39 protein-coding genes and 1 riboswitch (1 of these 40 only partly in view) are annotated in these 57,671 nt (G+C 54.5%); of the genes, 26 read left to right on the forward strand and 13 right to left on the reverse strand.

The window, feature by feature from the left end:
- A protein-coding gene (locus tag BUE18_RS08015; protein WP_073474689.1) for a hydrogenase iron-sulfur subunit crosses the window boundary here: on the forward strand, window positions 1-1,426 show its 3' portion. It extends 176 nt beyond the left edge of the window; only the last 1,426 of its 1,602 coding nucleotides appear in the window; the start codon falls outside the window, past its left edge; it ends in the stop codon at window positions 1,424-1,426.
- A gap of 13 nt (window positions 1,427-1,439) precedes the next feature.
- Window positions 1,440-3,884 (forward strand): CoB-CoM heterodisulfide reductase HdrA2, encoded by a 2,445-nt coding sequence (hdrA2, locus tag BUE18_RS08025; protein WP_083610857.1) that lies wholly within the window; start codon window positions 1,440-1,442, stop codon window positions 3,882-3,884.
- Between the two features lie 554 nt (window positions 3,885-4,438).
- On the opposite strand, the gene rbsK is transcribed toward hdrA2, so the two are convergent.
- From rbsK to BUE18_RS08060, 4 genes are all read right to left on the reverse strand, one after another.
- Window positions 4,439-6,073, reverse strand: coding sequence for a ribokinase (gene rbsK / locus BUE18_RS27275; RefSeq protein WP_170868299.1), 1,635 nt, complete (start codon window positions 6,071-6,073; stop codon window positions 4,439-4,441).
- 371 nt (window positions 6,074-6,444) lie between these two features.
- Window positions 6,445-6,960: a flavodoxin family protein gene (locus BUE18_RS08050; protein ID WP_073474699.1), complete on the reverse strand. Its 516-nt coding sequence runs from the start codon at window positions 6,958-6,960 to the stop codon at window positions 6,445-6,447.
- A gap of 160 nt (window positions 6,961-7,120) precedes the next feature.
- A complete protein-coding gene (locus BUE18_RS08055; RefSeq protein WP_073474701.1) occupies window positions 7,121-7,753 on the reverse strand; it encodes a hypothetical protein in 633 nt (210 codons plus the stop codon).
- Between the two features lie 45 nt (window positions 7,754-7,798).
- On the reverse strand, window positions 7,799-9,628 hold the full coding sequence (locus tag BUE18_RS08060; protein WP_139264648.1) for a glycosyltransferase family 39 protein: 1,830 nt from the start codon (window positions 9,626-9,628) through the stop codon (window positions 7,799-7,801).
- Between the two features lie 128 nt (window positions 9,629-9,756).
- Between BUE18_RS08060 and BUE18_RS08065 the strand changes: the two genes are divergently transcribed.
- The 6 genes from BUE18_RS08065 (at window position 9,757) to BUE18_RS08090 (ending at window position 15,679) form a co-directional block, all read left to right on the forward strand.
- Window positions 9,757-11,151: a leucyl aminopeptidase family protein gene (locus BUE18_RS08065; RefSeq protein WP_073474705.1), complete on the forward strand. Its 1,395-nt coding sequence runs from the start codon at window positions 9,757-9,759 to the stop codon at window positions 11,149-11,151.
- A gap of 15 nt (window positions 11,152-11,166) precedes the next feature.
- Window positions 11,167-12,024, forward strand: a complete 858-nt coding sequence (locus BUE18_RS08070; RefSeq protein WP_073474706.1) for an alpha/beta fold hydrolase — start codon at window positions 11,167-11,169, stop codon at window positions 12,022-12,024.
- Window positions 12,025-12,045: 21 nt separating this feature from the next.
- Window positions 12,046-12,885 (forward strand): 4Fe-4S binding protein, encoded by an 840-nt coding sequence (locus BUE18_RS08075; RefSeq protein ID WP_073474708.1) that lies wholly within the window; start codon window positions 12,046-12,048, stop codon window positions 12,883-12,885.
- A gap of 73 nt (window positions 12,886-12,958) precedes the next feature.
- Window positions 12,959-13,984 (forward strand): PAS domain-containing protein, encoded by a 1,026-nt coding sequence (locus tag BUE18_RS08080; protein WP_073474710.1) that lies wholly within the window; start codon window positions 12,959-12,961, stop codon window positions 13,982-13,984.
- A 28-nt stretch (window positions 13,985-14,012) separates the two neighbouring features.
- The gene (locus BUE18_RS08085) at window positions 14,013-14,357 is read left to right on the forward strand and encodes a hypothetical protein (protein ID WP_073474712.1); all 345 of its coding nucleotides are present in this window, start codon (window positions 14,013-14,015) and stop codon (window positions 14,355-14,357) included.
- 71 nt (window positions 14,358-14,428) lie between these two features.
- Window positions 14,429-14,675: riboswitch (cobalamin riboswitch) on the forward strand.
- 116 nt (window positions 14,676-14,791) lie between these two features.
- Window positions 14,792-15,679, forward strand: a complete 888-nt coding sequence (locus tag BUE18_RS08090) for a hypothetical protein (RefSeq protein ID WP_073474713.1) — start codon at window positions 14,792-14,794, stop codon at window positions 15,677-15,679.
- Between the two features lie 83 nt (window positions 15,680-15,762).
- Here BUE18_RS08090 and BUE18_RS08095 read toward each other — a convergent pair whose 3' ends face one another.
- Genes BUE18_RS08095 through BUE18_RS08110 form a run of 4 tightly spaced genes read right to left on the reverse strand, consistent with a single transcriptional unit; the run spans window position 15,763 to window position 19,607 of the window.
- A complete protein-coding gene (locus BUE18_RS08095; protein ID WP_073474715.1) occupies window positions 15,763-16,581 on the reverse strand; it encodes a response regulator in 819 nt (272 codons plus the stop codon).
- Between the two features lie 8 nt (window positions 16,582-16,589).
- The gene (locus BUE18_RS08100) at window positions 16,590-17,447 is read right to left on the reverse strand and encodes an HDOD domain-containing protein (RefSeq protein WP_073474717.1); all 858 of its coding nucleotides are present in this window, start codon (window positions 17,445-17,447) and stop codon (window positions 16,590-16,592) included.
- A gap of 50 nt (window positions 17,448-17,497) precedes the next feature.
- A complete protein-coding gene (gene nosR, locus BUE18_RS08105) occupies window positions 17,498-18,862 on the reverse strand; it encodes a response regulator c-di-GMP phosphodiesterase, NosR family (protein ID WP_073474719.1) in 1,365 nt (454 codons plus the stop codon).
- Between the two features lie 19 nt (window positions 18,863-18,881).
- Window positions 18,882-19,607 carry a response regulator gene (locus BUE18_RS08110; protein ID WP_170868300.1) on the reverse strand — a complete coding sequence of 242 codons (726 nt, stop codon included), beginning with the start codon at window positions 19,605-19,607 and terminating at the stop codon, window positions 18,882-18,884.
- A gap of 333 nt (window positions 19,608-19,940) precedes the next feature.
- On the opposite strand from BUE18_RS08110, the gene BUE18_RS08115 reads away from it, so the two are divergent.
- The 9 genes from BUE18_RS08115 (at window position 19,941) to BUE18_RS08160 (ending at window position 33,580) form a co-directional block, all read left to right on the forward strand.
- Complete coding sequence (locus BUE18_RS08115; protein ID WP_073474723.1) at window positions 19,941-21,161, forward strand: response regulator; 1,221 nt, start codon at window positions 19,941-19,943, stop codon at window positions 21,159-21,161.
- A gap of 338 nt (window positions 21,162-21,499) precedes the next feature.
- A complete protein-coding gene (locus BUE18_RS08120) occupies window positions 21,500-24,640 on the forward strand; it encodes a transporter substrate-binding domain-containing protein (RefSeq protein WP_073474725.1) in 3,141 nt (1,046 codons plus the stop codon).
- Between the two features lies 1 nt (window position 24,641).
- A complete protein-coding gene (locus BUE18_RS08125; protein ID WP_012610733.1) occupies window positions 24,642-25,010 on the forward strand; it encodes a response regulator in 369 nt (122 codons plus the stop codon).
- A gap of 27 nt (window positions 25,011-25,037) precedes the next feature.
- Window positions 25,038-27,074: a response regulator gene (locus BUE18_RS08130; protein WP_073474727.1), complete on the forward strand. Its 2,037-nt coding sequence runs from the start codon at window positions 25,038-25,040 to the stop codon at window positions 27,072-27,074.
- Window positions 27,075-28,181: 1,107 nt separating this feature from the next.
- Window positions 28,182-28,931 carry an endonuclease NucS domain-containing protein gene (locus tag BUE18_RS08140; RefSeq protein ID WP_073474731.1) on the forward strand — a complete coding sequence of 250 codons (750 nt, stop codon included), beginning with the start codon at window positions 28,182-28,184 and terminating at the stop codon, window positions 28,929-28,931.
- A 664-nt stretch (window positions 28,932-29,595) separates the two neighbouring features.
- The gene (gene mltA, locus BUE18_RS08145; protein ID WP_170868301.1) at window positions 29,596-30,774 is read left to right on the forward strand and encodes a murein transglycosylase A; all 1,179 of its coding nucleotides are present in this window, start codon (window positions 29,596-29,598) and stop codon (window positions 30,772-30,774) included.
- A 40-nt stretch (window positions 30,775-30,814) separates the two neighbouring features.
- Complete coding sequence (locus tag BUE18_RS08150) at window positions 30,815-31,666, forward strand: putative capsular polysaccharide synthesis family protein (protein WP_083610863.1); 852 nt, start codon at window positions 30,815-30,817, stop codon at window positions 31,664-31,666.
- Between the two features lie 76 nt (window positions 31,667-31,742).
- A complete protein-coding gene (locus BUE18_RS08155) occupies window positions 31,743-32,684 on the forward strand; it encodes an alpha/beta fold hydrolase (RefSeq protein WP_073474735.1) in 942 nt (313 codons plus the stop codon).
- A 71-nt stretch (window positions 32,685-32,755) separates the two neighbouring features.
- Window positions 32,756-33,580 (forward strand): nitroreductase family protein, encoded by an 825-nt coding sequence (locus BUE18_RS08160; RefSeq protein ID WP_073474736.1) that lies wholly within the window; start codon window positions 32,756-32,758, stop codon window positions 33,578-33,580.
- A 21-nt stretch (window positions 33,581-33,601) separates the two neighbouring features.
- Here BUE18_RS08160 and BUE18_RS08165 read toward each other — a convergent pair whose 3' ends face one another.
- Both BUE18_RS08165 and BUE18_RS08170 read right to left on the reverse strand, forming a co-directional pair.
- On the reverse strand, window positions 33,602-35,926 hold the full coding sequence (locus BUE18_RS08165) for an ABC transporter substrate-binding protein (protein WP_073474738.1): 2,325 nt from the start codon (window positions 35,924-35,926) through the stop codon (window positions 33,602-33,604).
- A 128-nt stretch (window positions 35,927-36,054) separates the two neighbouring features.
- The gene (locus BUE18_RS08170; RefSeq protein ID WP_073474739.1) at window positions 36,055-36,831 is read right to left on the reverse strand and encodes a CheR family methyltransferase; all 777 of its coding nucleotides are present in this window, start codon (window positions 36,829-36,831) and stop codon (window positions 36,055-36,057) included.
- Window positions 36,832-37,172: 341 nt separating this feature from the next.
- Here BUE18_RS08170 and BUE18_RS08180 point away from each other — a divergent pair, with 341 nt between their 5' ends.
- The 6 genes from BUE18_RS08180 to BUE18_RS08205 all read left to right on the forward strand — a co-directional run bounded on the left by BUE18_RS08180 (window position 37,173) and on the right by BUE18_RS08205 (window position 45,211).
- Entirely contained in the window at window positions 37,173-39,791 is a 2,619-nt protein-coding gene (locus BUE18_RS08180; protein WP_083610864.1) for a CHASE4 domain-containing protein, read from the forward strand.
- Between the two features lie 418 nt (window positions 39,792-40,209).
- Window positions 40,210-40,812, forward strand: a complete 603-nt coding sequence (locus tag BUE18_RS08185) for a hypothetical protein (RefSeq protein ID WP_139264650.1) — start codon at window positions 40,210-40,212, stop codon at window positions 40,810-40,812.
- Window positions 40,813-41,077: 265 nt separating this feature from the next.
- Entirely contained in the window at window positions 41,078-41,881 is an 804-nt protein-coding gene (locus BUE18_RS08190) for a hypothetical protein (protein WP_073474743.1), read from the forward strand.
- Window positions 41,882-42,136: 255 nt separating this feature from the next.
- Window positions 42,137-43,795 (forward strand): AMP-binding protein, encoded by a 1,659-nt coding sequence (locus BUE18_RS08195; RefSeq protein WP_073474745.1) that lies wholly within the window; start codon window positions 42,137-42,139, stop codon window positions 43,793-43,795.
- Window positions 43,796-43,860: 65 nt separating this feature from the next.
- Window positions 43,861-44,199 carry a TraR/DksA family transcriptional regulator gene (locus tag BUE18_RS08200; protein WP_073474747.1) on the forward strand — a complete coding sequence of 113 codons (339 nt, stop codon included), beginning with the start codon at window positions 43,861-43,863 and terminating at the stop codon, window positions 44,197-44,199.
- A gap of 439 nt (window positions 44,200-44,638) precedes the next feature.
- A complete protein-coding gene (locus tag BUE18_RS08205) occupies window positions 44,639-45,211 on the forward strand; it encodes a hypothetical protein (RefSeq protein WP_073474749.1) in 573 nt (190 codons plus the stop codon).
- 3 nt (window positions 45,212-45,214) lie between these two features.
- Here BUE18_RS08205 and BUE18_RS08210 read toward each other — a convergent pair whose 3' ends face one another.
- A complete protein-coding gene (locus BUE18_RS08210; RefSeq protein WP_073474751.1) occupies window positions 45,215-51,274 on the reverse strand; it encodes an alpha-2-macroglobulin family protein in 6,060 nt (2,019 codons plus the stop codon).
- A 267-nt stretch (window positions 51,275-51,541) separates the two neighbouring features.
- Here BUE18_RS08210 and BUE18_RS08215 point away from each other — a divergent pair, with 267 nt between their 5' ends.
- The 3 genes from BUE18_RS08215 (at window position 51,542) to BUE18_RS08225 (ending at window position 55,922) form a co-directional block, all read left to right on the forward strand.
- Window positions 51,542-52,360: a mechanosensitive ion channel family protein gene (locus BUE18_RS08215; RefSeq protein WP_073474901.1), complete on the forward strand. Its 819-nt coding sequence runs from the start codon at window positions 51,542-51,544 to the stop codon at window positions 52,358-52,360.
- An 86-nt stretch (window positions 52,361-52,446) separates the two neighbouring features.
- Entirely contained in the window at window positions 52,447-54,669 is a 2,223-nt protein-coding gene (locus BUE18_RS08220) for a HEAT repeat domain-containing protein (protein WP_170868303.1), read from the forward strand.
- Window positions 54,666-55,922: an HD-GYP domain-containing protein gene (locus BUE18_RS08225; protein ID WP_073474755.1), complete on the forward strand. Its 1,257-nt coding sequence runs from the start codon at window positions 54,666-54,668 to the stop codon at window positions 55,920-55,922. Before BUE18_RS08220 ends, BUE18_RS08225 begins: the two co-directional genes overlap by 4 nt.
- 6 nt (window positions 55,923-55,928) lie before the next feature.
- On the opposite strand, the gene BUE18_RS08230 is transcribed toward BUE18_RS08225, so the two are convergent.
- Both BUE18_RS08230 and BUE18_RS08235 read right to left on the reverse strand, forming a co-directional pair.
- Window positions 55,929-56,450 carry a hypothetical protein gene (locus tag BUE18_RS08230; RefSeq protein ID WP_139264651.1) on the reverse strand — a complete coding sequence of 174 codons (522 nt, stop codon included), beginning with the start codon at window positions 56,448-56,450 and terminating at the stop codon, window positions 55,929-55,931.
- 274 nt (window positions 56,451-56,724) lie between these two features.
- Complete coding sequence (locus BUE18_RS08235) at window positions 56,725-57,582, reverse strand: peptidoglycan recognition protein family protein (protein ID WP_073474759.1); 858 nt, start codon at window positions 57,580-57,582, stop codon at window positions 56,725-56,727.
- Window positions 57,583-57,671 lie beyond the last annotated feature (89 nt).

Raw genomic sequence — 57,671 nt, forward strand, 5'->3', positions numbered from 1 at the left:
TGAAATGGGTGCGGACGGCGTGGCTTTGATAGGCTGCGGCTCCGGCGCCTGCCGTTACGGCGTGGGCTCCATCACGGCGGAAAGAAACACGGCGGACACAAGGCGGATTCTGGATCTGTTGGGGCTCAGCAGAAAGCGGCTGCGTCTGGCCGCCTTTTCCCCGGAAGATCCCCAGGGGCTGTTGGATTTTCTCCACGATTTCATTGAGGAAGTCGCAACCATCGGCAAAAGCCCGGTGCAAAGGCCTTCCAAGCCGGAACAGCCGGCGGACTCCAAGGCCGTCGTCAAGGAAATCATCCAAAAGCACGACGTGTATGCGTGTCAGGATTGCGGTAAGTGCTCCTCGGCCTGTTCCCTAACCTTGGCGGGTAAGCAGTACTCCCCCCGGGCCATGGCTAACGCCATCATCGGCGGCAAACTGGACGATCCCCAGGTGCAAAAGGACGTGTGGGCCTGCCTGACCTGCGGCATCTGCTACGACAGATGCCCCTCGGCGGTGAACTTTCCCGAGTTCATCCGGGACGTGCGCGCCGTGCTCAAGACAAGCAACGGAAACGGCAGCGAAGCCCACGGCGGGTTTTTCGGCTCCCTGGCCCGCACCATGACCTCTCCGGAACTCAAAGGGCGTCACTGGAACTGGCTGCCCGAGGACATCAAGACCGATCCCCAGAGCAAGGTGCTTTTCTTCGGCGGCTGCGCTCCGTATTTTGACGTATTCTTCAAGAATCACCTGGCGCCCGCGACCCTCGACAGCCTCAAGGACAGCCTGCGGCTTTTGAACTTCTTCGACGTTCACCCCATTTTGCTGGACGACGAACGCTGCTGCGGGCACGATCTTTTATGGACCGGAGACCGGGAGAACTTCCTCAAACTGGCCAAGCTGAATATCGAGGCCATTGCAAAGTCCGGCGCGGAGGAAGTGATCGTATCCTGCCCCGAGGGATACCGCACATTCGTTAAAGACTACCCCGAAGCGGGCCTGGAAATGCCTTTCAAGGTGACCCACATCCATGAGTTTCTGGAGCGGGAAATCTCCAAGGGCTCCGTGGGATTCAAGCCTCTGGACAAAAAGATCACCTTTCAGGATTCCTGCCGCCTGAGCCGGCACATGGAGATGACGGACTCGGCCAGGAAGCTCATAGACCGCCTGGCGCCCGAGTCGTTCACGGAAATGCAGGACTCCGGCGCCGGCGCCATTTGCTGCGGCAATTGCGGCTGGAGCGGATGCGACTCCTTCTCCAAGGCTTTGCAGGTGAAAAGGCTCAGGCAGGCCAAGGAAACCCAAGGCGACCTGCTGGTGCTCTCGTGCCCCAAGTGCCAGGTGCACTTGCGCTGCGCCATGCAGGACCCTTTCTTCGGGAAGGATTTGGAAATAGAAATGATGGATTTGACCAGCGTTATGGCAAAAACCATTTGTTGGGAATAAGGACCGTATTATTATGGAAGCACACAGGTTTGTAGCGCCAGCCCAGCCCGGCCAGGAAACCCGCATAGGCGTTTACGTCTGCAAATGCGGCGCGAACATCGGCAAGGTGGTGGACTGCAGGAAAGTGGCTGACAGCGTCGCGAACATGGACGGCGTGGTCGTGGCCAAGGACGTGGGATACGCCTGCTCCGAGCCCGGTCAACAGCTGATCAAGGACGACATCAAGGATTTGAACCTGGACCGCATTGTGGTGGCTTCGTGCTCCCCCAGGCTTCATGAGCCCACCTTCCGGCAAATGCTGGTGTCCGCGGGCTTGAACCCTTATCTGCTGGAAATGGCCAACCTCAGGGAGCAATGCTCCTGGGTGCATATGCACGAGCCCGAGGCGGCCACGGACAAGGCCATCGACCTTGTCAAGATGTCCATATCCCGCGTGAGCCTGCTGGCCCCCTTGCAGGAGGAGACCATCCCCCTGACCAAAAAGACCTTGGTTCTGGGCGGCGGCGTGGCCGGCATTCAGGCGGCCCTGGATCTGGCGGACAACGGATTTGACGTAGTGCTTGTGGAAAAACAGCCTTCCATTGGAGGGGTCATGGCCCAGTTGGACAAGACCTTTCCAACCATGGACTGCTCCATCTGAATTCTGGGGCCTAAAATGACGGATGCCGGTCGGCATCCCCGAATCACGCTGTATACCATGAGTGAAGTGACCGACGTAAAAGGTTACGTGGGCAACTTTGAAGTCAATATCCTTAAAAAAGCCCGTTACGTTGTGGAAGGCGAATGCACGGCGTGCGGAGAGTGCGCCAAAGTATGCCCTGTGGTCCGGCCCGATGAATTCAACCTGGGCCTGTCCTCCCGCAAAGCCATATACTCGCCCTTTCCGCAAGCGGTGCCGTCCTCGTACGTGATCAACATCAACGAGTGCCTGGGGGACAACCCCTCGGTGTGCGCCAAGTGCGTCCAGGCCTGCGAGAAGAACTGCATCAACTTCCACATGTCGGACGAGCAGATCACGGAGAAAGTCGGCTCCATTGTGGTGGCCACGGGCCTTTCGCCCTACGATCCCACGGAGCACGACGAGTACGGATACACCCGGTTCCAGAACGTCCTGACCAGCCTGGAGTTCGAACGCCTGATCAACGCGGGCGGTCCGTCCCAGGGCGAGGTGGTCAGGCCCACGGACCGGAAAATACCCAAGTCGGTCGGGTTTATCCAATGCGTAGGCTCCCGCAGTGCGAGAAAAGGCGCGGGATACTGCTCCAACATCTGCTGCATGAACACCGTCAAGTCCACCCTCATGCTCAAGGAGCATTACCCGGATATCGACGTGAAGGTGTTTTACATAGACATCCGCGCCTTTGGCAAAGGCTTCGAGGACTTGTATCTGCGCTCACGCAGACTGGGAACCCATTACATACGCGGACTTCCCGGAAGCGTGGAGGAGAACCCCGACGGCGGGCTGTCCGTAGCCGTGGAAAACACCGCCACCGGCAAGCTGGAAATCCACGATCTGGACATGCTGGTTCTGGCCGTGGGCCTGGAACCCGCTCCCAGCACCCAGCGTTTGCAGGAAATGCTCGGCCTTCAGCTTACCCCGGACGGATTCTATTTGGAAGCCCATCCCAAGCTTCAGCCCGTGGACGCAGCCACTCGCGGCGTGTTCTATGCCGGATGCGCGGAAGGCCCCAAGGACATCAAGGAATCCGTAACCCAGGCCAGCGCGGCCGCGGCCCGGGCCATCCGGATCATGCACAAAGGCGAGATCACCACAGAGCCCATTACCTCGGAAGTGATCATCGAGCACTGCAAGGCTTGCGGCAAGTGCGCCGAGGTCTGCCCGTACAACGCCATTTCCGTGGATCCCAAAAAGAAGATTCCGGCCGTGGTCAATACGGCGGCCTGCGCGGGCTGCGGAACCTGCGGCGCCGAATGCCCCTTTGGCGCCATCACCATGAATCACTACACGGACGCCCAGATCACCAACCAGGTGGATACCATGCTTGCCGAGGACCCCAAAGCCAAGATCCTGGTTTTCGCCTGCAACTGGTGCTCTTACGCAGGCGCGGATTACGCCGGCGTATCCCGCTTGCAGTATCCCGCCAACGTGCGCCTGATACGCACCATGTGCTCAGGCCGCGTGGACGAGGAGTTCGTATGGAGAGGCTTTGAACTGGGCGCGCCCGCCATTTTGGTTTCCGGCTGCCATATCGGCGACTGCCATTATATAGACGCCAATCACTGGACGGAAAAACGCATCAACAAGATGTGGAAAAAAATGGAAAAAATGGGCATCCGCAAGGAGCGCCTCCAACTGGAATGGATCAGCGCAGCCGAAGGCATCCGGTTCGCCCAGGTCATGCAGCGTATGGAAGATCTGCGCGACAGCGTCACTCAGGAGGAAATCTACGAGACCGTGGAAGCCCTGAAAAAGCGCAAGAAAAAGATAAGCCATTAAGCATCAAAGAAGGCGACGGTTAGTCTTAAGACCGCACCCGCTCTAATGACATTCTATGGCAACACCCCAAAGGCCCTGGCGCCCCCCAGGGCCTTTGTTGTTGGGCCAAATAGATAGACAACCAAAGTGATACGAAGTTGCGGTCTTTCGAGGTATTTATTTATTCATTCACTTTCATGACCTTCATTCCATACCAAGCCGCCAATTCATACTGACACTGGGTCCCCGTTTCCGGGAGCGCCGCGGAATGCTTGCATAAAACCACAATCATCCCGCCGCCTCCCTCCACGGGGATGACGGAGAACGGAGGCCTATACAGCCATAGGGTTTTGGATGCTCTTTTCTCGTTCCCATGCTTCGCGTGGGAATGCATATATAAGTATTTGAAATCAGGTTGAATAAAAGCAAAGGTAGACATATTTGAAACCGAGGGCGGCCCAGGCAAAGCCGTATCTTGCCTGGGCGCAGAGCGCAAAAGGAGCGGCCTGTGCATTCGGGTAACGCCTTGAAACCCCGCCGGATGAACACTTTATCCAAAACAGTATTCAAAAATTCTAATAATCCCCGGACGCTTCCCCTTTCAGACCGCTGACGATTTCCACGCCCGCCCCCGCGCCGATGCGCGTGGCCCCGGCCTCAATCATGGCTATGGCTGTTTTCGCGTCCTTGATGCCGCCGCTGGCTTTTACGCCCATGTACGGCCCAACGGTTTCCCGCATGAGAGCGATGTCCTCCAGGGTCGCGCCCCCTGTGGAGAAACCCGTGCTGGTCTTGACGAAATCCGCGTCCGCGGCCTTGGCGATCCGGCAGGCCCGGGCCTTTTCCTCGTCCGTCAGGAGACAGGTTTCGATGATCACTTTCAGGATGATAGGCAACGGCGCGGCGTCCCGCACCGCTTTTATGTCGTTGAATACGGCGTCAAAATCTCCGGATTTCAAGGCGCCCATGTTGATGACCATGTCCAGTTCGGCTGCGCCGTCCATGACCGCCTGTTTGGCTTCAAAGGCCTTGGCCGGCGTGCTCATGGCGCCAAGGGGGAAGCCGACCACCGCGCATGTCTCCACGCCGCTTCCCTTCAGTTTTTCCGCAATATAGGAAACCTTGCAGGAGTTTACGCACACGGACCGGAATCGATGCAGGATCGCCTCTTCGCAAATTTTATCGAAAGCCGAAAGCGGCGCTTCGGGCTTCAACAAGGTGTGGTCGATGTACTGGGCCAGGTTCCTGGCGCTCATGGCCGGCGCCTGGGATTCGGCCGTTTGAATGTCAGATAAAATTTCCGGGTCAAGCCCGCTTGCGTCGGGAAAGCTGGACTGGGTGCCCTGGCCGCACACGCTGACGGCCGCGATTTTATTGGCCCGGTTGATGGCGTCCTCCAGGGGCTTTCCCGCAGCCAGGAAAAAGGCCAGGCTGCCTACAAAACAGTCTCCGGCGCCGGTGGTGTCCATGGCCTCCACTTTCCGGGTGGGAATGTGCCTGGCGCCCTCATTGTCCACCAGCAGGCATCCCCGTTCCCCCAGGGTGAGGATCACCGTCTTGGGACCGCGATCCAACAAGGCCTTTGCGGCTTGCTCGGCCTGCTCCATGGTTTCCACGGGCATGCCGGTGAGGATTTCCGTCTCGCTTTCATTGGGGCAGAATATGTCGCTAAGCTGATACAACTCATCCGGCAGGTCTGGCCTTGCCGGGGCCGGGTTGAAAATGGTCGACACGTTGTTTTTTCGGGCGATGCGCATAGCTTCCAGGTTCAGGTCCATGGGGATTTCCAACTGGCAGACGAGCACGCTTGATTTTGCAATGGCGCTCTCGGCTGCCCGGATTTCCTCCACAGACAGCAGATCGTTGGCGCCCGTGACGATGATGATGGCATTGGCGCCGTTATCGTCCACGGCAATGGGCGCCACGCCGGAAAACGCCTCGTCCGTAAAATGGACGTGACTCACGTTGACTCCCAGCTTTTTGAAATTGGCCAGGGTGTTTTCGCAGAAAACGTCACGCCCCAGCTTGCCCACCATGGCGACCTCGCCGCCCAGCTTGGCGGCCATGACGGCCTGGTTGGCGCCTTTGCCTCCAAAGCCCATGGAAAACTTCTTGCCGTGCAGGGTTTCCCCCAGGACGGGAAGCCTTTCCACGTAGCTGATCAGGTCAATATTGCATGCTCCTACAACGCATATTTTCGGTCCGGTCATTCCATCCCCCTCTGTTTCGGATAAAGGCAAGCTAATTCTACTTCTGGTAAAATTTATCACAGGCATGGAAAAACATCATCAAAAAACATTCGCCTACCTGATTTTGGTTCGCAACTTAAGACGCCTCCCAATCGTTCTTTACCAAAGGAGAGATTATTCTGGGGAGAACGAAATACATGCGCTTCGCACTATGCGGGATACTATTCCGCCAGGGTTGCCCAATGAAAAATGGGCCCTTTTCGCCAAGGGGCGCCCAACGAAGGCCGCCCCACTTTCATGGGCAGCCCAGGCAGCAAGGGACGCTGCCTGGGCTGCATAAAACGACTGGATCAACTCTGGCTTTCAATAGGCTTCTACGGCGGACGGCGCTATCAGTCCAGAACTTTTTTGGCGAACGCCTGGGCGTTGGCTTCGTCTTCCCCATTGGGGCGTCCGGTCATTTGTTCGACCATTCCGGCCCACGCGTCGTCGTCCAGGCTCAATTTGTCCTTGACCGGTTCGTGCAGGGCGTCGGCCAGGTATCCCTGGCAATCAAAGCATCCTTTGTATGCCATGCCGTTTTTTTCGCAGGTCGCTTTGGCGGGTTCGGCGAATCCGTCCATCTCCTGGTCGGGGTAGGCCGGGGCGAAATGGGTGATGAAGAGCGCCATTTTCTGGCCCGCAGCCGGCTTGAGCGCGCCCAGGCATTCCTTGACCGGAGCGGCCAGATTGGCTGAATGCAGGGGAGAGCCGATGAAAAGAAAGTCGTATCCGGCTGCCTCGTCCGGGGTTACGTCTTCCAGTTTTTTCAATTCTACAGTGTGGGCTTTGGCCGCTTCTTCACAAATGGCCTTGGCGATTTTTTCCGTGTTTCCGCTCTGGCTGAAATAAGTCACTAATACCTTCATGAGTGAACCTCCTGATTTATAGGTGATGTTGGAGAACCAACCTGCCTGCACCATAGGAGGCGTCCCTAAAAAGGTCTGTAGCGCTTGTTACACAAAGGAAAAAATAGGGTTGTTTCGGAAACTTTTTTTGTCAGGTCTTTGGCAAATCCCGCCGGCCGCCCTATACCCATCCCAAGGCTGTTGCAAAGACAGCGTGGCAGACAACCGCCAGGCAGACGGTCACGGCCAGGCCGATTTTTTTCGTTTTTAGGCTCCATGCGTCGTGAAGCCTTGCAATCAGGTAAAAGGGCGTGCAATACACCACGATGATCAGCCAGATATTGGGCCAGCGCCACCACCAGTAATCCCAGACAAGCAGGCCGCACTGATTCAGGCAGACCTCCACGAACACAGCCAGCAGTCCGAATCCGGCAGGGATGACGAACCGGTTGGACAAGCCGAAGATTGTAAGGTTTTTATCTTCAGGGAGGGCTTTGACGATCATAAGCCCCACCACGGAGAAGAAAAAGGCTATTTCGATATTCAAGCCCGCGTAAATCACATAGGCCGAATCCCCTCCCGGCGTGGACCACATGGCTGCAAAGCCGGAAAAATGCAGGACCAGGGCGTTAAACATCTCCCAGATAAACTCCCCGGCCCAGAAGCCCAGGCCCAGCAAAATAGCGCTCCAGTTTTTGTTCTCCGCCTCCACGATGTACATGTAGATCGCGATGACAATCAAAGGCACAACGTACCACTTCATGTTCTCGGGATTGCGTACAAGGCTTAAGGCCTGAATGCTTGCTTCCGTCATTTTCTCCCCCCTCTTTTAAATTTGAATATCCTATCCCCCCATAAGCTAACGGCGGCGCGTCGCCGATTCCGCCTCCGTCTTGGCCTTTTTCAGATATTCCCCGGCCAGCCCATGCTTCCCCTCCTGCTCGAGCAGCCGGGCCGCTTCCATGTATCCTTTCCATTTTTCGTCAAAGGACGAAGCAATATAAGCCTCCAGATAACTCTCAGCCTTTTCATCCCGGCCCAGATCCCTGGCAATGAGGAACATGAGAACGAGAATGTCCCGGGCGTCAGCCTTGAAGCCCATGGCCCTCAAAGCGTGGGACTCCGCCTCTGCCGAACGCCCCAACCCATAGGCGCACATGGCCGCCTTTTTGCGAAACACATAACAGTCGTATCCCGCCTGGACAGCTCGCTCCAGAGCGTTTAGCGCTGTCTCCCAGTCTTTCCGGGCCATGGCCTGATCCGCTATGGAATTCAAGGCCAACGGATTATTGGGATCGAGCTTTTGGGCCCGATCAAGGACTTGCTTCACCTTGTCCGGCCGGCCCGCCAGGGACTCGGCCAGGAAATACACGCCGATGGAGCTTTTAGGATGGGCCTGGACGAACGACGCGGCTTCAGCGTGCATTCGCTCCAAAGAGGCTCTGGATATTTTCTCCAAAGCCGGCATTTGCATTCTCAAGGCCGACATTCGCCCAACAAACCGGATTTCTTCATTAAAGCAATGATATCCCTGCTTTTCCCCTCCCAGGAATATGAGCGTGGGAATCAAGACGATAATCCCTACGGCCGCCGCCGGGCCTCTTACGCTTAAGATTCGGGCCCATTTGTCCGAAAGCGAACCAGATAGGACTATGGAAACAATCAGGCACGGGGTCGCCCACCAGAAATTGTTCCATGGCTCCCTGGCGTTGATGAGCGTCGTAATGAGCCCTGTTGTGGAAAAGACGATGAGCAGCAGCGCAAAGCGCCGGTCCTTAACGAATTTTAGGGAAAAAAGCACAGCCGCCAAATACAGGACCCCGGGCGCAAGTGCACAGGTTGTGCGGAAAGGAAAAAAATACGCATTGCCGCCTTCCAGGGCGACTCGATAGGGGTCGGGAAAGGTCATGAGCAAATCGCCCAGATACAACAAAAGCAGCCTGGGAGAGAGCCCAATGCCTGACGCCAGGGTTTCGTGCCGTTTGAAGTTAACCCACCCCTGGGACCCATTGTAATATAGGTGGGGAGATATGATTATCAGAAAGACGGCGAGCCCGGCCCAGGTCAGGGGGCTTGCGAGGATCTTCCTGCCATGGCCGAAAAACAGTGCGTAAAGCGCCATGGGTAACAAAACCATAACCGCGGGCTCGTAAAACATGTAGCCGATTCCGCCGGCCGCTCCCAAAAAAAGAAAGTCCCGGGGCTTTTCTTTTTCCACGGCGCGAAAGAAGAAAAGCAGCATCCATGGGACAAAAGCATACCCGGCCTGCTCCACGGTCAAGGGCGCCCAGGCGACCATAAAACGGTCCACGGAGGCTATGGCCAAGGCGAAAAGGCCGGCCCGGGTTCCGAACAATTCTTTGGCAAGGGCGAATATTCCAGCCAGCCCCAGCAGGGAGACGGCGATGAAAAACAGCCGGGCGGCAAAAAAACGGCCCATGCCCAGGGCAAGGCCCATGCTCAGGAGGTAATCCGCGAATAAGGGATGGGAGGTCAAACGGCTGCCCAACGGAAAGCCCCCGGACCCAGACTGCTGGGTGAAAAATCCGCTGATCACCCGAAGATGGCCCATTTCATCAAAGTTCAGCGGCAGGCCCCAGGCGTAGAACGCCCGCAAACATAGGGCTGCAGCCGCAAGGACCGCCGGGATCAGGATTTGCTTGTGAGGAAGGGACCAAGGCCGAGTCATGCCTTTTGTATATATTACGTGCACTTAAAAGACAAGATATGGTATGATTCCCTATGCATAATTTTGGGATCCCATAAACCGCAATGATTAGGCGCCGGAAGGCCAGCGTGCATCGAAAGGCTTTAAATATGAAGATTATTCGCTCAAAGCAGCCCAAATACCCTACATTATTAAAATTTGCGTTTAGCGGAGAAAACGGGGAGATTCCCGATTTCAAGGCCAAGGAAGGCGAGGTCGTTGTTCGCTACGAGCAAGGCTACACAAGCGTCTATTGCGGATTGGGCGAAAGGAAGGACATGGCGCCGTACAAGGCCCGGTCCGCCGCCGCCGAGGGCGTGCGCCAGGTGCGCAAGCTGGAGCGCATCGGATTGTCAGTCATCCTGCCCCAGGAGACGCCGGACAAATCCGCCGTGGACGTGGCCTGCGTGGAAGGGCTTTTTTTAGGCGCCTATGAGTACACGGAGTATAAAAGCGAAAAGCCCAAGGAACTGCGAACATGCCAGCTTGTGGGAGTCAAGGCGCCCAACAAGAAGATCAACGACGCAATCGCCGCATGCCAGGCAGCCTGCTACTCCCGGGACCTTATTAACGATAACGCGGACAATATTTTCCCGGAAAGGCTGGCGGACGAAGCCCGGCAGATTTGCCGCCAGGACGGCTTTTCCCTGACCGTGCTTACGGAACAAATGATGGAGAAAAAAGGCCTGGGCCTGATTCACGCCGTGGGCCGGGCCTCCACCCGGCCTCCCCGTTTGGTGGTTATGCAGTATAAAGGGGCGCCGGACAAGCAGGAGAAAATCGCCATTGTAGGCAAGGGAATCACCTTTGACAGCGGCGGGCAGAACCTCAAACCCACGGGCTCCATCGAAACCATGCGGGACGACATGTCCGGGGCTGCAGCCGTATTGGGCGTTATGAAAGCCCTGGCCGAAATCAAGCCCGCCGTCAACGTGATCGGCGTGCTGGCGGCCGCCCACAACGCCATTGGCGGCGCTGCGTTTTTTCCCGGCGACGTGTACAAATCCTATTTGGGCAAGACCGTGGAAATCGGCAATACCGACGCCGAAGGGCGGCTGGTTTTGGCCGACGCCATAGCCTATTGCGAGAAAAACTATCGGCCCACGGAAATCATCGACATCGCCACGCTCACGGGGGGCGTGATCATCGCCCTGGGAACCACGGTCGCCGGCCTGTTCTCCCATGACGACGCCATGGCCGAGCGCCTGTTCCAGGCCGGAGAGGAAACCCGCGAACGCCTGTGGCGCTTTCCTTTGTACAAAGAATATTACGAAGCCATGAAGAGCGAGCGGGCCGACCTGTGCAACACGGCCAAACATAAAAAAGGCTGGGCCAGCTCCCCCACGGGCGCGGCTTTTATAGGAGAATTCGTCTCCGACGCTGCATGGGCCCACCTGGACATCGCCGGAACGGCCTATAACGAGGGCGGAGCAAAGGGCGAAGTCCCCAAATTCGGAACAGGATTCGGCGTCAGGCTGCTGCTCAACTATCTGGGAGTGATTTAGAAAAAAGGAAAGAACGTGTCCTGCGATTATAAAGAATACAGACAAGTTGACATTGGAACCGCAAAGGTAAACTATCTGGAATATCCCGGCAACGGCCCCAGCCTGATTATGCTGCACGCCACGGGCTTTTTGCCCTGGGTATGGCATCCCGTGGCCCGGGGCCTTTCCTGCGACTATGACGTGACCGCCCCGTTTTTCTGCAAGCATCGGGAGCCCAATATGGAAAACGGCGGCATTGGATGGAAGAACCTGGCCCAGGATCTGGTCAAGCTGATGGACGTTTTAAAGATCAAGCGCCCCTATTATCTGGTGGGCCATTCCATGGGCGGCGCCGTGGCGACCCTGGCGACCGCCTTGCTCGGCCTGCAGCCTGAGGCCATGGTGTTGATCGAGCCCATCATCCTGCCGGAACAGTTTTACGGATTCAGCCCCACCGTGGAGCAGCACCCTCTGGCCTCCAAGTCCATCAAAAGACGAAACCATTGGGAGGACCGTCAAGAAGCAAGGGAATACCTGCTTTCCAAAAAGTTTTTTGCAAGCTGGGATCCCGAGGTGCTGGAGATCTATCTTCAATACGGCATTGTGGAAAACTCGGGCGGCCTGACCCTGGCCTGCCAGCCGGACAAGGAGGCGGCCCTTTTTCTGGGCAGTTCCCAGGAAAACCCCTGGCCGGTTCTCTCCAGGGTGCAGTGCCCGGTTTTGGTGTTGGAAGGGGAAACCACCGAAAATAAGGGGATTATTCCCTTTGAGGAGGCGGCTGCGGCCATGCCCAATGGCGAATTTCAAATCGTGAAAGGCGCCGGCCACCTGATTCCCATGGAAAGGCCGCGCAAGACCCAAGCATTGATAAAGGATTTTTTTGAGTCATTGTAACCCCCCGGAAAAGGAGGTTGGATGAACAGGAAATGGTTGCCCGGCTTACTGGATGCGGGCCGGCTTTATCAGAAGCCCAAACCCTGGATGATGCGCATGGGCCTGGACGGACTTAAGGGCCTGTTCCATGTCTTTAACCTGCCCGTGATCCGGCGGTTTCACCCCTGGATGCAGGAATCCAACACCAATATGTATTGGATTCCCGTAAACCAGGAATTGGAGCGGGAGCCGGACGTGCCTTTGCCCTACGAGGTGGTGGAGCACTTCATTGAAAAGTCATCCACACGGGTTGTCATGGATTTTTGCGGCTGCAGGGCGGCCCATAAGTGCGAGCGTTTTCCCGCGGATATAGGCTGCCTGATGATGGGGGACGACGCCGTAAAAATTCCGCCGGAGTTCTCCCGCATGGTGGATAAGGAAGAGGCTCGGGCTCATTTGCAAAAGGCCGTGGACGCCGGCCTGCCGCCCTTTATCGGCAAAGCGCGCATCGATAATTTCATTTTCGGCGTGCCGGACAACAGCCGGTTGCTGACGGTCTGTTTTTGCTGCGACTGCTGCTGCGTCACGGATCTTTTGAAGCACATCCCGCACGAGGAGCGGCAAGCCATCGTGCATCCTTTGGAAGGCCTGGAAATTCATGTGGATCAGGAGGCCTGCATCGGATGCGGCAAGTGCGCGGAGCATTGCTTTATTGAGGCTGTATCCCTGGACTCCGGCAAGGCGTTCATTTCAGAGGAATGCCGGGGGTGCTGCCGGTGCGTTTCCGTGTGCCCGGCCAACGCCATAAAAATTCGTTTGAATAACCCGGACTTTGTCCGGCAGGCGGTTAAAAGTATTGAGTCAAGCGTTCGAATGGATTAATGCTTTCTATAGGATCAGGAAATTTTGGGGAGGGGGAAGGTCTGGAACACATTTTGGTGAAAGGACGCCCTGATTGAAACTTGAAGACACACACGCCCGCGTGGCTGAGCTGGAGCATCAGTTGGACCTCAGCCTCACGCAGTGGCAGACCACGTTTGACGCCATTACGGATTGGGTTTGCATCATCGATCTGAATTTTCGGATTTTGAGATCCAACCGGTCCTGTGCGGAAATTCTCGGCCTGGACCCGAGAAACGTCGTGGGGAGGACCTGTTACGAAATGGTTCACGGCACCATGGCGCATATCGCAGGCTGCCCCATCCCGAAAATGATGGAATCCGGAAAGCGAGGAGAATCCGAACTGCATTTGCCTGACGGACGCTGGATTATGGTCACCGCCGACCCTTTGTTCGATGATCGTAGGCTTATCACCGGCGCAGTGCACATGGTTCGGGACATCACCAAAAGGAAGCTCATAGAAACAGCGCTCCAGGAAAACCAGGAGCGTCTCAGGCTGGCCTCCGAAGCTGCGAACCTTGGGCTGTGGGACTGGAGGCTGGATTTGAACCGCCTTTTTCCCAATGAGATATTCATGGAAATTTCCGGCTTGTCCCTGGATGACGCCAACTTTTTTACAGCCGAAAAGTGGCTGAGCAGAGTCCATCCCGAAGAAAGAGGCGCCGTAAGAAGAGCGCTTGAAGAGCATTTGAACGGAACGTCTCCCAAAGCCTTCATTGAATGCCGAATCAAGCATCCGGAAAAGGGCTGGATCTGGTTGTCCGGCCTGGGGCAGGTGATAGAAAGGAACCGCAGGGGAGAAGCCATTCGCATGGTGGGCGTGCATCGGGACGTCACCGAGCAGGTTTTGGCCAGCAGGGAAAAGGAAAACCTGATCAACAAGCTGGAAAGGGCTCTGGCTGACGTCAAAACCCTCAGCGGCATGCTGCCCATTTGCTCCCAATGCAAAAAAATCCGGGACGACCAAGGCTATTGGAGCACCATAGAAAGCTATATTCAGCAGCACTCCCTGGCCCAGTTCAGCCATAGCATTTGCCCGGATTGCGCAAAAAAATATTACCCGGACCTTAAGATCTATTAATCAGGCGTTGCAAAAGGACGCGTGGCTCATGGAGGAGGCGTTGGAGCAGGAAAACACGGAAAATGTGTCCATTCTTATTGGGGAGGCCCAGCTTATCCTGGCCGAAAAACGCACTTCCCTGGCGGTGTTGAGGTCCGGCGTGGCGGTCCTGGCCCTTCCCATCACGGTCCTCAGCTTTTTAATCGCCACTTCCAAGTATTACGACATTTTTAGCGTCCTGCACTTTGTCATCCCTTTGTTTTGCATCCTTGGAGCGCTCACCGTGATTGGAATCTACCTCATCGCCCGGTCCGTAATCCGCATGCAGCATTATGACAAGCTCCTGAAAAAGATTAAGGCCAAAAGCAACGCCATTTCCGAGTTGATCGACTAGCCGGGGCGCCGCCGCCGTTCGCCGCAGTGGAGAATCACCTTGACAAAAAAACCCTCAGGGCTTTAAATATCCCTGAAAATTGGCGTTACGGTTCCAGGGAAAGCGGTGCAAATCCGCTGCGGACCCGCCACTGTGAGAGAGGACGAAAGCCGCACAAGCCACTGTTCTATGACGCCCTCCACGGCAAGTCAGGAGGCGTCTCATGAGAAAAGCGCAGGAATGCGCCGGGTTATTTACCCGCTCATGGAAAAGAATGGGAAGGCGCGGCCGGTAGAATGATTCTCGAGCCAGGAGACCTGCCGTAACTTTTTCCGGACTCCGGAAAGCCTTCGGGTGTAAGGCAGGCTGCATTTGCGTGCAGCCTTCATATTCAGGGACTTTATCGGCCCCGCCTGTTTCCCGACAGGCGGGGCTTTTTTTATTTGGGACGCATTATGAAACGCAAACTAAATATATTACTCGGTGCGATCTTCGCTCTCATCCTTGCTTCGGCGGCTCAGGCCGGGCCCTACGCTCCGGCGGCCGGAGAGGACGGCTCCACGGCGGTCTCCATGGACGACGCCTCCATCAAGGGATGGGCCACAGGCTATACCAATCTTGTCTATGGAGAGTTCGTGGACTCCACCTGGAAAACACCGGAGAAAGCCCTGGGCGCTGCAACAGGCGAGTACACGGATATCGTGAGCCTGGGCCGGGGAGGACGAATCACCTTGACCTTTTCGCCCGCGGTCGTCACAAACGGGGAAGGCTTTGACTTCGCCATTTTCGAGAACAGCACCATCCCCGGATTTTTTGAACTGGCCTATGTGGAAGTCTCCTCCGACGGCGTCAACTTCGTCCGGCTCCCCAACGACTCCCTGACGGCGGGGCCGGTGGGCGCTTATGAGAACTCCATGGACCCCACGAACATAGACGGCTTGGCGGGCAAGTACATCGTCGGGTACGGAACCCCCTTTGACCTGGACTCCGTATTGACTTCCACCGCCGTGACTTCCGGAACCGTGGACTTGAGCTCCATCAAATACGTACGCCTTGTTGACATTGTTGGCGATGGAACTTATTTGGACTCTTCAGCAGATGTGATTTACGATCCCTACGCCACCATCGGCAGCGCCGGGTTCGACCTGGAAGCGGCGGGCTATATGAATTATTTTGTTGGAGGCGATCTGAACCTGGACGACAAGCTGGATATGACCGACGCCGTTTTGGCCCTCCAAACCCTGGCCGGGGCGCCGGCATCCGTATCCCTCTCTCATGACGCCGACGGCAAAATCACCTTGGCGGACGTCCTATTCGCCCTTTCCCGCCTTGCCGAACAATAGGACCCCGTTGCGGGGCGCAAGGCTTCCCTGCCCATTTTTGGGGGGAGGGGCCGAATGCCAGCGGCATGATCTGGTTGGGGGCCTTATTCCAAAAGAGTGATGATGAATCCGCGGTTGGAAAACTGGCCTGACAGGGGCACGATTTTCATGTCGTAGGTTTTGGCGCCGATTTTCACGCCTTGCATGGATTGAGCGCTGTTCTCCGAAAGGGCTTGATCCAGAAGCATGGCGGCCTGGGAGGGCAGGACGCCGCGCATGGGGTTGTCCACATGCAGTTCGATGCCGTCTTCCCTCAGGTCCTCGGCTTTGCGGTTAATAAGCACCACGGAGCCGTCCGGGTCCATGCCGATGATGGGCAGGGGGATGTCCGCCAGGATGGCGTGGGAGACTTCCAGGGCCTGGTTTCGGAACTCCAGCTCCTGGGTTCTTTCCCAGACCAGTTGCTCCAGCCTTTCGTTGATTTGGGAAAGCTCCTGATTATGCCTGATAACCTGTTCGTGCAGCACCTTGTTGGCCCGGATAAGCTCCCAATGCTGCAGGGCGGCGCGGATTTCCAGCTTGAGGTTTTCATCGTCCCACGGCTTGAAGAAAAATTTGTAGATGTGGCCTTTGTTGATGGCTTCCGTAATGGTTTTGATTTCCGAATAGCCGGAGAGAACGATGCGGATGGTTTCGGGATACAGGTCTCTGACCCGCGACATAAGCTCGGTCCCGCTCATGCCCGGCATTCTTTGATCGCAGACAATGAGCTGAACCTCATTATTTGCCAGGATGCTAAGAGCCTCGTCCCCGCTTGTCGCAGTCAACACCTGGTACGGCTCCCTGCGCAAAAGCCGTTTTAAGGAATTGAGGATGTTGACTTCATCATCCACGCAAAGAACGGTATGTTGAATTTCTTCCATGACAGCTATTATTCCTCCATGAAAAAGGAGTAGGCTTCCTGAATTTGAGGCTCCACCTCGGGAAACCAGACGTCAACCGTATTGAGGTGTTTCGCCACCAGGGGTTCCACCGAGGGATGCACTTTCAGGGGCCATTTATGCCCCATAAAATCGCCCAGGTATCCGTTAACAATGATATTGGCCGCATGAACCATCTTCAGCCTATCCATGTCCGGGGCGCTGCCGGACATGGTGTGGTGGCTTTTTATAACCCCGACCAGGCCTTCGGGAAGCCGCCATTTTTTGGCAAGGGCGCCGCCCACCATTGCATGGCTTGCACTGACGAATTCCCTCTCCGCCACGGAGAAGGAGTTCTGGTTTGCGTCCATGGACGCCGCGATCTTCTCCATGGTTCCATAAAAGTACTGGAGCAGGACCAGCTTGCCCACGTCATGAAGCAGCCCTCCCACGAAGCAGTCGTCCGGGGCGGCGATTTTTGTTTGCTTGGACAGGTGTTGGCTGAGCACGGCCACGGCCAGGGAGTGTTTCCAAAGAAGCCATGCGTTTAGGCCGTTTTCATTGCTTTTACCGGGTTTGAAGCACTCCACGACGGACAGGGACAGCACCGCATTGCGCACCGTGTTTATTCCCAAGATAACGGCCGCATGCTGCAAGGTTTCCACCTTTTTCCGCAGGCCGAAAAAGGCGGAGTTCGCCATTTTCAGGATTTTAAGGACAATAGCCTGATCCTTCCCCAAGGCATCGCTGATGTCCTTCATGGATGCCTTGCCCTCGGCGACCATCTGATTGAATTTGATGGCTGCTACAGGCAGGGTGGGAAGATCATGAATTTTGTCCAGATCTTTCAGAATATCCTGTTTCGGCAATTGTTGGTTCCTTTCCTTCCTCTTTCATAGATTATGATTCGGCGTTTTTTTTAGTTGATCAGAACATGGATCGGTCCCAAGCCCGCTCTTTCCGCAATTTTTTTCAGCCGGTCAATATACCCTTGGGAAAGCTCCGTGTCGTAAGGCAGCAAATACTGCCCCTTGGCCGAATAAATGGCGCGCGACAGGACCATGCCCGGTTTTAACTGATCGATGCCGACCTCCTTTTCCCTGGCGCCGGCAGTCCCCTTTTGGGCCAGGCAGGACAGAAAGGCGTCCACCGCCTGGGCGTCGAAGATGATATCGGAGTTTTTCCTGATATATTGAATCGCTGACTTTTCTAGCAAGAGCTGCTGGCTCATGGCCTTGGCCTCAGGGTGCAGTTTTTTAAAATCCGCAACAGCCTCGCTGTGCAGCCTTTCCACATACAAGATCGTATCGTAGGCATTGGCCACGGCGATGATTTTCGATCCCAAAGGAATGGTAAAGCGATCCAGGCCGTCGGGAAATCCCTTTCCGTCGCAGCGTTCATGATGCGACCGGATCAACACCCCCACGTGGTCCAGCTTGCCTATAAGGCGCACCATGGCCTGCGCTTCGGCCGGATGCTGGAGGTATCTTTCCTGATCCTTCTGGGACCATTGATTGGCCGGGGAGATGCCTTCCTTTTTGGAAAGATCCAGTCTTGCCATGTCATGAAGCAGGGCGGCGATTTCTATGTTGGCGATCTCATTTTGCTCCAGGCCCATTTCCATAGCCATGTCCCTGGCCATGGCGCTTACCCGTCTGCCATGCCCTGCAAGGATCGGCGCCTGCATTTGAAGCAGGGAGGCGAAAGAGCGCACCGTATTGTGAAAGGAGGACTCCAGTTCCTTGTTCAGTTCGGAAAGCTGAAGGTTCTTTTGCTCAATCTCTTTGGTGCGCTCCGCAACTTTAGCTTCCAGACCATGGTTCAACTCTTTCAACTTGGCGTTCTGCCTGGCGGTCAGAGCAAGCAGCCTTTTGTTCTCCATGGTCAGTTCGAACTGCTCCAAAGCCTGGCGGACCTGAAGCAACAGGTCGTCGTCCTGCCAGGGCTTGGTGAGATACCGGTGGATGCGCCCCTGGTTTACGGCTTGAACAATGGCGTCCATTTCCGAGTATCCAGTCAAAAGAAACCGAATGGCGTCCGGGACGATTTTCCGGGCTTGGGAAAGAAACTCTGCTCCCGTCATCTCCGGCATTTTTTGGTCCGAGATAATGAGGGAAATCATGGTCTCCCGGTTTTTCAGCATGTCCAGGGCCTGGGGCCCGCTTTGGGCCGTAAGAATATTCAACCCTTCCCTGCGCAGAATGCGCTGGATGGCCCTGGATATTCCCGGCTCGTCGTCCACCAGCATCACGGTGTGCCTGTATTTGGGTTTAGGAGCGTTCATGCGCTTTTCCGATATAAGATTATTCTCCCAGGGCGGCCGCGATTTGCTTTTCAAATTCCTCCGGGTTCACGGGCTTTTCAATGAATCCGGCTATGTTATAGAATTTTAATTCCATGTCGTCTTTCATGCCCGGGTACCCTGAACAGACCACGATGGGCAACTCTTTGTGATTCTTGCGTATCCTGGATATTAGCTCAAGCCCGTGTATCCCGGGCATTTTGATGTCCGTCACCACCAGATCCACTTTCTCCACGTTCAGCAGGTTCATGGCGCGCTCTCCGTGGGAGACGGCGTATACGTTCCAGGGCGAGTGGCGCAGCAGGCGCGAAAAGGACTTGAGGATCTGATTGTCGTCATCCACGATCAGAATGGTTTTCCGGTCCTGTTGGTCCAACTCTTCCTGTCTGAGGGCCAGTTCGGCGGCCTGTTTAAGGTCGGCAGCCAAAAAGAGATTGGCATAAACTGAAATCCTGGCATCCCGTCTTCCAGCCGCCAGGTCGGGCGCAAGCAAAACCACCCGGGTGCGGGGCGCGGAGGTTAGGGTGCGCGCCAGGGCTTCCAGCCAAAGCGTGGATCCGGTTTCGTATTCCAGAATTACGGCTTCATAACTAACGCCCGAGATTTTGAATGTGTCTCTGTCATGTATGATTACGGAAGCCTCAGCATCCAATCCGGCCAACTCCTTTTTTGTTTCAGCGGCCTTTTCCTGGGACGGCATGAGGATATGGACCATCCTGTTTTTCATGATCATTGCTCCGTTCCTTTCGTAAAAGACGGGATTTTTTCTTGCTAACCCTTGGGAAGCAAAATACAGGCCAACGGCGTCTTGGAGGGTGACTATCGCTTGAAATCCCGTAGAAAGGGCAGACCGCAGCATAATTGCCTTTGGGAGGAGGCGAAAAAGGGTCATAATCCTGACATCCGGCATGGTTTTGACGCAAAATGCCTCCTTCAAGTGCGAGAAAGCTCTCTATGTCAGCCGTGTCAGCCGCTTTAAGCCGGAAGGTATGCAATTTGCATATTTCTCCGGACAGTTTGCAGAAACCAAAGCATATTTCCCACGGAACGGAGCAAGTTCATGCGTGTTTTAGTAGCAGACGACGATGATATTGGAAGAATGGTCATAACCAGGCTCTTGAATAAATGGGGGCATGAAACCGTCCCGGCAAAGGACGGTGAAGAGGCCTGGGAGCTGTTTCAAAAGAATCCCGCGCGCATCGTCATTACCGATTGGAGTATGCCGAAACTCAGCGGGTTGGAATTGTGCGACCGCATCCGCAGCAATAAGTTTTCGCGTTATGTATACATAATTATTCTGACTTCCAGAGAAGGCAAGGAAAACACGGTGGAAGCCCTTGGCGCCGGCGCCGACGACTTCATGAGCAAACCCATTGACTCGGCGGAACTGAACGCCAGACTGAGGGTGGGGCTTCGCATTATTCAGTTGGAGGAGGATCAGCAGCAGGCCAGGATCCACCTGCTTCAATCGGAAAAGATGGCCTCCGTGGGCCAGCTTGCGGCAGGGGTGGCCCATGAAATAAACAATCCCACGGGCTTTGTGAGCAGCAACCTGAAAACCTTGGGAGACTATTTTGACGACCTGGCCGGACTCGTAAAAAAATATAAGGATTTCTGCATTAAAATCCATGACGACTCTTCCTGCATCACCCTGCCCTTAAATGACGAGTTGAACGGCATCCTGGAGTATGAGCAGCGGATTGACCTGGACTATATCCTGGAAGATACAAACGACCTTATTCAGGATTGCCGGGACGGTACGGAGCGCATTAAAAAGATCGTCAACGACCTCAAGGATTTCGCCCACCCGGATGAAGATGAAGTCAAGCCGGCTAATATTAACCAGGGGCTTGAGTCCACTCTTAATGTGGTTTGGAACGAAATCAAATACAAAGCCGAAGTGGTTAAGGATTTAGGCGACTTGCCGCTGGTGGACTGCTATCCCCACCGGATCAACCAGGTGTTTATGAATATCCTGGTTAATGCGGCCCAGGCCATTGAAGATAAGGGTGAAATTCATATCCAAACACGGGACCTGGGGCAGGAAGTGGAAATCAAAATCCGGGACACGGGCAAAGGCATTTCCGAAGAACACCTGGCCAAGATCTACGACCCTTTTTTCACCACCAAGGAAGTGGGCAAGGGAACCGGCCTGGGCCTCAACATGGCCTATAACATCATTAACACCCACGGCGGCTCCATAAAATGCGAAAGTGCGATAGGGCGGGGCACGACCTTTATTATCCGGATTCCCATAGCCCGGACCCGGAAAGAGAAATGATACCGCAGTATTATATCTGTATCCCGCCTGCTCGCCGCATTTTGCGCCTTTGGCGCCCCTCCGTTCTTATGCGGCGGCCTATAGAAAAAAGTGGCCTTATGGAAAATGGGCATGGTATCATTGCCACGTGCGAGAATTAGGGGCTCCCGCCAGGGCGCTTGCGCGGCGAGTTACAGATCAAAAGATCTTTTTGCATGCTTTTTCTTGTATTTTACAGCAGGATCAGCCAGTCTTTTTAATCCGAAGCGTCAACGCAAACGCGCCTTAAAAAAAGTGCACCAGCCACCTAAAGACGATTGGGATGACAAATGTTGAGAGTGTTGCATAACTCGATGAGAATGAAAGGGAATTTCTTTTGGATTCTCTTTTGCGCGGCCGTCTTTTTTACGGCGCTTTCTCCGGCTTTAGCAGCCCAGGAGAATGGGAGCGGCGCCGAAAGCCCTGCGTCTTCGGCCATTCAAAACGAGCTGGTCATTGCCCATAACCTGAGCCACCCGCCTTTCAAGTTTGTTGACGAAGACGGTCGATCCCAGGGCCTGATTGTAGATTTGTGGCGTTTGTGGTCGCAAAAAACGGGCGTTCCCGTCCGATTCGCGGGAGCGCCTTTTGAAGAAACCGTGGCCATGGTCCGGGAGGGCGGGGCGCAGGTTAATGCGGGCTTGTTCAGCACGGAAGAGCGCCGGAAGTTCATGGATTTCTCCAATCCCATCCACGGGGTGTCGTATTACATTGTTTATCATAAAAGCATTCTGGGAATAGGAGGGCCGGAGGACCTGAAAGGGTTCAAAGTGGGCGTTCCCGCCGGGGGATACACGGAACAGTTCATGCGAAAGTATCACCCGGGCCTGGACCTTGCTTTGTACAAGGATTATCCGGCCCTGTTCGGCGCCGCTCAAAAAGGGGAGATTCGTGTGTTTATCGCCCCGGTGGAGAATCTCAGAGATTACCTGAAAAAGCATTACTTGACCAATGATTACCGGTTCGCCGCCAACCTGCCCATATTCGTCCGCAACTATCGGGGCGGCATAGCTAAAGGAAACAAGGAGTTGCTTGAAACCATCAACCAGGGCCTTGCGCAGATCACCCCGGAAGAGCGGGGCGAACTGGAGCGCAAATGGCTGGGCTGGACCCGGGTTCGGCCTAAAGACGACGCCCTGGTGATTTCCGTGAGCACGGATTACCAGCCCATGTCTTTCCGGGACCCCTTCGGCCGCCCCGCCGGCATGCTGGTGGACTATTGGAAGCTGTGGGCCGAAACCGTGGGCCAAAAGGTTGTCTTTGACCTGGTTGATTGGGACCAAAGCGTCAGGCTTGTCAAAGACGGAGAGGCGGCTTTTCATTCCGGGCTGTATTCCAGCGAATCGCGCAGGGAATGGATGGATTTTTCCCAGACCATTTACGAGCTGGAGTCCAATCTTTATTACCTGCCCGAAAGCCCCGTCTCCCCGCCGCTGGAAAGCCTGAGAGACGTCTCCATAGGCGTCGTCAAGGGCTCGTATCAGGAGGAATACGCGCTGAACAGCTTAAAGGAAACCTGCACAGCCGTGCCGTTTTCCACCGCCGAAGATATGCTTTACGCCCTGATTCAGGGACGGATAGACGCGTTCATAGACGAGTCCATTGTGGTGGACCTGTTATTAACCAGGGACCGGTTTGCAGGCAAGGTGGTGGGGCACTCCACCCCGTTGTTTTCCAGAAGCCTGAAAGCGGGCGCGGCCAAGGGCGATAAAGACCTGTTGGAATTGATCAACCGGGGCGTTGAGGCCATGCCTAAAGATAAGCTGGAGGTTATTGAAAAACGTTGGATCGTGGATTCCGAAGCCAGGTATTTCGATAAAATAGCCCAGTTGGAAGGCAAATCTTCGGTCTACCTGAGCCCCCTGGAAAAGGCCTGGATCGATGAGCATCCGGTCATTCGGCTGGGTGTGGATCCCGGCTACGAGCCTTTTGAATTTCTCACCGAGGGAGGCAAATATGCAGGCGTGGCCTCCGAGTACGTGGAATTGCTGAACAAACGCCTGGGAACCAATCTCAAGGTGATTCCTTACGATACCTGGAGCGAGGTCATCGTCCAGGCCAAGGCAAAGGGCGTGGACGTCCTGCCGGCCGTCATGAAAACGGAAAGCCGGGACGAATATCTTGTTTTCACAAAGCCTTATCTCAGCTCGCCCGAAATGATTTTCTGCCGGACCGACGCTCCGTTCATCGGCGGCGCGGAAGACCTGACCGGAAAATTCATCGCTCTCAAACGCAACAGCTACATGGAAGACCGGATCAGCGAAAAATATCCCGAACTGAGCCTGGTTTTATACGATACCACGGCCCAGGCCCTGGAGGCCGTGGCCTCGGGCGAGGCGGACGCCTACGTCAACACCCTGGCGCACGGATCGTACGTGATCGCCAAGTACAATATCTCCAATATCAAGGTGGCCGCTCCCATGGACGGGACCGTGGACGGCATTCGCATCGCCGTGCGCAAGGATTGGCCCATATTGCGGGATATCCTGCAAAAGGGGCTGGACTCCATCACCCCGGAGGAGGCGGCCGCCATACGCAGCCGATGGATCACCGTGCGCTTTGAACACGGCAGGGAGGTGCGGACGATTCTCAAATGGGCGGGCGCGGTTCTTGGCGTCATCCTGTGCGTGATGCTGCTGGTCTTTATTTGGAACCGGAGGCTGGCCAAGGAAATTGCGCGCCGGGAGGAAGTGGAGGCGCGTCTGGTTACCGCCAAGGAAAAGGCCGAGTCGGCGGACCGGTTGAAATCGGCCTTTCTGGCCACCATGTCCCACGAACTGCGAACTCCGCTGAACTCCATTATCGGCTTTTCGTCCATCGTGCTTCAGGAGCTTCCCGGCCCTTTGAACAAAGAGCAAAAAAAGCAGATGGGCATGGTGCGAAACAGCGCGCGCCACTTGCTGGCCCTCATAAACGACGTCCTGGACATTTCCAAAATCGAAGCGGACCAGTTAGTCCTGGCGCCTGAAGAATTCGATTTCACGGAGGCCGTCAACGGGGTGGTTCAATCGGTCCGTCCTTTGGCGGAGAAAAAGGGTCTGGAGCTGGAATTGAAGCAGGACGCTTCCGAACTCCGGATTTTTTGCGACAAAAGGCGTATGGAGCAGGTGCTCATCAACCTGGTCAACAACGCCATCAAGTTTACGGAAAAGGGGAGCGTGAGTGTTTTGGTCAGCGGTCCGTCCAATCGCAACCCCCAGGGCGTAGACATGGTGATGATCCAGATTCAGGACACGGGCATCGGCATTCAGCCCGGAGATTTTAGCAAGCTGTTCAAACCGTTCAGGCAAATAGAAACCGGTTTGGATAGAAAATACGAAGGAACCGGTTTGGGGCTTTCCATCTGCAAAAAGTTAGTGGGGCTCATGGGGGGGGAGATAACCGTGGAAAGCGAAATCGGCCACGGATCGCGCTTTACCGTCCGCCTTCCGGTTAACGGGCCCGTTCAACAGGAGGCGTAGCATGCCTGGAAAAAAAGTATTGATCATCGAAGATAACGAGCAAAACCTGTACCTCATAACCTACCTGCTGGAAAACAGCGGGTATGAGGTGACTCCGGCCAGAGACGGCGCCCAGGGATGCGCCATGGCCGAGGTGGTCCAGCCGGACGTCATTCTTCTGGACATCCAGTTGCCCGGCATGGACGGATACGAGGTGGCCAAGGCGCTCCGGAAAAAGCCCCTCGTCAAGGAAACCCCCATTGTGGCCGTGACCTCCTACGCCATGCCCGGCGACAAAGAGAAAGCGCTTTCCGCAGGATGTACGGGTTACATAGAAAAACCCATAGACCCTGCAGTTTTTATAGATCAGCTGGAAGAACATCTGGTATAGTAGCAATACCCCCGGGAGGGGCGACGTATGGCAGCCATATTGATTGTGGACGACAATGAGCAAAACCGTTACTTTCTGGAAGCCCTCCTGAAAGGATACGGGTACGAAACCCTTTCGGCTGAAAACGGGGTGCAGGCCCTGGAAAAAGCTGCTGAATACTTGCCGGCCCTGGTTATCTCCGACCTTCTTATGCCGCAAATGGACGGGTTTGAACTGTGCCGCCGCTGGAAGGCCCATCCCCATCTTAAGGATATTCCTTTTGTCGTATATACAGCTACATACACCGAGCCGCAGGACGAGAAGCTGGCCCTCAGCCTGGGAGCGGACCGCTTTCTTATCAAGCCCCTAGAGCCTAATGAGCTGGTCTCCTACATCCAGGAGGAACTGGAAAAGGCCGCAGCCAGGAATGAATCCGAAGCCCTGGAAAAACAGGACGAGTCCGAGGAGCACCACAAGGAATACAGCCAGATAGTCGCCCGCAAGCTGGACAAAAAAGTCCGCCAGCTGGAAGCGGAGATTCGGGAGCGTCAAAAAGCGGAAGACGCCCTGAGAAAGAGCGAGGAACGCTTTCGCCTTGTGGCGGAAACCGCCACGGACCTGGTGTATGAATGGATTCCGGAATCCAACCAGCTAACCTGGTTCGGAGATATTGACAAAGCCCTGGGCTTCGCCGCCGGAGAGTTTCCCCACACGGTAACGGCCTGGACCAAGCAGATCCATGGAGAAGACCAAAAAAGGCTGTTTGAATTCCAAGATCTTTCAGCTTTTTCGGCGGAGACCGTTGTGGATCGATACCGCATCGCCACGGCGGACGGAACCTGGCGCCACTGGGTGGATAAAGCCGCTCCCGCCGAAACGAGCAACGGCAAAGTCGTCCGCTGGATCGGCGCTTGCGTGGACATCACGGAGCAGAAAAACCTGGAAGCCCAACTGTACCAGGCCCAAAAAATGGAGGCGGTCGGGCAGCTTACAGGCGGTCTGGCCCATGACTTCAACAACCTCATTCAGGTGATATTGGGCTATTCCGACCTGGTTTTGTGGGATAAGGCCTTAAGCTCCGTGCAAAGAAAAAATTTCGAGCAAATCCATAAGGCCGCCCAAAAAGCCTCGGGCATGACCCGCCAGCTTCTGGCTTTCAGCCGCAGGCAGGTCATTCGGCCCATGTACGTGGGCTTGAACGATCTGGTGACGGACATGCTGAAAATGGTCCAGCGCCTTATAAGCGAAAAGGTCACCGTGGATTGGAAGCCGTATGAAAATCTGGGCGCCATCTACGCCGATCCCGGCCAGATCGATCAGGTTCTTTTAAACCTGTGCGTCAACGCCAGAGACGCCATGGACAACCAGGGCCAGCTTTCCATCTCCACCATGAACATCGACTTGAACGAAGATTTTTGCTCCATGAATCCCTGGGCCTCCCCCGGAGCGTACGTCATGCTTTCCGTGAAGGACTCCGGCTGCGGCATGGACTCCCAAACTCTGGATAATATCTTCCAGCCTTTTTTCACCACCAAGGAAACCGGAAAAGGCACGGGCCTGGGCCTTTCCACGGTCTACGGAATCGTCAAGCAGCATAACGGGTTCATCCATGTGGAAAGCAGCCCCGGCTGCGGCGCCGCTTTTCAGGTTTTCTTCCCCAGAGTGGAAAAAAGGCCCCAGCAACGGCCTGCAAATCACGAAAAATACGGACTGGGAGGCAGCGAAACCATTCTTGTGGCCGACGATCAGGAAATGCTCCTGGACCTGACCGAACACATCCTGGAGCGGGAAGGATACACGGTGCTCAGGGCCAACAACGGGCGGGAAGCCGTCAGCATCGCCAGGGCCAACGAAAACATCGACCTCGCCATCCTGGATATGGTCATGCCCGTTCTAAACGGAAAGGCCGCCATGGAGGAGATCGCCCGCATTAATCCCAAGGTCAAGTTCCTGTTCGCCAGCGGCTACAGCCAGGAAGGCATTCACGAAAACTACGTCCTGCAAAAAGGCCTCAACCTCATCAACAAGCCATACCCCAGCGAACAGCTTCTCCAAAAAGTCCGCGATATCCTGGATAATGATTGATGCGGCCTGACGCCTGGTGCAAAGTCATCTCAAATACAGAGGGGCAGAGGCGTCAATAAGGCAGACCGGAGAGCACGAAGAGATCACCCTGGATGAGCACACCGGCCAATACGTCAGGATTTTCAGCGTGGTTATAATCTTCAGAGTGGATGTATGAAGGGAGGATGGGTGGCGGAGTTCAAATACAAGGCAAAAAGCATTAGTTGGGCAATAAACATAACGTGGCTGGTGCTGCTTGCCTTATTTTACTATATTGCGGCCACGGTTGACCAAACAGGATACGGGATGTCAGGGTACCTGTTTTTTATTGGGCTTTCGTTTATTATCAGCAAACGCCTTGCCAAGTGGTCATCCTTTTTCAAGTGGATCTACTGGTTCTGTTGTTTATGCCTTTTTCCCAACAGGCCCTTTAATCACCTGGCAGTGGGTTGGGTTTTCTTACTTTTATGCCTTGGTTCAATCATAAACATTTCTTAAGGCGCATGAACGAGAGTGCACAGGGTATTCTGAGGACGCTTTCCTTAATTCCTCTTGATCGAATTCTGTTCCACATTTTTTGTGGGCGGTCCCGGCCACCTTGCCGCAAGAGTCCAATGGATGAAATGCGCGGGCAGGCGTTTGGTGAAAAGTCATCTCAAATACAGAGGGGCAGAGGCGTCAATAGACATATCGGATAGCATGCTGAAATAACCCTGGACGAATCCAACGCCCAAGGCGTCCGCATCTACCGCGTCACCATGACCCTGCGACAGGAATGACGGATTCTGGTAAAGATGTTTGCTTATGGCAATATGGGAATGGCTTGGAAAAATAATTACAGAAGAGCATGTTATGCTAAATAACCTTGGTTCTGTAGCCTCAATAGTTAGCCTCATAGTGAGCTGTGCGTTTTAGGGGACGTCCTTTCATAACTTCATAACTTCATAACTTTTTCTTGGGAACGCCTGATTCCACGCCAATACAATGTCAAAGAACATATCCAGGAGGGAAACTCAGATCCCTCCGCACCTTTTGGACTGGATCCCACCCTTGCATTTTTAAAAATTTAGCCCTATAAAAAAAACGATTCCGAACATTTTACCGACAAACAAAAAAGGATTTTGAACTATGGCTCCATTATACGAAAAACCAGTCAAACTTCTTTTTAGGGATATGGTTGAAGATCTTGGAATCCAAAAAGGCGATGTCTTGGAGAGAGACGCAGCTCAATCCTGGTTTAAAAAAAACTACCCATTGGTTAAACCAAGCACTGTTTCGGCACACTTTCTAAAACTCTCGACCAACGCCACGAGCCGCATACATTACAGCGTGGACCCGAAGGGTCATGATGACTTTTTGTATCAGATTGACGGCAAAAAATTCCGGCTCTATGACCCCGCATCCGACCCTGAGCCGATCTATATAAAAAGCAGCGAAGACATAAAGGTTGAGCCGGATACCGATGATCAGGAGGGAATAAGCAACGGCCAATTTGCTTATGAAAAGGACCTTCAGAATTTTCTGGCAAAAAACTTGTCTTTGATTGAACCCGGCATGTCGCTTTACGAGGAAGAGGAAATCAAAGGCATTGAGTTTCCTGTTGGCAATCGCTTTATTGATATTTTGGCGGTCGACTCCCAAAACAACTATGTGGTTATAGAGCTTAAAGTCTCAAGGGGATATGACCGGGTTGTGGGGCAGATTCTCCGCTATATGGCATGGATTAAAAAACATCATGCGGAGCAGGACCAAAGCGTGAGAGGCGTAATTATCGCGCGCGAGATTTCAGAGGACCTTGTTCTGGCATGCTCGGAAGTAAATAATGTTGAGCTGTATGAATACAATCTATCGATAGCTTTAAGTAAAATAAATAAATGAATTCCGGGGACAAACCAACTCTCCCTTCATCTACATGGCCCTGGCGCCTCGCCGCCAGGGCTTGGCATAGAGGAAAAACGAACGGGCAAACGATTGGTTAAAAGGTATTCCAAATATGGCAATACAGTAGTATTGAGGTCGGAAAATCCCGAACACAAGGAGATCACCCTGGACGAAACTGTGGATAAAAAGCGTCCGCATCCACCGCGTCACCATGACCCTGCGGCAAGCGTAAGGGTGCCTGTACTCAACAAAGTATGGGTGTGACAGATGATACCCCTATTGTAAACATTGTCAGATTAAGTCATAGCTACTTCACTTGAATTTTAAAGTTTTGATCAAACTTTTTTAAAAGTTTGCCGCCGGAGGCGCAGTTTCGCAGTTTTTTTTTTTTTTTTTTTTTTTTTTTTTTTTTTTTTCACGCAGTTAGTCATCTGCTTTTCTCGCCGTTGGTATTTCGCCGGAGGCGCAGTTAGTCATTTGCTTTTTTCGCCGTTGGTTTTTCGCCTTTTCGCAGTGCGTTTTTTTGTTTTTTCCTTCATTGTTCCTTTCATTGTTATTGACCCGATTTGTCATGCATCGTAAAACCTGGGGTATGAAAACTTACAGCGTGTGCACGGGAAATCTTCGGGTGGGGAGGCGGCTGCTGGTTTGGGCGGTTGCGATGGTTGTTTTGTTATGGTCTTTGGGCGGTTGCGGATTGCAGGAGCCGGAGAAGATTACGGCGGAAAACGCGTTAAAGCGCCTTTCGGAGCGAAACAGCCCCGAATTCAACGACGACGCGGGTTTCGCCTCGCTGCGGAGGTCCATTGCCTCGGCCCGGGCGTATCTGGAAAAGCTGGACCCGGACCGGCAATTCACCTTCGGCCCGGATTCCTACCCGGCTTCCCGGCTGCTGGCCACTTTGGACGCTTTTGAGGCTGTCCTGGACGCCAATCCCACGCCGGAGGAATTAAACCGCCAGGTTTCCGAAAAATTCCTTGTATATCAGAGCGTAGGCTCGGACGGGGACGGCGGCATGCTGTTTACGGGGTATTACGAACCCTTGCTGGAAGGCACGCTGGAATACGACCCGGAATATCGCTATCCTCTTTACGGCCTGCCCGAAGATCTGGTTTGCGTGAATCTGGGCCGGTTCAAGGAGAAATTCAAAGGCGAGCAGATTTGCGGCCGTTTGAGCGGAAACTCCCTGGTTCCTTATTACACCCGGGAGGAGATCGATTCCAAGAACATGCTGGAGGCCGAGGGCCTGGAGATCGCCTGGGTGAAAGACCCGGTGGATCTTTTTTTTCTGCATGTGCAGGGCTCGGGGCGCATCAAGGATAAGTACGGCCACACCTATCACGTGCATTATGCGGGCAAGAACGGCCAGCCGTACCGGAGCATCGGCAAGCTCCTGATCGATGAGGGAGTCATTGAGAAGGAAGCCATGTCCATGCAGGCGCTCAGGGAGTATTTGGAAAACCATCCCGAAGACCTGGAGCGGGTGTTCAATCATAATCCCAGTTATGTGTTTTTCGACGTGGTGGACGAGCCGGCCATCGGATACGCCGGGCAGCCCCTGGAAGGGGGGCGGGCCGTAGCCGTGGATTATAGGATTTTTCCCATGGGCGCTTTGGCCTTTGTCCAGACCGAGCAGCCCGCGGTGGAGCACGGAGTGTTGACCCGTTGGGAGGAGATGAACCGTTTCGTGCTGACCCTGGATACGGGCGGCGCCATACGCGGCGCGGGCCGGATGGATTTCTTTTGGGGCAACGGAGATTACGCCGAGATAGCAGCGGGCCACATGAAGCAGGACGGCCGCTTGTTCTTTTTGGTGGTTAAAGAGGACGGAGACAAGTAGCCTCCGTCCGCCGCCGCATTTCCAATAAAACAGGCCTTGGATGATCAGGAAACTGAAACAAATGGCGCCCGGCTGGTTTTGGACCCGCCGGGAGATCATGAAAGAGGACTATTCCCTGCATCCGCCCCTTGTGGTGTTTCAGCCGGGAGGCGTGGGATCTTCCACGGTTTACGACACCTTGCTGGCCGCGGGCCTGCCCAATCGGGTTTTTCACCTCCATTATCTTTCCCGGAAAGGGATTCGCGAGGCGGAGAGGTTTCATAAAACCCTTCCGGATCCAAGCATCCCGGACGAATTGCGGCTTTCCGAATCCCTTAGGCGGAAAATGGCGAAAGGCGGCCGGGCCAGGTGGCTGATTATCACGCTCATGCGGGATCCCGTCGCCCGGCTTGTTTCATCGTTTTTTCATAATGCCTGGACCCATTACCAGGAAATTTTCGACGCCCGGGGAAAGGTGGACCCGGATAGGGCCCTTGCCGCCCTGCAAGGCGTGTTTGAGGGGCAGGGACGCGAGAACCTGGGCTATAATTGGTTTGAGCATGAATTCAAATCGGCGCTCGGCCTGGACTTGCGCTCCGAGCCATTGGATAGCGGCCAGGGGTGGTTTATTTTGGAAAAAGGAAACCTGCGCGTGCTGGCGCTCAGATTGGAAGACCTGGAGCAGGTTTTTCATGAAGCCGCAGGCCGCTTGCTTGGCCGGAACGCTCCCCTGGACGCGCCCTTTGTCAGGACCAATCTGGCGCGGGAAAGGGATTATTATCCCGAGTATCTCCAGGTGCGGGAGCGGCTTAAGCTGCCCGAAAAAATTCTGGATGCGCTGTATTCCGATCCTTACGTGCGTCATTTTTACGCCTTGGACGAAATCGCCCGATTCAAAGAAACTTGGTCATGACCTCCTAATATATGCTATTTGGAAGTCATGACCTCCAACCATTTAACTCTGCAAGATTACCATTGAGGGGGAACTCATGAATTACCAATTAAAAGCCTTTATAAAAACAGCCATTTTACTTGTGTGCGCCGCGGCGTTTTTCGGGTGCGGCCTGACCACGGACATAATTCCGCCCGGAGTGATCAAGGACGCGACGTACCACGACTATTACCTGGAAGTGGAGGGCGTCAGTTACCACTATGAAGAGTACAAAGGCGACGGCCCGGTGGTTTTTCTGGTGCACGGCTTCGGCAGCTCCACCTATACCTGGCGAGACGTGATTCCGCCTCTAAGCAATCAGGGTTTTCACGTAATCGCCCTGGATATGAAAGGCTTCGGCTGGTCGGACAAGCCTTTGGGGGATGATTACACGCCGTACATTCTCATGGAGGGGGTTAACGCCTTTATGGAGGCCAAAGGATTGTCCCAGGTGGTTTATGCGGGCAATTCCCTGGGCGGCTTGGTGGGCGCCATGCTGACTATAGAGCATCCCGACAAGGTGAAGAAGCTCATTTTGGTGGACGCTGCAGGAGAGCCCGCGCCGGACCGCCCCACGGTCATTAAGATGGCCAGGTGGGTGCATGCGGCCGAGGCCATGAAGCTGACAGCCGGATCCTGGATCATCAATTGGAACCTGACGTCGGCGGTTTACGACAAGGATGTGGTTACCAGGGAACGGGTGCAGGCCTATTACGAAAGGATGCAGACCGTAGGCGCGGTGGACGCCATGGTTTCTCTGGCGCAGAATACGGATTTCGACGGCTTGTTTTCCTTTCAGAGATGCTTGTTGTCTATCGGACAGCCCACGCTCATCATCTGGGGCGAGGAAGATACCTGGATTCCCGTGGAGTGCGCCTACAAGTATAACAAGGACATCCCCGGCTCGATTTTGAAAATCATTCCCAAATGCGGCCACATTCCCCAGGAGGAAAAGCCGGAAATTACGGCCAAATACATCGGGGATTTCGCCCGGGATTAGCGTTTTTTTGCGCGCTTGAGGCTTTGGGGCTCAAGGCGCGGTTACTACATGTTCAAGACAAGGAGAGAATTATGCCCCTTTTCACGGTAGATCCGGACAAATGCAATAAAGACGGCATCTGCGCCATTGAATGCCCCATCAGCCTGATTTACATGCCTGACAAGGATTCATTGCCCGCGCCCATCGAAAACGCCGAAGAAAGCTGCATCCACTGCGGCCATTGCGTCGCCGTATGCCCCCACGGCGCCTTGTCCCTGTACGACATGGCCCCGGAGCAATGTCCGCCTGTGAACAAGGATTGGCATCTGTCCGCGGAAAGGGCCGAGCATTTTCTGCGCGCGCGCCGCTCCGTCCGAAGGTACAAGAAAGAGGACGTGCCCAGGGAAACCATCAAGGAGTTGATTCGCATCGCCAGCCACGCCCAATCCGGCCATAACAGCCAGCCTGTGAACTGGCTTGTGGTTTATGAAAAGGAAAAGGTGCACGAACTGGCCGGCCTTGTGGTGGATTGGATGAAGCGCATTGTGGTGAAGGATCCCAAGCTGGCGGAAATGCTCCACATGGACCGCCTGATTACGGCATGGGGGCTTGGCTTTGACGTGATCATGCGGGATGCGCCCCACCTGGTGGTCGCCTACGCGGAAGCAGGCTCCCGCCCCGGTCCTGTCGCCTGCCACATTGCTTTGACATACGCCGAGCTAGCCGCCCATCCCCTGGGAATCGGAACCTGTTGGGCCGGGTTTTTCACGTCAGCCGCCAATGACTGGAAGCCCCTGAGGGAGGCCTTGAATCTTTCCGGCGGTGAGGAAGTTCATGGCGGCCTGATGGTGGGCGTTCCCAAATTTCAGTACCATCGCATGCCTCTCAGGAACGAGCCCAAGGTGGAATGGCTCTAGTATAGGCCAGGACTGCTATTGCTATACCGAGGAAGACCCGGACTGGCTCATGTCGTCCGGGTTTTGCCCTGCGGGGCCCATAATGGGCAGGTGGATGATGAACTTGCTCCCCAGGCCCGGGGTGGTTTCCAAGGTCATCTTTCCCTTATGGGATTGGGTGATGATGAAATAGGAAGCGGACAACCCCAATCCCGTCCCTTCTCCCACCTCATTGGTGGTGAAAAAGGGCTCGAAAACCCGTCTTGCCGTGGCCTCATCCATGCCCGGACCGTTATCCTCCACCTCGATTCGGACCATGTCTCCTTCCCGGGAAGTGCGCAGTTCGATTTTTTGCCGGCCAGAGCCGGCGTCCCCGCGCCGCATGGCCGAGGCCGCATTTCGTAAAAGGTCCAATATCACTTGTTGAATGCCGCTTCTTTCGCATAGCAGGGGAATATCGGGAAAACGGTAATCCCTTATGATTTCAATGTTTTTAAAGTCGTATTTCCGGGCCAGGTCGTAATCATTTTGAGCAAGTTTGATGGCGACGTCCAGGAGGTCGTCCAGGTTTTCCTTCTGGAAGTTTCCCCGCGTATTTCCGCCGAAGCCCATCATGTCGCCCACGATCACTGCGGCCTTTTCCCCCGCCTCCCTGATGTACTGGAGCATTTGCAGGACTCCCCTGAGCTCCAGGTAGGCGTAAATGCTTTGCACCGAAAGGCCGGCTTTTTCCGCAGCGGTCTGATTGGCCGCAAGGCCGGGGGACACCCTGTTAAGGACGACCTCCGCATTTTGCATGATGATTGCCAGGGGATTATTGATCTCATGGGCCATGCCTGCGGCCAGGCTGCCCAAGGAAATCATCTTTTCCGCCTGGACCATCATTTCCCCCACTCTCACCTGCTCCGTTACATCGTCTACTCGGACGACGGCGACGGATTCCAGGCCCTCGGATAGAGGAAAAACCGTAACATCGGCATAGCGAACCTGGTCCTGGACCTTTCTTTCCACCTTGTTTTTCCGGGAGATTTCTCCGGTTTTGGCTGACAGCCGCACTTTTTCCATGAGGAAATCCAACTCGGGAAGGACATCCGTCAGATTTTGGCCCCTGGCCTCGTCCGCGCTCAAGCCCGTTTCAAGTTCGGCTTTCCTGTTCCAAAGGGTGACCCTGCCCTCGGCGTTGATTCCCGCAATGACGGACGGCATGGAGTTGATGGCGTCTTCAAATAGGTTCTTTAGCGCCTGCATTTCCAACTCCACTTTTTCGCGAAAGCTGATTTCGCGGGTGAGTTTGCGGTTGGAGTTGAACAAAATCAAGGCTATGACGCCGGCGCCCAAAAGGGCTGCCAGGGCGATTCCCAATGAACGCCGCAGCCATCGGAAATCCGGCTCCGGATTGGGATTGTACAAAAAACCTTCCAGCGAGTAATCAGGCTTGATTATGCCCGTTCGCACAAAGGTCTCTGCAATGTGCTCCCAGCGTCCGGGGTTCATGTGTCCCATTTCCACAAGATTCGGCAGAACGAGCGCGTCCATGGCGCAAGCCTCATAAAGCAGATGCTCCATGGATTTTTCCGAGTTGAATTTATCGTGGATCAAGGCCGCCATCTCATCCTGATGCTGCATGGCGTAGATCCAGCCTTCCAGACTGGCTTTCAGGAAGGCTTTAACCCTGTCAGGATGCTTGGCGATTTCCTCTTCCGTGGTGAACAGGCAGTCTCCGTAAAAATCGATTCCGTAATGATTCGGCCTTATGGTTACGTAGGGAATTCCAGCCTGCTTCAGGTAAAACGGCTCATTGGTGACGTAGGCGCTGAGAGCGTCCAAATTCTTGTCCAGATAATCCTGCGCCGTTACGGAGGCGTCCACGATTTCAAGGGCGTTCAGGCTGATGCCTTCGTTCAGGAACGAGGCGTGCAGTTCCGTGTCGCGCCCCTGAAGAGACATTTTAACCCGTTTGCCCACAAGGTTTTGAGGAGAGGTAATGCCTTTATCCCTGTGGCTTACCAGAACCAGGGGGGAGTGTTGAAAAATGGCGGCCAAAACCACCACGGGTTCGCCGCGCAGCCGGTGCAGGAGAACTTCAGAATTGGTGACGCCGTATTGCGCTCTGCCGCTGACGACTTCGTCGACGGTTTGTTTTGCGTAGCCGCCTTCCGCCACAGTAAGGTCAAGGCCTGCGTCGCGATATAGTCCTTTTTCAAGGGCGGCGTAATAGCCTGCAAATTGGAACTGATGCTTCCATTTTAATTGTAAGACGACCGGCTCCGGCTTGGCTTGTTTGGAGAACGCACGGGGGATGCAGGGCGAGCCGCAGACGCAGAGGAACAAAAACAGAATCAAATAAAGTCCGGCTTGCTTGCGCATTTTCCAAAGCCCTTTTATGGGATTGTCGACAATTATAAGTACTTACGACAATACCCTACATTTTAGCAGGGCGAAAGGCAAGCAAAAAACCCCCCATGATAATGATGATAAAATGGTCCGGATTGTTATTATTTGCAGTAAATACTCGGACGCAGGTACTTGAATGGATGTTCCACGCCAACCAGACTTTCGGACTGGCCGATGGCGAACAAGCCGCCGGGCCGCAGGGATTGATACAATTTGTTGACAACGTGCTGTCTGGTTGCGTGGTCAAAATATATCATGACGTTCCTGCAGAAGATGACGTCGTATTCATCCCTGGGCGGTCCGGAAATGAGATTGTATTTGAAAAAGGAGATGTTTTCGCGAAGCTCCTTTTTGACCTTATAGTATCCGTTCCATTTGTTTTGGCCCTGCTGAAAGTAGCGTCTGACCAGCGGAACGGGAACGCAACGGGTCCGGTCTTTGGGGTAGATGCCTTTGGACGCCGTCTCCAGCATGGTGTCCGAAATGTCAGAAGCATGGATTTCAAATTTCCGGCCCGCCTCGGCCAGTTGGATGGCCATGGAATAGGGCTCTTCGCCGCTGGAGCACGCCGCGCACCAGATTCTGTGCTTGGGGCCTAATGGCAGGTTTTCCACCATATACTCTATATGCTTGTTTTCCCTGAAAAAATACGTATGGTTGGTGGTCATAGCATCGATAAAGCAGCAAAATTCGGAAGCGTCGTTTTCAATGACGTTGATGTATTCTTTTAAGCTGGGAATGCGGGTGGTGCGCATCCTCTTCGCGATTCTGGCTTTGACAAGGTCTACTTTGTTGTCCGAAAGACTGATGCCGGTCTCCTGATAAACGATGCCGGCCAGCATTTGGAAATCCTTGGTTGATATAGTGGTGTCGTGCATCAAAGGAGTATCCCCTTATACAATGTAATCAGAGTATTCAGGGCCTGTAGAAAAAGGCCCCGCGGCATTTTTAAGTATCGGAACAAGGGGGGGGAAACTTGACTGTTTCCCAAGAGGAGAGAAGCATTTTTTTTACAGGGCGGCAGGGGAAATATTGCTCCGAAAAATAAAGGCGGCATGAGTTTTGCCGTGAATGTCTCTGTTATGCTAAGTTGGGTGCAGGCGGTCTTTCAGAAAGTCATCTGCCTGAAAAAATTAACGGACGGGGGCAATGGCCGGCTGTTTCCGGAACATGCAGCATTTTTTGATGTGCGGCCTGAATCGCAGCAAAGGGTGATTCCATGAAGTTGAGATCCAAGTTATTGACTATTCTATTGGCCAGCGCCCTCCTATTCGGCGTAACCCAGGGCTTGATTCAACATTATGTCATCTCTCCGCGTTTCGCCGCCCTGGAGAAGCGGGAGGCGAAGAAGGACCTGCTCCGTTGCGTCAGAACCCTTGAAACGGAAACAGAGCACCTAAAGGCCCTGACTCACGATTGGGCGTCCTGGGACGATACCTGCGACTTTATCAAGGGGGGCGGCCCTGATTATGAAGAAGCCAATCTGGTTTTAGAAACCTTTGTAGACGCCAGTCTGAACGCCATCTGCTTTTTTGATGGAAACGGAGATCTTTTTTGGGGCAAAGCCGTAGACATAGAAACAGGGGCTCCCCTGCAAATCCGTCTGCTTTCCGAGGGTAAACTTTTACAAGACCATCCTCTTTTTGTGGATGCGTCATCCTTCGTCTACCAGAAAGATATCTCGAAGTCCGGAATTATGAGGACGGAGTACGGCCCCATGCTGGTCGCCTCCCTTCCTATTCTGAACACGGAAAACAAGGGGCCGGTGATGGGAACCATGGTCATGGCGCGCCTTATTACGGAGGCAATGAAGGACAGACTCAGGGATCAGACGCAGGTTCCCTTCGACATTAAAATGATAGACCCGGGGTATGCAGAGGCGGATTCCGGCGACGAGAGGAAAGTATTCCTAAAGCCTTTGGATGAAAACACCCTCCAAGCCTCCATGATCGTGAAGGACATCACCGGAAAGCCCCGCCTGGAATTGAGCGCGGATTTGCCCCGGGACATCCTGCAACAGGGGCTCGCATCCATGCGGACCGCCCGCGGCGTCACGGCGGCGGCTGGAATTCTTTTTCTGGTTCTATTGATCTGGCTGCTTGAGGCGGCCATTGTCAGGCCCGTCGTCCGGCTGACGGGGCAGATGCTTGTCGCCGGAAGAACCGGGGAGTTGCCTGGCAAAGTTTTTGCGGGCAGGAAGGACGAAATTGGAACCCTGGAGAATGAGTTCGACAGTTTACTGGAAACGGTGCATAGCCAGTCCAAAGAGTTGGAAGAGGAGTTGACGGCCAAAAAGAATCTTGCGGAGAAGCTTGAGGAAAATTTTCAAAAATACAAGCTGCTGGCGGAAAACCTCAAGGATGTGGTGGCGACCATCACGCCCGGGGGATACATTCAATATTGCAGCCCCGCCATTACGGAATTCAGCGGGCACACTGTGGAAGAGGTTGAGGGAAGGCATGTTTTCGGGTTTATGCCCGAAAACAGCGATCGAGAGCGCCTGATTGAACTGGTGGACAATATAGCGAAGTCCGGGGAAAGCCGATCCATGGAGTATGTCATGAGGGCGAAGGGCGGAGCCGGCTTTCCCGTGGAGTCCACGGCAAAGCCCATTATGGAAAATGGAAAACTGGTTCTGCTTCATTGCGTGTTCCGGGATATTTCTGAGCGAAAAAAAGTGGAGGATGAGAAAAATCGCCTGGAAGCTAAGCTGCAAATGGCGCAGAGGATGGAGGCCCTTGGGGCGTTGACCGGCGGAATTGCCCATAATTTCAACAACGTTCTTGCTCCCATCATGGGGAATACCGAATTGGCCATGTTGGATATTCCCGAGGACAGCCAAGCCTTCAAAAATTTGCAGCAGGTGCTGGAGGCCTCTGATAAGGCGAAAAAGATGGTCAGGCAGATTCTTTCGTTCAGCGATCATGGGGACGAAGACCCGGCGATGATTGATATCGAGGAGGTCGTAGAGGAGACCTACGGATTGATCAGGGCCTCCCTGCCTTCCAGCATTGAAATTCGGAAAGATGTGGAAAAAATAAGCGGGCTGGTCTACGCCGACCCCAAAGACCTGCAGCAGGTCTTGATGAATATTTGCGCCAACGCCGCATACGCTATGAAGGAGTTGGGCGGCGTGGTGGATATCTCGTTGGAGGAGCAGGACATCACGGAATTCGATTTGGATCATTCCAGGAAGATCAAACCCGGGAAATATGTCAAACTGAGCATAAGCGATAATGGGCCGGGTATGGAAAGCGAGGTGATGCAGCGTATCTTTGAGCCCTACTACACGACCAAGCCCGTGGGCGAGGGCTCCGGAATGGGGCTTTCCGAGGCTTTTGCGCTGATTTCCAAATACGGAGGGGAAATCAAGGCCTACTCAGAGCCGGGAATGGGCGCTTCTTTTTATATTTATCTGCCGCTCATGGCTGCCTCCTCCAAAACCCTTTCCAAGGAAACGCTGCCCCAAGGCTCGGAGCGCATCCTTATGGTGGACGACGAAGAGGCGGTCCTTACCATGACCCGCCAGATGGTGGAACACCTCGGATACAAGGTCACGGCTGTTGACAACAGCCCCCAGGCCCTGAAAATTTTCGAGGCCGACCCCCAGGCCTTTGACTTGATCATAACGGACATGACCATGCCTTATGTCACGGGGGACAGCCTGGCCAACAGAATCCTGGCCATTCGGCCTGAAATGCCGATTATTCTGTGCACGGGATTTTCCGAAAAACTTTCCAGGGAGCAGGCGAGGAGTATTGGCATCAAAGCCTATGTAACAAAGCCCGTGGTCATGGCTCAAATAGCCGGAATCATCCGGAGCGTTCTGGACCAATGATTTATAAATCCATGCCCCTTTGCCGCCAATTTGATGAAATGAGGGGTATTTCACTCACCTTTTTGCTGTCAAATTAACTAGTACATTTGACTCTTTTCTACCTTTTTGATTCAAATCCTTAAAAACCTTGATAACTAAGTCATGGCAGGCCTACAATAAGTGCATCATGCGGACGAACCGCATACCCACCGGATCTCACTTTTCTATAAGGAGGATGTTCGATATGAAATTGCGCAGAAGTGCGTCCATGCTCGTCTTGTTGACGGTTTTTCTCCTGGGGCGGTTTGTTTTTGCAGGGCAGCCGATTAAAATGCAGACGGCTCCCGCTCAAGTTCAGCCTGTCATTAATAAAAATATCACACAACAAGTCCCTTTAGTTGATCCGCAGATTTCCATACTTGGAATTCAGACGAGAAACATGCAAACTCTTTCCATGGTGGAGTATGAGATTAAAATCAAAAACGACGCCTCCACACCATACCGAGGCATAGCCCAACTGGCGCTGGACCTGAAAAGCATCATTCCTCCCGGCGAAAATATTTTTTGGGAGGAAGGGACTCCCGCCAAAGAGATAGGGCCTTTGGCGCCGGGGGAGGAAAAAAGCATCCGCGGCCAGTTGTCCCGAAAAGGCGCCGCCGTTTCCCTAAGGGCGTCCATCAAAACCAAGGATAAAGTCTGGCAATCCAAGACCGTTAAAATGGCCGAAATGCCTGCGCCCAAGGTGGAGATCACAAACTTGGAAATCCGCGACGGCAAGGTTTACGCTGCAATCAAGAACAAGTCCGCTTATCAGATTGATCCCAATGGGGGGCTTCTGATCCAGTTCTACGGGGGAGTCAAGCAAGCGGACGGATCCGTGGAATTCTCGCCGGCCGGGGGCAGGAGCATGACGTTGGCGCCTCATGCAGAGGCCACGCAAAGCTCAACTATCAGGGACGGATTTGACCTGTACAAAGTGACCCTGTTTTTTACCAGGGGAAAGACCAATATTACGGCTGATTCCAAGCTCATCAGCCTATAGCCGCAAAAGGCGGCCGGGCTCGTCCCGGCCGCCTGAAGATGAAGGGCTGTCCATCGGTTTTTTTTATGCTTTGCGAGCCTCCAAAAAGAAACTATTCATTTTTCTTATGGTCAAAACCATCATTTTTTTGACTATTTAGCTTCATTTTAAGTCATACGTTCTAAAAAACTTGAAAGTAAAGTTAAAGCAATGTAAGAATACCGTCCATCATGCGGATAGACCGCATTCCCGCCGGATCGATTATTCCATTTCAGGAGGCATTTGTATGAAGTCATGCAAAGGAGTGCTGCTGTATATTTTGCTCGCGGTTTTCGCCCTGACCTCTATTGCCGGGGCAGGGCCGCCGGTCAATCTGAAGGGCCCCCCTGCGGTTAAACAGCCCGGACCCGCAATCAATAAAAACATCCTGAAACAAATCCCGGAAGCCGATCCGGGCCTGGCGATCATCGGCCTGCAAAGCAGACACACCCAGGAGGTGTCCGCCCTGGAATATCAGGTTAAAATTAAAAATCAATCGTCCACGCCTTATGCAGGCCACGCCAGGCTGGGTATTTATTTAAAAATGCATGATCCCACGAAGCCCGATAAATTCAGGTGGGATATGGCGGAAGCCGGCAAGGAAATAGGCCCGTTGGCCCCTGGCGAAGAAAAGACTATTGCCGGCCGGGTCGTCAGGACCGGATATGCGGTGGGCATAAAGGCGGCTGTAAAAGGGAAAGACAAGGAATGGGCTTCCAGAACTTCCACGCTCCCTGACATGCCCGCGCCTGATGTGAAGATTAAAAATGTCAGCGTTGCAAACGGCAGCGTCCGCATAGACATGGAAAACCATTCCAACTATAAAATTGACGACCACGCCGGTTTGGGCGTGCAGGTGCTCAAAGGGACGAACCAGGCGGACGGCTCTGTGGATTTCGCCCCGGCGGGAGGGTTCCTGGTGAAATTGGAGCCCCATCAGCAATTCACCCAAACAATGACATTAACTCCCGGACATGACGTGTACAAGGCCCGTTTGTACTACTCCAGGCCCACGCTTGTCGTAGTGGATGAAAAGATTTTTTGGCCTTAACAGCTTAAGGCGGTCGGCCTTGATCCGGCCGCCCCGGGCTTAAAAACGCTCCATCAGTTGAGTGTCCAATCATGGAATCAGCATGGCCCAAGGGGGGAGGCTGCTCAGGGATTTTAAAAGAATCCCGTTCGAAAAATATTCCCTATTCATGTTGCTTATGATAGAATAATTGCTTGAATTATTCTGCTTTAATCCAACCCGCGGCTTTGCCGCACGACCAACCATTCACAATTTGTTTTTAGGGGGAGAACAACCATGGAAAAAATCTGGCTGAAAAACTATCAGGACGGAGTCCCGGAAGAAATCGATCTGAGCGAGTATAGCTCCATTCCTGATATTATGGACCAGGCTTACGCCAAATACGGTCCCAAACCCGCTTTTCACCAAATGGGCAAGAGCATTACCTATGATGAACTAAACGAGTTGAGCAAAAAGTTCGCCAGTTTTCTCCAGAACGACCTGGGGTTGAAACAGGGCGCCAGGGTGGCCCTGATGATGCCCAATATCCTTCAATATCCCATTGCCCTGTTTGGAATTCTTCGCGCCGGAATGGTGGCGGTCAACGTCAATCCCCTGTATACGGCCAGGGAGTTGGAGCACCAGTTGAACGATTCGGGCGCCGAAGCCATCCTGATTTTCGCCAACTCGGCCAGCGTCCTGCAGCAGGTCCTGGGCAACACGCCCGTCAAGCACGTATTGATCACGGAAATCGGCGACATGCTGGGGTTCCCCAAGAGCCTGCTGGTCAACACGGTCATCAAGCGCGTGAAGAAGATGGTGCCGCCGTTCAGCCTGCCCAGCGCCATGAAGTTCAAAGCGGCTTTGGCCAAGGGAAATTCGGCGACATACAAGCCGGCGAAGATCACCCTGGACGATTTGGCCTTCCTGCAATACACCGGCGGCACCACGGGCGTGTCCAAGGGCGCCGAGTTGACGCACAGGAATATCGTGGCCAACGTGCTTCAGGCCAGGGCGTGGATCAGCGGAAAAATTGAGGACGGAAAGGAAATCATGATTACGCCCCTGCCGCTCTATCACATCTTTTCCCTGACGGCCAACTGCCTGACCTTTTCGTCCATCGGTGCATTGAACGTGCTCATCACCAACCCCCGGGACATCCCGGGCTTTGTCAAGGAATTGAACAAGTGGAAGTTCACCTCCATGACCGGCGTCAACACACTCTTCAACGCCTTGATTAACGATCCCGAATTCGCCAAGGTGGATTTTTCCAGCTTTAAGCTGGCCCTGGGCGGCGGCATGGCGGTCCAGGAGCCCGTGGCCCTCAAGTGGAAGGAAATCACCGGCAAGCCTCTGGTCGAAGCTTACGGCCTTACCGAGACCTCGCCGGCCGCCTCCATCAACCGCATGGACCTGAAAGCCTATAACGGCTACATCGGCCTGCCCATCTCATCCACCCTGTTCGCCATCCGGGACGACGACGGCAATGACCTGCCCTTGAACGAGGTGGGGGAAATCTGCATCAAGGGCCCCCAGGTGTTCCGCGGCTATTACAAGAGGCCCGAAGAAACCGAAAAGGCCTTCTGGAGCGACGGCTTTTTCAAGACCGGCGACATGGGCTTCATGACCGAAGAAGGCTTCATCAAACTGGTGGACCGGAAAAAGGACATGATCCTGGTTTCCGGCTTTAACGTCTACCCCAACGAAATCGAAGACGTGGTGGCCGGCCATCCCAAGGTCCTGGAATGCGCGGCCGTGGGCGTGCCCGACGCCAAGAGCGGCGAGCTGGTCAAGCTCTTTGTGGTCAAAAAGGACGCATCCTTGACGGAAGAGGAGTTGAAGGCCTTCTGCAAGGAAAACTTCACGGGCTACAAGGTTCCCAAGTTCTATGAGTTCCGGGACGAACTGCCCAAGACCAACGTGGGCAAGATCCTCCGCAAGGATCTTCGCCAATAGTGTCAATCAAAGCAATACTCCGGCCCGGCGTTGATTTGCAGCGCCGGGCCGGCTTTTAAGGAATTATGGACGAAAAACAAAAGCAGGAATTAAAGATAAAAATTCTGGAGCAGATTGAATCCCTGAAAAAGGACATCGCCTCCTTGGCGGAGGCCACCCGCCCCATTTCCCCGGACAACGCCATAGGCAGAATCTCCCGCATGGAGGCCATCAACGCCAAGAGCGTGAATGAAAAGGCCCTGGCCAACGCCAAGGCCCGAATGAACGGCCTCATGCGCGCCCTGGACAACATCGGCGATCCTGACTTCGGGTATTGCGCCATCTGCGACGAGGAAATTCCCATGGGCCGGATCATGCTCGTGCCCGAGTCCGGCGTTTGCGTCAAATGCGCCCAAAAAGCATAAAAAGATAACTGTTTAACCACGAAACACACGGAAAAAGCCTAGTTGAAAACACTGTATGTGAAACTCGCAGGGGGGGGATGGCAGGGGCCTCCGCAGGGTGGCCCAAGCATGAAATGCCTGGGCCCGTAAGGCCAAAAGGCGCGACCCAAAAGGATGTTTGGAGTTGGGAACGGTCGGCGGGCGGATGACGTACATTGAATTCCGGTGTTTTATAGAGGGGCAGCTCAGGTAGGGCAAGCCCCATCTCTACATTCGCTCCCAGACGGCTTTCCCATCCGTCACTCCCTATCATCCCTGTGGGTAATCCATCGTCTATCGCCATCTATTGGCCAAGGGCGGAAACCCAGCAACGGCGGCCTTCAAATGATTCCTTGAGCCGGACGCCCTATCATGCTACTTTTGCCCACTATTTACTTCATTTTCAGGGAAGATAGGCGCCATGGCAGAACCCTACGACTTCAAAGGCAAAAAGCAGATCAAGGACGCCCATGCGGCCAGGGAGGCCCAGTCTTACGCGGTTTTGTTCGGTTTTTTTCTGACGTTGCTGTTCCTGGGCGGGATGATTGGAATGGCCGTCGGCGGAAAGCAGGGCGGGCTTATTGGGTGCTTTGGCGGCGCCTTGGTCAGTTTGTTGGCAGGCCGCCTGTGGAGAGCGCTGACCGAAGGAATCGCCGACAACCTAGGGCGCATTGTTTTTATCGGCAAGAAGGCCAACTGGACCAAGTATGAACGCCTGGAATCCGACATGCAGCAAATCCGCTACGCCAAGCACAGCGAACGCTATGGCGAGGCCCTGACCATGGTCAATCGGGTTTTGAAAAAGGCCCCCGAATGGCCGGAGGCCCTTCTCTTAAAGGCGGACATCCTCTGGGAAGGCTTTGAATCCCTGGAGGAATCCAAGGAAGTCCTGCGCACCATCATCAAGCTGACCGAGCCCTCGGACAAATACCATGTGTGGGCCCGGTCCAAGTATAAGGAGCTTTCCCAATACCGTAAGGAAAGCTCCTCCTGATTATCAATCCTCCACTCGCAATTTGATTTCGCCGGAATTGGCCTTGAGCTCAGGCGCATACATGGCGTGGGCCTTGGTTGGCAGGGCCGAGAACCTGCCCGGGATTTCCGCCCGCATCCGGTACGACAGGTTGTGGGTTCCCCGAAGAACGGACCGGCAGAAGAAGGCCACCCGTTCGTCCCGGTATTCCACGTAGGCGCCCATGCCCGCGCCGCTGTATCCGCTGCGCACGTCCACGGGCTCGAATCCGGCGGGCTTGTAATCCTCAAAAACCAGGTATTCGTAGTCGTTCTTGCTTTGGACGGTCAACTCCACTTCCACAAGGTCTCCGCTTTGGAGCATGTCCAGGTTGCTTAGCTCCTGGCGTTCGTATTTTTCCACCTTGCGGTCCAGAACCTGGCCGCGGGCGCCCGCGTCCTTGATGGTTTTGTCCACAGGCTTGAGCAGATAGATTTTGCGATCCACCTTGATTTCCAAACCCGCGGCCTTGATGTCGTCCTCCAGGGTGAAATTGCTCATCCAGGCATTGAAGTACACCGGGCCCTTGCCTTTGCGCTCCAGCCGGATTTCATGCCTTCCCGAGGAGATTTCATCCCCTCTCAGGATCAGCGCATTGTCAAAATCCAGCAGGTTGCCTTGGTTGACCGCGACTTCTTTTTTTAAAATACCGTCCACGTATACCGCAATCTTCATGTCCGGGGCGTCTTCGCCCGAGGCTTTCAGGTAGTCGGCCAGGGCCTCGATGCACAGGGCCGTGTCCCGGGTGGATTTCCAGCGCGCGCCGTGCTTCCGGTTGTTGAGGATGTACTTGACCAGCCCGGCGGCCTGGTTCTGCGCACCTTTTTCCCCTTCAAATCCGGTTGCCGCCAGGAGTTTCAAATACCAGGCGTTGGCTTCCATCCGGTCTCCGTACCAGTACCACCACCAGGCGCCGCCGCCCATTTCCAGGCAGCAGGTCTGGTTTTCGTCGTCGCAAACCAGATATTGGCTGATGTTTTTCATGACCCGGGCCAGGTCCTCGTTCTCCTCCATTACATGGAGGCCGGCGCCCAGCAGGGTCAGGCCGTAGACCGAAAGACGGGTTTTATCCCGCATGAGATAGTCTTTCATCGCCTGACTTCCCTGGCCGGCCCGAGCCAGGATCATGAAGATATAGGCGTCCGTATTGTCGGCATACGTTTTATAAGGCTTTGTTTTGGAGGCGGCGTTGTTCAGGTGGGTTAACTGCTCCTCTTGGTAACGTTCCAGCCAGGCAAGGCCTTGTGTGAGCACGGCTTGAGGAACGTCCGCCCCGGCCTCCTTGGCCTTCATCAGACCCCGGACCACGGTGGCCGTGGTATGGGGATAGGAGTGTTCTCCCCGGCCGGAAAACCAGCCCCATCCGCCATCGGAATTCTGCATGGAGGCCAGCTTGTCCACGCCTTCCCGCACCATGTCCCGGACCCTGGCCGGATCGTACACCGGATTTTCGTCCCACTGCTGCCATTGGGCGGCGCGTTCGGCCGGGTCTCCCATTTCCTGGGCGTTCAGGTTGGTGTGCTTGTCTTTCAGGGCTTTCAGGTCAATGCCTTTGCTTTCCAGCAGGTTCAGGGTGATTGCCGTGGGCAGAAACCGGTTCAAGGTTTGCTCGGTGCATCCGTAGGGGTAATTTGCCAGATAGGGCAGGGCGTCGACCATGGCGCCCGCCAGGGTGGGGGAGTATCTCACCTCCAGGCGGGAGGCCTCGGGGCGTCTCGCCTTGGGGACGTCAATGGTAAAGACGCCGGAGTTTTGATCCGGCCGGATGACGCCGCTGAAGGTCTCGGTTTTTTCCATGCCGTGAACGTAGACGGGAAAGCGCATTTCCATGGCGTCCGATTCCTTGGCGGAAATCGCCTTCATACGGACGATGGCCTCGCCTTCCTTGACGACCTTCACCCGCCAGTCCACGCGTTTTTCGCTGTTGGAGTCCAGCGGCAGGATTTTGTTGGCGCCCCGTTCCAATTCCAGGCAGCCGCCGTCCAGTTCCAGAACGGCCCTGACCGAAACCCGGTCGTCCAGATAATTATGGATATTGGCCGAAAGCACAACCTCGTCCCCTTGCACGAAGAACCGGGGGGCCTGCAAGCGCAGCAGCAGGTCCTTGGACGTGACAACCTCTGCTTCCCCCTGGCCCACCCGGGTGCCGTGGCCCATGGCCCAGGCCTTGATCTTCCAGGCGGTCAGGTTTTCGGGCATGTCAAATTCCACCTGGGCGTGCCCGTTTCCATCGGTCTCCAAGGACCCGGCCCAAAAAGCCGTGTCCGCAAATTCCGTGCGCACATGCACGGCTTCTTCCGAGGCGCCGGCGCCTGCATCGGCTTCATCGGACATCATTTCCGCCTGGGGCGCCGGTGCAGCGAAGGTTGCCATTTCACCGATTGCAGCGCTACGCAGCACGTTGCTCTTTGGTTTAGCAAGCATTCTATGGGCAACACGTTTTTCGCCCGGAGCGGGAACGGACCCAAAAACTCCGATAGGGCGCATGGCGATCGAATCCGGGGGCGTTACTTGATATTCATTGGAGCTCACATTATCCGAGGTCCTTGGAGAGTGGCTTCTGACCCATTTCCAGAAATAGTCCCGGATGTCAGGGACATTGGAGCCGCCGGAAATGTACTCGACAGCCTTGTCGTACACGGTCAGCACCGCACTTCCTTTAAAGGGCTCGCCGTCCATGCCCGTCAGGCGCAGGTCGATTTTGGCCTTCTCGCCGGGCTTGTATTTTTCGGAGGAAGGCAGGACCTCCACATTACACACGCGATTTTCGGGCGGAACCACAATCCGCCGGGTTTCGGAGTACACCTTGCCGTCATGGACGGTCAGGGCCTCCACAAAGAAATTGGGCATATCCTTTTTGCTGACTTCGATTTCCTGAACCGTGCTGTTTCCGTTGATCCGCAAAACTCTGGGCTTGGGATACACGCCGTTTTCCGGCCTGACAAACAAGAGCACCGTGGAGTCCTTGGCGCGGGTGTTGATACGCAGCCGCACCTTGTCTCCAGGAGTGTATTCCCGCAAATCAGGCACAAGTTCCAGATGGTCGAAGACGAAATTTTTGCCTGTGTCTTTATCCCCCATGACGCAGAACACGTATCCGCCTTCCCGGGTGCGGCCCTTGGCGTCGATTACGCTGAGGGAAATGCGATACTGCCCGGCCTTTGAGGCGTCCATTTTCAATTCCGCGCGGCCGTCAGCGCCGATTTTCAGGTCCCATTCCTTGACGGCCTTTTCCGAAGGCTCGCCGTTTTTGCGGGTGACTTTATACAAAACCGCCTTGCCCGAACCGGACACAGGCTTGCCGTCCGGAGTCTGGGCGGAAAAATCGGCCTTGACCACGTCGCCCACCTGATAATGTCCCTTATTCACCCAGGCGTAGACCTTGAAAGGCTCCCTGGCCGCAATCACGGCGCCTTTTCCCACAATGGTCCTGCGGGATTGGTCCGTCACTTCCACGGTGATTTCGTATCGATGGTCTGAATCGCCCCTTAGCTCTTTGGCCAAAGCCGTATCAATGGGCAGCTTCAGCACGCCGTTCTCATCGGTCAGGCCCTGGCCTTCGGCCACCACTTCCGGCGGTGCATTTCTGCCGCTCCACCACCATGACCAACGGGGACGATTGCAGCCCCACTTGGTCCAGCCGGGATACCAGTCATAATCGTAGCCAAACCACCAATACCCGGCGCCGTACAGCCAGTCCCAGGGGCCCCGGGGAAACCAGCCCTGATTATACTCGGACCGAAGCACCTTGTAGGCGACCTTGGCTTCTTGGACCGGCGCGCCGAAATAATAATCCGCTTTGATTTCCACCGGAATGGTTTCGCCCAGGGCGATGGGCTTTTCGGGCGCTTCCACCTTAACCTCAAATTCCGGCTTTTTGTATTCCTCCACCCGGAATGAGATGCTTCCTTGGGAGCCTAAATGGACGTAATACCTGCCAAGGGGCGCTTCATCGGGCAGGGTGTATTCACCCTCCATTCCGCCGTATTCGTCCGCGATCTTTGTGCTGCTGATGATGGTCGTGCTTTTGGGGTCGACTCCTTCGATCATGAAGGATTTGCCGGCGTACTTGGATTTCTCGCCCAGGTCGTACCTTGCCTGGCGCACCCAGAATTTATAATGCACGGTCTGGCCGGGCCGGTATACGGGCCTGTCCGTAATGCCAAAGGCACGGGTTTGGTCCAGGTTGTCAAGGTCCGAGCGTCCCCACCAACCGCCATAATTTTCAAAATGGGTGAATCGGCCATCGGCGCTTTCGGCTGTCACGATCAGGCCGAATGATCCTCGCTCCCGCAGATCCTCAACGGTTGCCATGCCGTTCCGGTCGGTTGTTTTGACCATTTCATCAATGACTGTTTTTTTCGGATTTAGCTCGTACCAAAATAGTTCAACCTTCATTCCGGCCAGGGGCTCGCCGGTCGCCGCGTCGCTGATATAATACAAATTCCGGCCGTTCATGGTTTTTTGGACAATGGCCGTGTCTGTTATTCTGACAATGATGCTGGAAGCATTGCCGTTTTCCATCTGGGAGGTCAGGAGATAGACCCCTGCCTTTTTCAAGGGCGTTTTGACGGTAATCCGTTTGTCGAAATGATCCTTGTTCGGCTCCAGGGCCAGGTCCCATTCCGCCGCGGTTTTTCCAAGGTATTGCGTCTGGTTTTGGGTGACGAGGCGCTCTACGATATTGTACAGATTTATTGTATCAAAATCGGGAATTCCTTCTTTTGCATCCCGGATAGTTTTTTTTACGTCTTCGATCAGCCTTTTCTCGTCAACCTCCACGGCCTTGAAATGCACCTTTTTTCCGTTGCGGAATGTAAAGCCGACTTCCGCTTCCCTGCCCGCGGGCTGAGTCGCGCAGGAATCGAACTCTCCCAAGGCGCCGGTAAGCTGCATCAACTTTTTGTTCTGCTCCTTTTTGCTTTTAGGAAAGCGCTTAATCAAATCCTTACGGTACTTGACCGCCTTGGGATATTGCCGGCGGTTTTCAAAAATTTGGGCCAGGGATTCCAGGGCGTTTTGCGCATAGCTTCCGCCGCTTTTTTCGATCTGCTTGTAGATGGCGATATAATTATGCTCTTTGGGCAGGGTAAAGCGTTTAACGCCCGAAGCCAGGGATGCAATGGTTTCGTTCTCCGACAAGGTGTGAACGGTAAAAGGACCGTCCTTTTCCATCCCGCCGTCCATGGCGCCCGCCAAAAGCGACGCCCTGGTTAAAGTTTCCACGCCGAATTGGTCTTGCAAAAACTTGGCGTATTTCCAAAGGGCTTGATTTTTCGACTCCGGGTTTCGTTTTGCCGCATAGTTCAATAGCCAGCGATACCGCTCCCCGTCATTGGCGGCTTTTTCAAAACTCTCAGGAATAGAGTAAAAAATAGGGTTTCCTTCCGGGTCCACGGGAGTTCTTGCATTCTCATAAACGTAATGACTCCAATATCCTTCCTCATGATCGGGCAGGGTTTCCAGGTCCGTGGCGTATTGAAGCCTCCAGGCCTCGCCCAGGCCGCGATAACCCAGGACCATGTTTGCAAAACGGAAGCACAGGCTGGATGCGTCGGTTTTGTCCACGTCATCCGGAAGAATATCCAAGGCCTGCTTCATCAATTGCAGGGCCCGCACCCGGTCCCGCTCCGAGGCGTCCACACGGTCGCAGCCCCCCCTGTGGGGCCCGCGTTCAAATTTTCCGGAGACTATACACCCGTTATGATCCAGGGAAAAATACGTCTCCGCCGCCCGGTGGAGAACGCGCCATTGGTCCTTATGGATTTCCACGGCTTTTTCCAAAAGCCCGTCGGCTTCCTTCAACCTGCCAAGGCGCTGCATACAGGCCGCGGCGTTCGTGAGGGAGGGCGCCGCTTCATCAGGGTCGGCGTTTTCGTCCTCAATCACTTGAACATACAAATCCAGGGCGTCCTTATAGTTGCCCTCCTGCATTTGCCTTTCGGCTTGCCGGAACGGGCTTTCATGGTTCGCAGACTGGGAAAAAGCCGCAGGCGCAACCAAAAGCAGAATAAAAACGACTATTAAAAAAGGCCTGATTTGCATGGGGAACTCTCCTGGGGTTCGGGTGCAGGGACAAAGTTTTTACCTCATGATACATGACCAATGCTCATAGAAAAAGCAAAACTAATGCAAAATTTCGCGGCGCATGCATCTTGTTAGGCGTTTAATTTATTTGGCAAAACGCCAATAAGTATGATATTCATTCTTAAAATTAGTCTAGTAAACTTGATTTCATGGAAATTCTACACATAGTCAATTTTTAATTTTTAGACAAAATTGAGGAATCTAAGGAGGCGGTCTTTGGAAAATATGGAACTGGATAAAGCCTTGGGCGTGGCCACCGATTTTGTGGTCAACTATTCCTTTCAGATATTCGGAGCGATGGTCATCCTTATTGTGGGATGGCTTTTAGCCGGCTGGCTTGCCAAGACCATCACCCGTCTGTTGGACGGCCGAAACATGGACCCCATGCTCAGCCGTTTTCTGGGCGGTGTTTCCAAGGTTTTAGTGCTGATTTTCACGGTGATTCTGGCCCTGGACAAGTTCGGCATTTCCCTGGGGCCCTTTGTCGCCGCCCTGGGCGCCCTGACCTTGGGCGCCAGCTTCGCCGTGCAAGGCATATTGTCCAACTACGGCGCCGGTCTCACCATCATCATGACCCGGCCTTTCACCCTTGGCCACACCGTAACCATGGCCGGCGTGCGGGGCGTTGTGGAGGACATCACCCTGGCCTCCACGATCCTCGTCACCGAGGACGGCGAGAAAATCATGATCCCCAACAAGCATATTGTGGGAGAGATCCTGACCAACTCCTTCGCCTATTCCGTGGTGGAAACCTCCGTGGGGATTTCTTACGCCAGCGACCCGGAGACCGCCATCGAAGCCATCAACAATGCGCTAAAGAATTTTGAGGATATACCCGAAGAACCCGCAAGTCAGGTAGGAATTGAAGCCTTTGCAGATTCTTCCATTAATATCGGGGTGCGCTATTGGGCGCCCACCATCAAGTATTACGACCTCCAGTATAAGGTGAACCTCGCCGTATACAAGGCTTTGAAGGAAGTTGGGGTGGAGATCCCCTATCCCCAGAGAGATGTGAGAATCATCAAGGAAACCGAGGGTTCTTAAAACAGGTTCTATAAAAGTATATGCAATATACGGAAGTCAGGCAAGACGCCTTCCAAACCCGTCCACTTAAAAAGCCCGGGGCGCTGATGAACGAGCCAAACGAGAGTGGAATTGATCCCAAGCTGATTTCGGATGTGGTTATGCAGTTGAATATCGTCCGGAAAAACGCAGCATTGTATCCGGACGGCCATCCCCAGCTGAAAATGGCCATGGCCCGGGTGAGCACGGTCCTGAAAAAGTTTTTTTACGAGTCCGGCGGTCAGGATCTGGTCCTGGGAGTGGTGGGCGACACGCTCATTCACGGACAGACCGAGCTTGGCCCCAACCTCGCCGCCCACGCCGAGTTCGCCTCCTTTCTCCACGACAGGTCGGTGCTTTCCCTGACCATCAAAAAGGGGCTTACCAGCAGCGAGTTGGTGACGGTGGGCCGCATCATGGGGGAGGACCTCCTGCCCGGCGCCGCGTCCGCGAGTCTTGCTGACATTCTTTCGGCCGAAGGCGTGGTCAACCTGACGGTGTCTCAGCTGGATTACGAAAACCTGCAATTCACCGAAGATTTGGACGCCGTAAACGAGGAGGAGGAAGGCCGGGACCCGGAGGAAAGCGGCTGGAAAGGGTACGTGCGCGGGCTGTTGGGCCAGATCGCCCTGTACGACCGGGAAAGCGTGTCCCTCCTGAACATCGACGGCAAGGAGCTTGCCGAGTTTCTCAATGAGTTGGAAGAGGACGCCGCGGTCAGCCTGTCTTACGACAAGGTTGCGAAACAGTTTCTGAAAGAACTGGCAGCCCCGGCCAGGGACGAGTCCTCCGACTCGCTGGTCAAAAAGAGCTTTGTGGACCTGATAAAAACCCTGGCCCCGGAGCCCCGGCTGGATTTCTTAAAGGAAGTCTTTGATTTTTCCACCAAGGCGCCGCACATCTCCGCGGAAATCCTTCGGCGGCTTCCCGCCGCCATTTTGCTGAAAGCCATTGAAAAAATAAAAAAATCCAATATCCAGGTCAACCCGGCCATTTTGGCGCTGGTGGATCAATTGGCCGCTAAAAGCTCGGAGGAGGAAGTCAACATCGTCCTTTCCGACCTTTCTCCGGAAGAGCGCAAGGAATTGGAAGCCAACGCCCGGTCCTTTTTGTCCATGGCCGGAATATCGGAGGCTGAAAAGCAAGGCCCCACCATTGAGGGCGTCAGGCAATTGCAGGCCCTCACCGCCAGGCAGATGGAAAAAATTCCCAACGCGGGTCATTGGCAGCGCGAGGAGTTGGAAGATCCTCTGCACACCAGCTTCCGGTTTGCGGAAATGCTTTTGGATCTGTTTGAAAAAGCCCCGGATGAAAATGAGGCCATGGACTTCGCCGAAATCCTCATGAGCCTGGCCTGGGAAAACCTTACCCTGGCCCGCTGGGACGTGTTGGGGCATATCTGGACCATCATGGAGGAGATCGCCCAGGACCATGACCAGGACAAGGCCTTTTTAGGCCGGGTCCGGGCCAAGGTGACCGATAAATTCTGGGATACGGAAAACATTTCTTTTGTGGCTACGATTCTACTTCAAAAGGGGATGGATGAAGCCCAGCCCCTGATGGAAATCCTGGAGCAAACAGGGCCCATAGCCGGAAACAGCCTGGTGGAAGCCCTGATCCAGGAGGACAACAAGTCCGTCCGGGGAATCCTCTTGAAACTCATCTCCCACGCCTACAGCCCGGCCCAGCCGTTCGTCCTGGAAAACCTGTACGACGACCGCTGGTTTGTGGTCCGCAACATGCTGGCCATCATCAAAACCGTGGGGGACGATAAAGCCGTAGACCGGGTGGAGGAACTGGCCGAAGAGGGCCACCCCAAGGTGCGCATCGAGGCTTTGCGCGCCCTCGCCAGGATCGGATCGCCCAGCCTGCGCTCCCTGATCCTGAGCGCCATTGACGACCCGGAGCATGAAATCGCCATGGGCGGCATATCCGTAGCCGGCCTGATTTTCGACTCCTTTGTCACGGAAAAGCTCATAGACATGGTCAAGGATCATCGCGCCAAAGACCCTCAGGCCCTTTCCCTGCGCATCCGGGCCATCAAGGCCCTGGCCGAAATCAGGGACCCGGACGTGCTGGAGGACTTTTACGAGGTGGTCACCTCCAAGTTCCTGTTCGCAGGCCCGTCCTACGACCGCATCAAACTGGAAATTTTCCGCTCTTTGGAGCGTTTTCCTATAAACCGGCTGGACGGCCTGATTAGCGCCGGCTTGCAGGACCATAACGTGGAAATTGTGGATATAGCAAAGAGGCTGGCCGCAAGGCAAAAAAGGGCGCAGGCGATCGGATGAATATGAATTATACAGGCATGCAGACCAGTCAACTGGACCAAATGGTTTCGTCCTTCGTCTCCAGCATTACGGCGTCCATCAGGAACTCCCTGATTTACGATCCCAACCACTCCCAGGTGCAGTTTTCCATCACCCAGGCTCAGGAAAAAGCCTCGGGGATTTTTCAAAGCCTGCCCGAAATGGTGTTTGTCTGCATTGAAAAGGAAATCCTTTTTGCAGGCAAGCCCATGAACAAAAAGGGCCTGCATTTTGTCAAGCTGGCCGAATTCATGCAAACCGTGGGCGTGCAGCGCCTGGTTTTCCTGCCTGGATTGAACGCCGACGAAATAAGGGAGTTCGTCCACAACGCCACGGCTCCGCCGCCCGAAGGCGAGGACGAGGCGCCCATCAACCTGAACAGCACCCGGTGCGTCAGGGTGGGGCGTCTGGTCACTGAGGCCCGGGCCGGAAGCAAGCCCAGGGTATCCCACAAAGCCTTGGTTAACCTCATGGTGCAGGGGACCCTGTCCCAAGAGGAAATCGCGGAGTTGGAAGCCAAGGGGCAGCAGACTCCCGGCGAGGAGCTTCGCGAGTTGGACGTCAACTTTCTGGAGCAGGCCCGGGACGCCATCAGTCAGATTTGCAACGGTTCAGGGCTTCATAAGGCGAAAATCCGCAACTCGGTCATGAGCTTCATTCATTATTTTTTGAAATACGCGGACGATTTGCTGCCCCTGAAAACCCTGAAGGATCACGACCCCCTGACCTTCAACCATTCCCTCAATGTGTCGGTTTTGTGCGCGGCCCAGGCCCAGTTTCTGGACGCCTCTCCCGAGGTTTTCCGGGACGCCGCCCTGGCCGGGCTTTATCACGACTTCGGCAAACTCCGCATTCCTGCCAAGGTGTTGAACAAGGCCGAGCCCCTTTCCGCCCAGGAAAAAATGATGATCGCCCAGCATTGCCTGGCGGGCGCCCGCATTTTGGCGAAAAACCGCGACCTCCCGAGGGTGGCGGCCATTGCAGCTTATGAGCATCATCTGCATTACTCAGGCAAGGCGGGGTATCCCCGCTCGACACGGGTGCAGACGCCCATGGCAATCAGCCAGATGGTCACCCTGGCGGACTTTTACGACGCCGCCCTGACCGACAAACCGTATCGCCCGGCCAGGAGCATCGGCTTTGTTCTGGACTTGCTGCAGAAACGCTCCGGCGCCCAGTTCGATCCGTATTTGGTAAACATTTTTTCCAAGGTCATCCACGCTTTTGCCCGGTAAACGGCCTTACCAGTGATAGGCGGTGAACTTCACGCCAATGGGGCCTTTCCCGGCTTCTTGGAACAGGCTGACAACCACTTCGGTTTCCGGTTTTTCCGGGGCTCGAAATCTAAGATGGTTTCTTACCCAATTTCCGCCATCCCCTTTTTCCACCTCCTCTGCAAAAAAAACATAATCCCATTCGCCAAGGTATTTGGTTAACTGGGTTATAATGTTTTCCTTTGACTCGGAGCTTTGATAATGAACGCCTTCATAGCCTGGGGCGTTACCGTCCCCAATGCTGTACGAGTATCCTGTTTCGGTGTCCGGCAATCGTGAAATAACGGGGGCGTTTCGAACGATTTTCGGAGGCAGGGTCAGGTAGTATTTCAGGCTGCCTTTTTCCACTTCAAGGTATTCATTAAAAAGAAAATTGATCTCCCATTGGAACGCCTGCACAAGGCAAAACAAAAGGGCGATTATCAAAAATATCTTCTTCACAATTTTAACGCCCGGATTCCTGGGCGTTCTTCTTCGTATCAATTCCATGCTTTCCTCCGATTTTTGTTGGGTTTCGCGGCGCGTCTTCAGTTTTTTAATGCCTTTGTTCAAGGCCCATTATATTAACCGTTCGATATCCTGCCCAACGCTCTACCCAATCTACGTTTTATCCATAAAAATAGTAGGTTGGGTAGAGCTTGCAGGGCTTTTTCATATAGGCTGTCCATCTTGCTCCCGGGTGATGATCAAAACCAAAAGCATATATGCGAAACCCAACAAGTGTATTTTCGGCGCAAAAACTGTTTGCCGCCTCAACATGGAATCACCCCTTGGCTCCAGAGCCCGTGCCATTGAAAGAGGTAAGGGTAATGCCCACCAAAAGCGGATGGCAATTACCTGCGGCGGATTTGCTTTTTTTAAGCGCTCTGCTTTGCCTGAACACCGACAAAATATGGAAAAACGCAATCCAGCCCAAGGCGAAAAAAAGCAATGCCGCGCCCATCACGATTCCCTGTTGAATGGTGACCATGCCGCCTGAAAGAGGGGCGGCGGCAATAGCCTCGTTTTGCTGCGCGGCAATGGATGCCGGGCACTGGTCGGCCATGGTCCTCACCCAGTACAGAAAATCCTTTTTGGTCAAGTACTTGCCCGGGCATTTTGTTTTGCCCACGTCGCGGTGGAACAACAGGCGGTCGTCGGGTATTCCGAATTTGTTCTGCAAGGCGCGGACGGCATGGGCGATTACGGGCTTCATGTATCCGGGAACCTCGTTAGTTTCATAATTCCCCACAATGCAAAGGTGCAGCCCGGTCAGGTTGTATTTGACGTCCCGGACGGCCATGGCGTGAGTCAGGGCCAGGTATCTTCCCGTGGGCTCCAGATTGCCCAGGGGGATCTCCGTGCTTCCGTTGGATAGCACCAGGTGGTACGCCGCGTCCCTCAGCCCTTTTTTCTTGTGATAGCGCTTAATGGACGCGTAATTGTCCGTTTTGGAGGCCGTGTGATGAATGATGATGCAGTTGAACCTGGCTTCCTGAAACCAGGTCATGGCAAAGGCGATGATCACGGCCAGGGCGGCGATCAGCCACAGCAGCTTGTATTTTTTAACCGGGCAGCAGCCCTTTGATTTTTCTTCCAGGAGTCTGCGATGAAATTCCCCGATGGTGATATTTTTTTCCATGGCGTTATCTCCCTTGCCCCTTCGGATTATCGTTTTTTCATTTTTTGATTTCGGCTTGTTAAGCCGGGGCGCCCGACGGAGGAATTACG

Source organism: Desulfatibacillum alkenivorans DSM 16219 (genome assembly GCF_900142135.1).
In the GTDB taxonomy this organism is placed as follows: domain Bacteria; phylum Desulfobacterota; class Desulfobacteria; order Desulfobacterales; family Desulfatibacillaceae; genus Desulfatibacillum; species Desulfatibacillum alkenivorans.

What these genes read in the sequence shown, in the direction of transcription:
- rbsK (WP_170868299.1), bottom strand. Translation starts at nt 6,073, where the DNA reads ATGACCGGACCGAAAATATGCGTTGTAGGAGCATGCAATATTGACCTG.
- BUE18_RS08050 (WP_073474699.1), bottom strand. Translation starts at nt 6,960, where the DNA reads ATGAAGGTATTAGTGACTTATTTCAGCCAGAGCGGAAACACGGAAAAA.
- BUE18_RS08055 (WP_073474701.1), bottom strand. Translation starts at nt 7,753, where the DNA reads ATGACGGAAGCAAGCATTCAGGCCTTAAGCCTTGTACGCAATCCCGAG.
- BUE18_RS08060 (WP_139264648.1), bottom strand. Translation starts at nt 9,628, where the DNA reads ATGACTCGGCCTTGGTCCCTTCCTCACAAGCAAATCCTGATCCCGGCG.
- BUE18_RS08065 (WP_073474705.1), top strand. Translation starts at nt 9,757, where the DNA reads ATGAAGATTATTCGCTCAAAGCAGCCCAAATACCCTACATTATTAAAA.
- BUE18_RS08075 (WP_073474708.1), top strand. Translation starts at nt 12,046, where the DNA reads ATGAACAGGAAATGGTTGCCCGGCTTACTGGATGCGGGCCGGCTTTAT.
- BUE18_RS08085 (WP_073474712.1), top strand. Translation starts at nt 14,013, where the DNA reads ATGGAGGAGGCGTTGGAGCAGGAAAACACGGAAAATGTGTCCATTCTT.
- BUE18_RS08090 (WP_073474713.1), top strand. Translation starts at nt 14,792, where the DNA reads ATGAAACGCAAACTAAATATATTACTCGGTGCGATCTTCGCTCTCATC.
- BUE18_RS08095 (WP_073474715.1), bottom strand. Translation starts at nt 16,581, where the DNA reads ATGGAAGAAATTCAACATACCGTTCTTTGCGTGGATGATGAAGTCAAC.
- nosR (WP_073474719.1), bottom strand. Translation starts at nt 18,862, where the DNA reads ATGAACGCTCCTAAACCCAAATACAGGCACACCGTGATGCTGGTGGAC.
- BUE18_RS08110 (WP_170868300.1), bottom strand. Translation starts at nt 19,607, where the DNA reads ATGAAAAACAGGATGGTCCATATCCTCATGCCGTCCCAGGAAAAGGCC.
- BUE18_RS08115 (WP_073474723.1), top strand. Translation starts at nt 19,941, where the DNA reads ATGCGTGTTTTAGTAGCAGACGACGATGATATTGGAAGAATGGTCATA.
- BUE18_RS08120 (WP_073474725.1), top strand. Translation starts at nt 21,500, where the DNA reads ATGAAAGGGAATTTCTTTTGGATTCTCTTTTGCGCGGCCGTCTTTTTT.
- BUE18_RS08125 (WP_012610733.1), top strand. Translation starts at nt 24,642, where the DNA reads ATGCCTGGAAAAAAAGTATTGATCATCGAAGATAACGAGCAAAACCTG.
- BUE18_RS08130 (WP_073474727.1), top strand. Translation starts at nt 25,038, where the DNA reads ATGGCAGCCATATTGATTGTGGACGACAATGAGCAAAACCGTTACTTT.
- BUE18_RS08140 (WP_073474731.1), top strand. Translation starts at nt 28,182, where the DNA reads ATGGCTCCATTATACGAAAAACCAGTCAAACTTCTTTTTAGGGATATG.
- mltA (WP_170868301.1), top strand. Translation starts at nt 29,596, where the DNA reads ATGGTTGTTTTGTTATGGTCTTTGGGCGGTTGCGGATTGCAGGAGCCG.
- BUE18_RS08150 (WP_083610863.1), top strand. Translation starts at nt 30,815, where the DNA reads ATGATCAGGAAACTGAAACAAATGGCGCCCGGCTGGTTTTGGACCCGC.
- BUE18_RS08155 (WP_073474735.1), top strand. Translation starts at nt 31,743, where the DNA reads ATGAATTACCAATTAAAAGCCTTTATAAAAACAGCCATTTTACTTGTG.
- BUE18_RS08160 (WP_073474736.1), top strand. Translation starts at nt 32,756, where the DNA reads ATGCCCCTTTTCACGGTAGATCCGGACAAATGCAATAAAGACGGCATC.
- BUE18_RS08165 (WP_073474738.1), bottom strand. Translation starts at nt 35,926, where the DNA reads ATGCGCAAGCAAGCCGGACTTTATTTGATTCTGTTTTTGTTCCTCTGC.
- BUE18_RS08170 (WP_073474739.1), bottom strand. Translation starts at nt 36,831, where the DNA reads ATGCACGACACCACTATATCAACCAAGGATTTCCAAATGCTGGCCGGC.
- BUE18_RS08180 (WP_083610864.1), top strand. Translation starts at nt 37,173, where the DNA reads ATGAAGTTGAGATCCAAGTTATTGACTATTCTATTGGCCAGCGCCCTC.
- BUE18_RS08185 (WP_139264650.1), top strand. Translation starts at nt 40,210, where the DNA reads ATGCAAACTCTTTCCATGGTGGAGTATGAGATTAAAATCAAAAACGAC.
- BUE18_RS08190 (WP_073474743.1), top strand. Translation starts at nt 41,078, where the DNA reads ATGAAGTCATGCAAAGGAGTGCTGCTGTATATTTTGCTCGCGGTTTTC.
- BUE18_RS08195 (WP_073474745.1), top strand. Translation starts at nt 42,137, where the DNA reads ATGGAAAAAATCTGGCTGAAAAACTATCAGGACGGAGTCCCGGAAGAA.
- BUE18_RS08200 (WP_073474747.1), top strand. Translation starts at nt 43,861, where the DNA reads ATGGACGAAAAACAAAAGCAGGAATTAAAGATAAAAATTCTGGAGCAG.
- BUE18_RS08205 (WP_073474749.1), top strand. Translation starts at nt 44,639, where the DNA reads ATGGCAGAACCCTACGACTTCAAAGGCAAAAAGCAGATCAAGGACGCC.
- BUE18_RS08210 (WP_073474751.1), bottom strand. Translation starts at nt 51,274, where the DNA reads ATGCAAATCAGGCCTTTTTTAATAGTCGTTTTTATTCTGCTTTTGGTT.
- BUE18_RS08215 (WP_073474901.1), top strand. Translation starts at nt 51,542, where the DNA reads ATGGAACTGGATAAAGCCTTGGGCGTGGCCACCGATTTTGTGGTCAAC.
- BUE18_RS08220 (WP_170868303.1), top strand. Translation starts at nt 52,447, where the DNA reads ATGAACGAGCCAAACGAGAGTGGAATTGATCCCAAGCTGATTTCGGAT.
- BUE18_RS08225 (WP_073474755.1), top strand. Translation starts at nt 54,666, where the DNA reads ATGAATATGAATTATACAGGCATGCAGACCAGTCAACTGGACCAAATG.
- BUE18_RS08230 (WP_139264651.1), bottom strand. Translation starts at nt 56,450, where the DNA reads ATGGAATTGATACGAAGAAGAACGCCCAGGAATCCGGGCGTTAAAATT.
- BUE18_RS08235 (WP_073474759.1), bottom strand. Translation starts at nt 57,582, where the DNA reads ATGGAAAAAAATATCACCATCGGGGAATTTCATCGCAGACTCCTGGAA.